The 46428-nt window shown below is 56.0% G+C and carries 46 protein-coding genes; 12 read left to right on the top strand and 34 right to left on the bottom strand.

The genetic code is table 11. From position 1 onward, the window contains the following. Positions 1-431: 431 nt before the first annotated feature. From rnhA to JMF85_RS06460, 3 genes are read right to left on the bottom strand one after another with little or no spacing between them, the layout of a single operon-like run. Positions 432-1097 (bottom strand): ribonuclease H, encoded by a 666-nt coding sequence (gene rnhA / locus JMF85_RS06470; protein ID WP_054798373.1) that lies wholly within the window; start codon positions 1095-1097, stop codon positions 432-434. A 43-nt stretch (positions 1098-1140) separates the two neighbouring features. Further along, positions 1141-2961, bottom strand: coding sequence for a DNA helicase RecQ (gene recQ / locus JMF85_RS06465; RefSeq protein WP_230876106.1), 1821 nt, complete (start codon positions 2959-2961; stop codon positions 1141-1143). Between the two features lie 23 nt (positions 2962-2984). Further along, positions 2985-3836, bottom strand: a complete 852-nt coding sequence (locus JMF85_RS06460; protein ID WP_127610416.1) for a glycosyltransferase family 2 protein — start codon at positions 3834-3836, stop codon at positions 2985-2987. A 215-nt stretch (positions 3837-4051) separates the two neighbouring features. On the opposite strand from JMF85_RS06460, the gene JMF85_RS06455 reads away from it, so the two are divergent. From JMF85_RS06455 to JMF85_RS06445, 3 genes are all read left to right on the top strand, one after another. Continuing rightward, the gene (locus JMF85_RS06455) at positions 4052-4606 is read left to right on the top strand and encodes a small multi-drug export protein (RefSeq protein WP_054798371.1); all 555 of its coding nucleotides are present in this window, start codon (positions 4052-4054) and stop codon (positions 4604-4606) included. 83 nt (positions 4607-4689) lie between these two features. Then, the gene (locus JMF85_RS06450; RefSeq protein ID WP_201317931.1) at positions 4690-4893 is read left to right on the top strand and encodes a hypothetical protein; all 204 of its coding nucleotides are present in this window, start codon (positions 4690-4692) and stop codon (positions 4891-4893) included. Between the two features lie 531 nt (positions 4894-5424). Then, on the top strand, positions 5425-5802 hold the full coding sequence (locus JMF85_RS06445) for a hypothetical protein (protein ID WP_201317930.1): 378 nt from the start codon (positions 5425-5427) through the stop codon (positions 5800-5802). Between the two features lie 172 nt (positions 5803-5974). Here the strand turns inward: JMF85_RS06445 and JMF85_RS06440 are convergent, their stop codons facing one another. The 4 genes from JMF85_RS06440 to JMF85_RS06425 all read right to left on the bottom strand — a co-directional run bounded on the left by JMF85_RS06440 (position 5975) and on the right by JMF85_RS06425 (position 8448). Further along, a complete protein-coding gene (locus JMF85_RS06440; RefSeq protein WP_155614652.1) occupies positions 5975-6649 on the bottom strand; it encodes a GNAT family N-acetyltransferase in 675 nt (224 codons plus the stop codon). A gap of 198 nt (positions 6650-6847) precedes the next feature. Next, positions 6848-7534, bottom strand: coding sequence for a YidC/Oxa1 family membrane protein insertase (locus tag JMF85_RS06435; RefSeq protein ID WP_201317929.1), 687 nt, complete (start codon positions 7532-7534; stop codon positions 6848-6850). 86 nt (positions 7535-7620) lie between these two features. After that, complete coding sequence (locus JMF85_RS06430; protein WP_201317928.1) at positions 7621-7878, bottom strand: hypothetical protein; 258 nt, start codon at positions 7876-7878, stop codon at positions 7621-7623. Positions 7879-7977: 99 nt separating this feature from the next. Beyond that, positions 7978-8448: a cytochrome c biogenesis protein CcdC gene (locus tag JMF85_RS06425; protein ID WP_127608594.1), complete on the bottom strand. Its 471-nt coding sequence runs from the start codon at positions 8446-8448 to the stop codon at positions 7978-7980. Between the two features lie 218 nt (positions 8449-8666). Between JMF85_RS06425 and JMF85_RS06420 the strand changes: the two genes are divergently transcribed. Beyond that, a complete protein-coding gene (locus JMF85_RS06420; RefSeq protein WP_164751867.1) occupies positions 8667-9116 on the top strand; it encodes a DnaJ family domain-containing protein in 450 nt (149 codons plus the stop codon). A gap of 79 nt (positions 9117-9195) precedes the next feature. Here JMF85_RS06420 and JMF85_RS06415 read toward each other — a convergent pair whose 3' ends face one another. From JMF85_RS06415 to JMF85_RS06395, 5 genes are all read right to left on the bottom strand, one after another. Continuing rightward, positions 9196-9810, bottom strand: a complete 615-nt coding sequence (locus JMF85_RS06415; RefSeq protein WP_372814435.1) for a nitroreductase family protein — start codon at positions 9808-9810, stop codon at positions 9196-9198. 178 nt (positions 9811-9988) lie between these two features. Next, on the bottom strand, positions 9989-10207 hold the full coding sequence (locus JMF85_RS06410; RefSeq protein ID WP_201317926.1) for an ATP-binding protein: 219 nt from the start codon (positions 10205-10207) through the stop codon (positions 9989-9991). Continuing rightward, entirely contained in the window at positions 10153-10521 is a 369-nt protein-coding gene (locus JMF85_RS28630) for a hypothetical protein (protein ID WP_483874217.1), read from the bottom strand. Before JMF85_RS28630 ends, JMF85_RS06410 begins: the two co-directional genes overlap by 55 nt. Before the next feature lie 80 nt (positions 10522-10601). Beyond that, the gene (locus JMF85_RS06400) at positions 10602-10799 is read right to left on the bottom strand and encodes a hypothetical protein (protein WP_201317924.1); all 198 of its coding nucleotides are present in this window, start codon (positions 10797-10799) and stop codon (positions 10602-10604) included. Positions 10800-11000: 201 nt separating this feature from the next. Beyond that, positions 11001-12218 (bottom strand): MGDG synthase family glycosyltransferase, encoded by a 1218-nt coding sequence (locus JMF85_RS06395; protein WP_155614658.1) that lies wholly within the window; start codon positions 12216-12218, stop codon positions 11001-11003. Between the two features lie 179 nt (positions 12219-12397). Between JMF85_RS06395 and JMF85_RS06390 the strand changes: the two genes are divergently transcribed. Continuing rightward, positions 12398-13099, top strand: coding sequence for a DUF1361 domain-containing protein (locus JMF85_RS06390; protein ID WP_181410075.1), 702 nt, complete (start codon positions 12398-12400; stop codon positions 13097-13099). A gap of 90 nt (positions 13100-13189) precedes the next feature. On the opposite strand, the gene JMF85_RS06385 is transcribed toward JMF85_RS06390, so the two are convergent. The 3 genes from JMF85_RS06385 to JMF85_RS06375 all read right to left on the bottom strand — a co-directional run bounded on the left by JMF85_RS06385 (position 13190) and on the right by JMF85_RS06375 (position 17639). Then, positions 13190-14161, bottom strand: a complete 972-nt coding sequence (locus JMF85_RS06385) for a protein-glutamine gamma-glutamyltransferase (RefSeq protein ID WP_236595756.1) — start codon at positions 14159-14161, stop codon at positions 13190-13192. Between the two features lie 85 nt (positions 14162-14246). After that, positions 14247-15566 carry a deoxyguanosinetriphosphate triphosphohydrolase family protein gene (locus tag JMF85_RS06380; RefSeq protein ID WP_201317922.1) on the bottom strand — a complete coding sequence of 440 codons (1320 nt, stop codon included), beginning with the start codon at positions 15564-15566 and terminating at the stop codon, positions 14247-14249. 156 nt (positions 15567-15722) lie between these two features. Then, the gene (locus JMF85_RS06375) at positions 15723-17639 is read right to left on the bottom strand and encodes an LTA synthase family protein (RefSeq protein WP_236595755.1); all 1917 of its coding nucleotides are present in this window, start codon (positions 17637-17639) and stop codon (positions 15723-15725) included. Positions 17640-17892: 253 nt separating this feature from the next. Here JMF85_RS06375 and JMF85_RS06370 point away from each other — a divergent pair, with 253 nt between their 5' ends. Together JMF85_RS06370 and JMF85_RS06365 are read left to right on the top strand one after the other, a co-directional pair. Then, on the top strand, positions 17893-18111 hold the full coding sequence (locus JMF85_RS06370; RefSeq protein WP_127608600.1) for a hypothetical protein: 219 nt from the start codon (positions 17893-17895) through the stop codon (positions 18109-18111). A gap of 82 nt (positions 18112-18193) precedes the next feature. Next, a complete protein-coding gene (locus tag JMF85_RS06365; RefSeq protein ID WP_201317921.1) occupies positions 18194-18382 on the top strand; it encodes a hypothetical protein in 189 nt (62 codons plus the stop codon). A gap of 11 nt (positions 18383-18393) precedes the next feature. On the opposite strand, the gene JMF85_RS06360 is transcribed toward JMF85_RS06365, so the two are convergent. The 12 genes from JMF85_RS06360 to JMF85_RS06305 form a co-directional block, all read right to left on the bottom strand. Continuing rightward, entirely contained in the window at positions 18394-19197 is an 804-nt protein-coding gene (locus JMF85_RS06360) for a serine/threonine protein kinase (RefSeq protein ID WP_201317920.1), read from the bottom strand. A 185-nt stretch (positions 19198-19382) separates the two neighbouring features. Beyond that, positions 19383-20531 carry a galactonate dehydratase gene (gene dgoD, locus JMF85_RS06355; RefSeq protein ID WP_127608602.1) on the bottom strand — a complete coding sequence of 383 codons (1149 nt, stop codon included), beginning with the start codon at positions 20529-20531 and terminating at the stop codon, positions 19383-19385. A 57-nt stretch (positions 20532-20588) separates the two neighbouring features. Then, the gene (locus JMF85_RS06350; protein ID WP_054800038.1) at positions 20589-22205 is read right to left on the bottom strand and encodes a response regulator; all 1617 of its coding nucleotides are present in this window, start codon (positions 22203-22205) and stop codon (positions 20589-20591) included. A 3-nt stretch (positions 22206-22208) separates the two neighbouring features. Further along, entirely contained in the window at positions 22209-23966 is a 1758-nt protein-coding gene (locus JMF85_RS06345) for a sensor histidine kinase (protein WP_141334409.1), read from the bottom strand. Positions 23967-24005: 39 nt separating this feature from the next. Then, complete coding sequence (gene gnd, locus JMF85_RS06340; protein ID WP_201317919.1) at positions 24006-24902, bottom strand: phosphogluconate dehydrogenase (NAD(+)-dependent, decarboxylating); 897 nt, start codon at positions 24900-24902, stop codon at positions 24006-24008. A 17-nt stretch (positions 24903-24919) separates the two neighbouring features. Next, positions 24920-26449: a gluconokinase gene (locus JMF85_RS06335; RefSeq protein WP_201317918.1), complete on the bottom strand. Its 1530-nt coding sequence runs from the start codon at positions 26447-26449 to the stop codon at positions 24920-24922. A 31-nt stretch (positions 26450-26480) separates the two neighbouring features. Next, positions 26481-27302 carry a carbohydrate ABC transporter permease gene (locus JMF85_RS06330; RefSeq protein WP_127608607.1) on the bottom strand — a complete coding sequence of 274 codons (822 nt, stop codon included), beginning with the start codon at positions 27300-27302 and terminating at the stop codon, positions 26481-26483. Beyond that, positions 27299-28180, bottom strand: a complete 882-nt coding sequence (locus tag JMF85_RS06325) for a carbohydrate ABC transporter permease (protein WP_054797680.1) — start codon at positions 28178-28180, stop codon at positions 27299-27301. Before JMF85_RS06325 ends, JMF85_RS06330 begins: the two co-directional genes overlap by 4 nt. A gap of 94 nt (positions 28181-28274) precedes the next feature. Beyond that, complete coding sequence (locus JMF85_RS06320; protein WP_127608608.1) at positions 28275-29603, bottom strand: ABC transporter substrate-binding protein; 1329 nt, start codon at positions 29601-29603, stop codon at positions 28275-28277. Between the two features lie 449 nt (positions 29604-30052). Further along, positions 30053-30238: a hypothetical protein gene (locus JMF85_RS06315; protein WP_201317917.1), complete on the bottom strand. Its 186-nt coding sequence runs from the start codon at positions 30236-30238 to the stop codon at positions 30053-30055. Between the two features lie 114 nt (positions 30239-30352). Then, positions 30353-31333, bottom strand: coding sequence for a TRM11 family SAM-dependent methyltransferase (locus tag JMF85_RS06310; protein ID WP_236595754.1), 981 nt, complete (start codon positions 31331-31333; stop codon positions 30353-30355). 95 nt (positions 31334-31428) lie between these two features. Next, positions 31429-31602 carry a hypothetical protein gene (locus JMF85_RS06305; RefSeq protein WP_164751869.1) on the bottom strand — a complete coding sequence of 58 codons (174 nt, stop codon included), beginning with the start codon at positions 31600-31602 and terminating at the stop codon, positions 31429-31431. 180 nt (positions 31603-31782) lie between these two features. On the opposite strand from JMF85_RS06305, the gene JMF85_RS06300 reads away from it, so the two are divergent. Beyond that, the gene (locus tag JMF85_RS06300; RefSeq protein WP_201317916.1) at positions 31783-32670 is read left to right on the top strand and encodes a phosphatase PAP2 family protein; all 888 of its coding nucleotides are present in this window, start codon (positions 31783-31785) and stop codon (positions 32668-32670) included. Between the two features lie 105 nt (positions 32671-32775). On the opposite strand, the gene JMF85_RS06295 is transcribed toward JMF85_RS06300, so the two are convergent. Next, complete coding sequence (locus JMF85_RS06295; protein ID WP_054797658.1) at positions 32776-34086, bottom strand: MEDS domain-containing protein; 1311 nt, start codon at positions 34084-34086, stop codon at positions 32776-32778. Positions 34087-34402: 316 nt separating this feature from the next. On the opposite strand from JMF85_RS06295, the gene JMF85_RS06290 reads away from it, so the two are divergent. Beyond that, on the top strand, positions 34403-35047 hold the full coding sequence (locus tag JMF85_RS06290) for an ATP-binding protein (protein ID WP_201317915.1): 645 nt from the start codon (positions 34403-34405) through the stop codon (positions 35045-35047). A gap of 73 nt (positions 35048-35120) precedes the next feature. On the opposite strand, the gene JMF85_RS06285 is transcribed toward JMF85_RS06290, so the two are convergent. The 4 genes from JMF85_RS06285 to JMF85_RS06270 all read right to left on the bottom strand — a co-directional run bounded on the left by JMF85_RS06285 (position 35121) and on the right by JMF85_RS06270 (position 40211). Next, positions 35121-35711 carry a TetR/AcrR family transcriptional regulator gene (locus JMF85_RS06285; RefSeq protein ID WP_054797656.1) on the bottom strand — a complete coding sequence of 197 codons (591 nt, stop codon included), beginning with the start codon at positions 35709-35711 and terminating at the stop codon, positions 35121-35123. Positions 35712-35772: 61 nt separating this feature from the next. Further along, entirely contained in the window at positions 35773-36693 is a 921-nt protein-coding gene (locus JMF85_RS06280; protein ID WP_164751870.1) for a CPBP family intramembrane glutamic endopeptidase, read from the bottom strand. Positions 36694-37006: 313 nt separating this feature from the next. Further along, positions 37007-39487: a S1C family serine protease gene (locus tag JMF85_RS06275; RefSeq protein WP_141334403.1), complete on the bottom strand. Its 2481-nt coding sequence runs from the start codon at positions 39485-39487 to the stop codon at positions 37007-37009. Positions 39488-39695: 208 nt separating this feature from the next. Further along, positions 39696-40211 (bottom strand): ferritin, encoded by a 516-nt coding sequence (locus JMF85_RS06270; RefSeq protein ID WP_127608616.1) that lies wholly within the window; start codon positions 40209-40211, stop codon positions 39696-39698. A gap of 302 nt (positions 40212-40513) precedes the next feature. Between JMF85_RS06270 and JMF85_RS06265 the strand changes: the two genes are divergently transcribed. Together JMF85_RS06265 and JMF85_RS06260 are read left to right on the top strand one after the other, a co-directional pair. Further along, positions 40514-40690 carry a DUF3231 family protein gene (locus tag JMF85_RS06265; protein ID WP_236595753.1) on the top strand — a complete coding sequence of 59 codons (177 nt, stop codon included), beginning with the start codon at positions 40514-40516 and terminating at the stop codon, positions 40688-40690. 17 nt (positions 40691-40707) lie between these two features. Then, complete coding sequence (locus JMF85_RS06260; protein WP_054797654.1) at positions 40708-41178, top strand: hypothetical protein; 471 nt, start codon at positions 40708-40710, stop codon at positions 41176-41178. Between the two features lie 22 nt (positions 41179-41200). On the opposite strand, the gene JMF85_RS06255 is transcribed toward JMF85_RS06260, so the two are convergent. Further along, complete coding sequence (locus tag JMF85_RS06255) at positions 41201-43801, bottom strand: Ig-like domain-containing protein (RefSeq protein WP_236595752.1); 2601 nt, start codon at positions 43799-43801, stop codon at positions 41201-41203. A 243-nt stretch (positions 43802-44044) separates the two neighbouring features. On the opposite strand from JMF85_RS06255, the gene JMF85_RS06250 reads away from it, so the two are divergent. After that, positions 44045-45343, top strand: a complete 1299-nt coding sequence (locus tag JMF85_RS06250) for a glycoside hydrolase family 18 protein (protein WP_127608618.1) — start codon at positions 44045-44047, stop codon at positions 45341-45343. Positions 45344-45481: 138 nt separating this feature from the next. Here the strand turns inward: JMF85_RS06250 and hprK are convergent, their stop codons facing one another. Beyond that, a complete protein-coding gene (hprK, locus tag JMF85_RS06245; RefSeq protein WP_054796542.1) occupies positions 45482-46393 on the bottom strand; it encodes an HPr(Ser) kinase/phosphatase in 912 nt (303 codons plus the stop codon). Positions 46394-46428 lie beyond the last annotated feature (35 nt).

Genomic DNA, 46428 nt, shown 5'->3' with positions numbered 1-46428 from the left:
CTTAGGTTACTGCGACACGTCGTATTTCCACCGCACGTTCCGTCGGTTGACCGGCGCCTCGCCGTCGGTGTATATGAAAGAGCGCGTGGAACCGCTGCAATAATCGCAGGCGGCAGCCGAGGCTCGCGACTCGGTTGGCTGGCTGCAGCAGTCTGGGCAAGCGACTCGGATGGATGGCTGACTGAGACAGTGCGAGCGCAATAGCGCGCGCTGGTACAACGATTCACTTTCGTTACCAGCTTCTCGCGCAGACAAAACAAATAGCGGAACACCGATGCGCTATTCCCCCTTTCCCGGCGATCGCCCTGGAAAGAGACAAATAAGACCTCGTGGTTCCGCTATTTTTCTAACTAGGCTCGCAAGCGCAAAATAAAGCACCCTCGTTCCGCTATTGGGCTTGATTTGCGAGCGCTGGAGTCAGCCTAAACTCATTACTTCCGCCCGTAGTCCGCCTTAATCTCGCCCCACGCCTTCGTATTCCACTTCACAATCGGATTCGAATACGTATTGTTGCGCAGCCAAGCTTCCGCACGGTCAACCAGCTCCCAAATTTCCCGGGTCGACGCGTCGCGCGGCAGCGTGGAGGCAGCCGCCTTCTTGCGCACCCAACTGATCGCCGTCATCGAGTCGCTGTAGATCGTCATCGCGCTGCCGATTTTCTTCAAATGGGCGAGCCCGTGCACAATCGCGAGAAACTCGCCCATGTTATTGGTGCCTTTCGAGATCGGCGGGTGTTGAAACACGATCTCCCCTGTGCGCGTGTATACGCCTTTGTACTCCACAATGCCGGGGTTGCCGCTGCAGCCGACGTCGACCGACAGGCTGTCGAGGTCGGGCACGCCGACGTCGTCAGCTCCCACTGCGTCTCCGGATGCCCGGCCGCCGCCCTTGCCTCCTGCAGACGAAGCCGCTTTCGCCGCCGTGCTGAACGCCTTCTTCCAGCCGGCTACGAACATCTTGCGCGCTTCTTCCTCGCTCTCGTAAGACTTGAACTTCGCTTGCGGATATCCGTTCGTCTGCGCCTGGCATTCCGCCCACGTCTTGTAAACGCCGGGCTGCTTGCCTTCCCAGACGACATAAAATTTCGATTTCGCCACCCTGCAACCGTCCTCCTATTCTGATCGCTCCTTGGCCTACCCGCTACTGCCCCAGATGCCGCTTGAAAAATTCGATAAAATACGCCCCATACTTGAAAAATTTCGCCTCGCCGACGCCCTTGATCTTCAGCATGGCCGCCGGATTCGTCGGCTTCACGCCGCACATCTCGCGCAGCGTGCTGTCCGGGAAAACGATGTAGGGCGGAATCCCCTCGCGTTTCGCGATCTCCGAGCGCAGCTTGCGCAGCTCGTCGAACAGCTCCGTCTCCGCGTCCTGGACGACAGCCGCCGCAGGTTTCACCCGAATGCGCTGCACGACGCGTTCCGTCCCGGCCAGTACGGCGCCCGCCTTGGACGACAGCTTGACGGTCGGGAACTTTCCTTCGGCCAGCTGCAAATACCCTTCGGCGACAAGCAGCTGGATCAGGTCGACGATTTCCTTCTCCGTCCGCTGCTTCATCAACCCATAAGTGCTCAGCTCGTCGAAGCCGAAATCGAGCACCTTTTTGTTCCTCGACCCTTTGAGCACCGAAGCGACCAGCGTCACCCCGAACCGTTCCCGCATCCGCCGTACGCAGGAGAAAATCTGCTGCGCTTCCAGCGTAATGTCCGTCATCTCCATATCTGGACTTGAGCAGTTGCTGCACTGTCCGCAATCCTGCTCCAGCTCCCCGCCGAAATAGCGGACGATGTACCGCTGCAGACATTGCGGCGTATGGCAATAGTCCGCCATCTGCTGCAGCCTGCGGTACTCCTGGGCCTGCCTCTCGGGACTCGCAACCGACTGCTCGATCAGAAACTTCTGGATCAGAATGTCCTGCGGGCTGAACAGCAGCAAGCAATCGCTCGGCTCCCCGTCCCGTCCGGCGCGGCCCGCCTCCTGGTAATAAGCCTCCATGTTTTTCGGCATATTGAAATGAATGACATACCGCACATTCGACTTGTCGATACCCATTCCGAACGCATTGCTTGCGCACATGACGCGCACTTCGTCGTAGAGAAATTGCTCCTGCGCCTCCGCGCGCTCTTTATCGGTCATCCCCGCATGATATTTCCCGGCCGCCACGCCCTGCTTTTTCAAAAACTCGCACAGCTGGTCGACTTCCTTGCGCGTCGCCGCGTACACGATCCCCGCTTCTCCCGCATGAGCGCGAATGTACCCGGTCAGCACGTCGCGCTTGTTCTCGCCCTTCACCACGGTGAACGACAAGTTCTCGCGGGCGAAGCCGGTGACGAACACCCCCGGCGCTTCCAGCTTCAGGTGCCGGACGATGTCCTCACGCACCTGATCGGTTGCCGTCGCCGTGAACGCCGCCAGCTGCGGACGCCCCGGCAGATGCGCCACCAGCTCGCTGATCCGCATATAGCTCGGGCGAAAATCATGTCCCCACTGCGACACGCAATGCGCCTCGTCGACCGCGACCATCGGAATGGTCAGCTCGCCGAGTAAATCGAGGAAACGCTCCGACTCGAGCCGCTCGGGAGCGACATAGAGCAGCTTATATTCGCCGCGCGCCGCCTTGCGGATACGCGTTTCCACCTGCGCATAGGTCAGCGAGCTGTTAATATAAGCGGCCGGTACGCCAATGCTGTCGAGCCCGTCCACCTGATCCTTCATCAACGAGATGAGCGGCGATATCACGATCGTCGTCCCGCTCATCATCAGGGCGGGAATTTGGTAACAGATCGACTTCCCGCCGCCGGTCGGCATAATGCCGAGCGTATCGCGCCCTTCGAGCAGGCTCGCGATAACCGCCTTTTGCCCTTCCCGAAAATCGGGATATCCGTAATATTTACGCAGCAGCTCGCGTGCCTCCGCCATACGGCGGGACACCGGGATGCTGGAGGTTTCCTCCACCCGCATATCTGGACCCGGATTCCATGAACTCACGCCTCAACTTCCCCCTCGCCCTTACGCCGCAGGCTCGCCCAACGCGAAACGAACGGCTCCCCGTCCCACAAGACGTCCGTGGCCGCACGCCGCGCCTTCATCTCCGGCTTATCCAGCAGCGTAAAGAAATTTTCCGTCGGCAGCTCGCCCAGGCCGTGCTTGACCGACAGCTTGTTCAAATAATCGCGCCGTGAATCGGACCCGGCGTCCCGCGACATATTGCCGCCGCTTTGCCCGAAGGCATACAGCACGCTTGCGACCGGCACCCTTTTCACCCGATAATGAGCCGATGCCCGCAAGATGAAATCCCAATCCCAGTAATTATAGACCCCCTCGTCGAACGGACCGAGCCTGTCGTGCAGCTCGCGCCGATACAGACAGCCGGAAGAAACGAATGTCGAGCATCGGCGCATTGCCTCCAAATCATGCTCATACGCAAACACAAAGCGGCTCGTCGCCCGGCGGACGCCCTCTTCCTCCACATAGTCGAAAATTTCCACGTCCGAATAAACCAGATCGCAATCTTCGATCTCCCGCACCATCCGCTCCACGTGCGTCGGCAGCAGCAAATCGTCATCGTCGCACAACAAAATGTACGCCCCCCGGACTTCAGACAACCCCCGGTTCCGGGCTGCGACATGCTTCCCGTTGCTCTCCATATTCACAATTGTGACATCGAGCTCGGGGTAGAGACCGACCGCTTCCTCAATCGGCTCCCCGGCGTCGTTCACCACAATGATTTGCAGCCGTTTATACGTTTGCCTGCTCAACGATTCCAGCAGTTCGCTGAGCGTCCCCGGCCGATTGTAGGTCGGCGTAACGACCGATACGAGCGGCTGTTGCTCCATAGCGGCTCCCCTGCCTTTCCAGAAAAACATCCTACGTTCACTATACCGAAAAATAGGCAAAAGGAAAACCGAACATCTTCCCGTACGCTGCTTTCCCTTGCGGGCACCGTTTTCCCTGCGACGAACCTACTCCCGTTCCGCGTCCTCCTCCTGGAACCTTCGTCCGTTAGCCGCGTAGAAAAAGAAACACAGGCAAGTTTGAGGAGGAATAAAACATGTTGGAAATGAATGCGCCGGAATGGGGAACGGCCTGGCAGTACGCCGCCCTGTTCCTGCTTGCAGCCGCGCCCTGGCTGGAAGTATTCCTGGTCGTGCCGCTAGGCATTGCCTGGGGGTTGAATCCGACAGCTGTAGCGGTCACCGGCTTCGTCGGCAATTGGATCCCCGTGCTGCTGATCGCCTTGTTTTTCCGTCAATTCACGGCTTGGCGAACGAAACGCCGAGCGCGCAAAGCCGCTTTGGCCGCCGCGCAATCAGGCGGCACGGCAGCGGAGACCGCAACTCCAACTTCAGCCGGTACAACCGCCGAATCGAAGAAACACCGCCGCGCCAAACGCATCTGGGAACGGTACGGGATTCCGGGGCTCGCTTTGACCGCTCCCGCCATCGTTGGTACGGATATCGCCGCCTTGCTCGCGCTTACCTTCGGCTCTTCTCCGCGCTGGGTCCTGCTGTGGATGACCGTCAGCCTTGCGTTATGGACGGTTCTGCTCGCCGTCGGCTCGGTCTACGGGCTGGAGTTCATCGGTTGGTTTCAACCGAAATCCTAGGTTAAATTTAAATGAGATGCAGGATAATTTTGCGACCGTACGGAATCTGTCATATGTAGCATACAGCCGGGAGGATGGTAGTTATGGCTTGGAAGACGATTTTTGAATCGGAGCAATTGACGCTTGTCGTGGACCAAGAGAAGAGCTCGGTCATGCTGGAAACGAGCAGCGGCGGATACCGTCCCCGTTACGTGACGCTGCGCTGGACGCCGAAAGAGCTCGATACGGTGATCGAAGCGCTGCATAAGGCGAAACGGGAACTGGCCGGCGGCAATTCCGGCGAATAGAGCTTCCATGTCCCGGAGGACGCAGACTGACACTATATTCCGGCAAGGGCACTATGATAAAATAGGCTTACTATCGATGAACCAAGGAGGCTCTTGCCCATGCCGCGAAGAAGAAAAGAACTGCCCGTTAGTTCCGACGCGCCTCAGGAGACCGAAGCCACGGCTGCGGACACGGCTGCTCAGGCGCCGGAGTCGCCGTCTGTCGATGTCGGCGAGCCGAGGCGCAGAACCCGCGCGGCCTCACCGCGCAAGCCGGCCGCGGACACGGCTGCTCAGGCGCCGGAGTCGCCGTCGGCCGATGTCGGGGCGCCGAGGCGCAGAACCCGCGCGGCCTCACCGCGCAAGCCGGCCGCGGACACGGCTGCTCAGGCACCGGAGTCACCGTCGGCCGATGCCGGTGCGCCGGGGCGCGGAACCCGCGCGGCCTCACCGCGCAAGCCGGCCGCGAACGCGGCTGCTCAGGCACCGGAGACGCCGTCGGCCGATGCCGGTGCGCCGGAGACCGCTGCGCTGACCAAGGAAGCGGCGGTTATGCCGCCGGTCGCAAGCGAAGCGCAGACCGAAGCGGAAGCGGTCCTGCCGGCGGCGGAGCCGGCAAACGACGCGGCACCCGCTAATATGAGCGCGTCGTCTTCGCTGGCTGATGAATCCGGTGCGGGTACGCAGGCCTTGGGCAAGGACGACGGGCTGCAGCGCCTGCTAGGCAGACGCTTGAAGAAAAAGAAACGCAACGAAACGCACGAGAAGGATAGCGTATATATCCGCAAGGATCTCAAAGAGCGGCTCGCCAAGCTCGCGGCGAACCACGGCAAAGGGTTCCGCACGCTGCTTCTGAACTACGGCTTGGAGAAAGCGCTCGACGAGCTTGAGCAAGCCGATGCCGCGCTGCGCCAAGGCGAGCAGCTTTGACCGACGCCGAAATAGCGGAACAGCGATTCGCTATTTCAGCATTTCGCCGCAACCGTACAAAAATAGCGGAACAGGGATGCCTTATTCCTCGAAATGCCGTGCTACAAGCACGGATTCGACGTAAATAAGATACCCCTGTTCCGCTATTTCCATTTCTTTGGGCAGCGCCCCTCTAGATCGGCAGCAAGCGAACGGAGTCGCGCTCGCGCAGGCCTTTTACCATACGGTACCAAGCGTCCGGCTTCTCGGTCAAGACTGCGTAGTACGTTTCCAGGAACGTGGCCACCAGCGAAGCCGGAACTGCATCCGCGTCCGCGTCGTCGATCGGCATAAAGCACAAGTCCAGGCCGTGTACGGCTTCGCCGTCAATTTGCCAAGAAGGGTGCACATAATCGAGATCCAGCTTCAGGTAGCCGAGATGTGCCAGCACTTCACGGCGCACGTAAGCATTCATCGATTTCACGCCGCCGAACTCCAGCCCTTCGGACAACGCCGGGTTATAAATTTCGGCGAACATCCCCTTCAGCTTCCCTCCGGCCTCGGCTGCCACCTGACGAAGATCGGCCATCCGGCGGCGCGCCAAGAACGGCCCGATGCCAAGACCGTCGCGACCGATAATCGTAAAGTCCGTCATCGCCACCTGCATGTCGGCATAGTAGCGGTACTCGGTCGCTCCGACGACCTGACCGTCCAAGATGGCTACAAACACGCGGATTCCGGGATCCTGCAGCGGCTCCGCCCACAGATCGTAGGCCAGCACTTCCTCCGGTGGAAACACGGTTTGCATCAGTTCGTGCATTTGCCGAAAATACGGGTCGGCGATATTTGTAATGCGATGGTAATCCAAGGCGATCCCTCCTTTTTAGCTACAGCTTACCTGTTTGCGTCCCCTTCGTCAACGCCGTCGGGGCTGCATCCCCATCCTAGCATGCCCTCGGCGAAGGGAATCACAAACAAGCCGTTAAAAGCCGCCAAGGCGGGTTGCCCGTTAGAACCGATGAGCGATGCCGTACAAGCCCGGCCGCTCATCGGTTCAGGGCGGGGGTTACGACGCCTGAGCCGGCTCGGGCGTCCCTTTACGCAGTAGCCGCTTGCCGAAGGCCGTGCGGTACAGCAGCCGCTCCAGCAAGCCGAAGGCAGAGCCGGCCATCCAGTACAGGCCGAGGGCGATCGGCGCTCTCCACGTTACCAGCAGCGGAATCAGCATGAGCACGATTCCGAGCATCGCGCGTTTCCCGCTGCCCGGCGCAGGACCGGCCGTCTCCGTCAAAGGAATCAGGCTGACCACGAACGTCATCAGACCGGTAAGGACGGGCAGGACGTGCAGCGGGTCCGCCAGTGCCAAATGGGACACCCATGGAACAAGCAGCGAACTCATCGCGCTTCCGTGCGTCAGGAACAATCCGTACATCGCGCTTAAAACCGGGAGCTGCAGCAGGACACCGCCCATCTGCGCAAACGGGTTGACGCCATGCTCGCGGTAAAGCTTGCCGGACTCCTGCATGAGCCGGTTCGGGTTGGCGGCATGCGTTTGCTGCAGCTTTTTCAAATGCGGACCCATGGCCGCCGTGCGGATATGCTGACGTGCCGCGGTGAGATTGAAACGGAACAGCGCCATTTTGACAACCAGCGTCAGCAATATGATGGATACTCCCCAATCGTGAGTAAACGTGTGCAAATAAGATAACGCCTGTGCAAGCACGGCGATGATCGGTTGAAACCAAGTATACATAAGCCCATCGCTCCCTATGAATCGGCACCCTCAGGGTGCACGGAATAACGTTGTCCGGCCGTCCTGAGACGTACAGGCTCAACGTGTCAATCGTTAACCGATTCAGACCGGGAGCACGGAGAGTCCGAGCATTCGGAGGAACGGGGCGGTCTTTTGCGACGAACGAATACGGTACGCAAACTTTTCAACGAGCGGTTATGCGACTTCAGCACAAGCGCACAATCGACCGGCTGTACCAAGCCGTAAGGCAACCGGACTTGGGCCAATTCCGGACGCGGCAGCACGAGCAGCGCGGACAAGCCGAGAACCAGCATGAGCACCGTAAGATCTATAGACCATTCCATCGTTCATCCCCCCTTTCTTATATGCAACATGAATTTACGTGCAAGCCGGATTCAGGTTTCACACGGTGACCGTCCCTGCCTCCAGCCCCACGTAAGGCGCTATTCCGCTTGCCGCAGGGCATACAGCTTGCGGAACTTCACAAAACTGGCGACCCGCCAAGGCACGACATAAGCAACCGCGATTAAATAGAACAGCATCGCCAGCTCCGTCGGGTCAAGTCCGGACAAATAGCTTCGCAAACCCAGGCGGAGCGCGATCAAGCCGATGAGGGCAACAACGAAAGCGGCGCTTTTTTTCGGATAGATGAGTCCGTCCTCCCGCCTTTCGTAGTTCGTGGTTAGAATCATGGGAATGGACAAAACGGCCCCGCACAGCAGCGATAGCACGACTTCCTTCACGGTAAGGTGCAGCTCCGGATTCAGAAGCCCTGTAAGGCCTAGCGCCAAGAAGAGAAGCGGCAGCAGCAAGCGATAGCCTTTGCCCTTAACCGGACGGGAGGTTGCGCGCATCCTTCGCCATAGAATGAGCCCGGCTGCAATCACCATAATAAACACCGTATTCAGCTCCATCGTGAGCCTCCTCTTCGCCAAGTAAATATACCGTCACGGATCATTGCTTTACCATCTAATATTTTAGCACAAAAATGAATAGGCGACGACTCTCCCAAGATCTCCCTCCCTTGCCCGATTCCAGTTCCGCCGTTCCGCAGGTTGTTTGAAAACCTGTCACTTGACCCGGAGCCCAGGTATCATTACGCTAGAGATACCAAGGGACGGGAGGTATGGACATGGACAAAGAGGAACACGCAGCGCGCTCCGCACGGCAGCCGAGAGACGTGCTCGAGAACCGCGACGCCATGGATTCGATCGAGCGGCAGAAGGAAGGCTGGGCCAACGACGCATACGAGCAATTCGTTCAGAACGGGGGCTTGGAGCGCCTCGCGGGAATAGGGAAGCCTCTTGTCGTTCCTACCGACGACGTTCTGGATACGATTCTGCGCAATGCGAATGTAGATCCACCGTGGATCATGCTGAGGAAGGAAATCGGTTCGAATATGGCTAAAGTGATCCAGCTCTTGGATAAAACCCCGGCGGCTCCGGAAATCGATGCGCTTTTGTCCGAGCTGAACAAGCAGATTATCGAGTTGAACGCGCTTGCTCCCAGCCGCTCGCTGCACCGCCATCTGATTAGCCGGCATAACGTTAGGGAGCAGTATCAGCGATGGTACGTCAAATAAGCCCCACTGGCCGCGTGATTCGGATATCGAACCACGCGAGCCGGCGGGGCTTCGCTTTTTCGTCGGGATACGGGGAGAGTTAGAAACGCTCGTGAATAACTTGATGCTCGAGCGGCAATCGATCCGTTGCCCGGCCTTCCTTCTCGGCTTTCCCGATCGGAATCATGACAACCGGCACATAACGGTCGGGAATTTGGAATTCGGAGATTAGGGCATCCTTATTGTATCCGCCCATTGGCACCGTATCATACCCTTTCGCTTTGGCAGCCAGCATCAGCTGCATGGCGGCCAACGAAGCGTTGCGAATCGCCTCGTCTCTGGCCAATCCCGGATTGTTCGCATAAGCGCCATCGACTTGCTTCACCATCAAATCGCGAATTTCCGGCGCCGCTTTCTCGTACACCTTCGAGGTCACCTTATTCGCTTCCAGATCGCCTAACACGATAATAACAGCCGCGGCATCAGCCACTTGTTGTTGACCGAACGCGATTTTCAGCAGCTTCTCTTTATTGGCTTGCTCGCGCACTACGAGGTAACGCCAGTGCTGTAAGTTCCACGATGACGGAGCGCGCGAAGCGAGCTCCAGAATTTCGTTCAGCTCGGCGTCGGACAGCACCAACCCTTTCTGGTATTGACGCACCGAACGTCGCGAGGTCAAAAACTGCTCGGCGGAGAATCGGTTTTCCGTATTCACTTCCACTTGCTGACTCATATCTGAATCCACTCCTTTGATATTTATCTGTTTAACTATATTATCATCATCATCTTACTTTAGTAAAGTTAATATATATTACATCTTCCCTTATATTTTGGTAAAAAGACATAAAAAAACATGCCTTCAAACGAAGTCATGGGTTGCTCCACTAGGCTGATCAGGGCAAGTATAGCATGAACGTACTGCCTTGCCCCTCCCGGCTGAATACGGACAAGTATCCGCCGAGCAGCTTCGCCAGCTCCAAGCTGATGGACTGCCCGAGCCCGGTGCCGCTGTATTTCCGGCTGATGGAGCCGTCCGCTTGGCGGAACGCCTCGAAGATTAACCGCTGCTTGCCCTCGGCAATGCCAATTCCCGGACCTGGAAAGCGATCCACCTCCGATCCGGTTCCGGCCGATCCTCTTCGGCCCAATATATCGCCAGCAGTACACGGCCCGACGCCGTAAACTTAAACGCATTAGACAGCAGGTTGCGCAAATTTGATTGACCCGGATCCCGTCCGTGTAACAAATCGGGAAGATCGTCCGCCACCCGCGCCTCGAACGCGATCCCCTTTCGCTCCGCCTCCCATGGAACTGGTGCTGCAAAATTCGGGGAATTTCCGATACACTGACTTCCTCCGTATGAATTTCCATCAGCTGCGACAGCGGCAATGATGCTATTCAGGGGCGTCTTCAGCTCGTGTGACATGTTCGCGAGATATTCCGATTTGTTACGCGACGCCAAGGTAAGCTAGCGCGCCTTTTCCTTCAGCGCCTTTTTCGCCTGCTCTAACTCTTCTTTCTGCTCCTACGAAAAAACCGCTCAACACGATGCCGAGCGGCAAGGTGATCGGGAATAAGCGACCCGAAGATCGAAAGATGAATCGCGTTAATCAAATTGACCACCAGCAGGGTTATCGGCACTTTTTTGCGGAAGGAGCCTTGATGACGGTGAAACCAGCCGCCAAATACAAACAAGCCTGCCAAAGCGGCAGACCTCCCTCTTGCTGAAATACGTTCAAACCCTCGGAACCGGCGGAATATGTATGTATAGTCCAGTTTCAACAGAAACGCCAATGTAATCAGCACGCCGATGTTGATGAAACAACATTCAGGCCTTCTGAACTTCCATCGGCTCCTTCTTCCAGGGTCCGCCGCGCGGGACCTAACCGCTTCACGCCCGCACGGCTACCAAGCTTCCCGGACAGACTCCCGCACGGATGCCACCGCCGGCCAAGCGGGCGAGCCCTCATACGGTCCCGCCTGCAGCCGGAACATCGCATCCCACGCCCGCTGCGTCGGCTGCTCGCAGCGAAACCGTTCCGCCTGCTGGCGCATGGTCGCAAGCAGCCCGGGCGAATCGATAAGCTCGAGCACCTGATCGAGCAGCTTACGCTCCTTGGACGCGCGAATCGCAACGCCAGCCCCCTCGAGCACCGCCGCATTTTCTTCCTCTTGGCCGGGAATGGGCTTATACAGCAGCATCGGCAGCTTCATCGCCACCGCCTCGGACGTCGTCAAACCGCCCGGCTTCGTCAGCAGCATATCCGCCGCTCCCATCCAGCGGTGAATATCCTCCACGAAACCCACGATCCGAACGGAGGGCGTCGGCTTGAGCGCCAGTTCCTCCTCGAGCGACTGCTTGGCAGCCGCGTTGCTGCCGCAGACGAACACAAGCTGAGCCCGCAGCCGCAGCGCCTCCGAACGCAGCAAGGCGCGCATATCCTTGCCCATCAGCCCGCAGCCGCCGCCCATGACCAAGACGACCGGCTTGAGCGGGTCCAGACCGAGCTGCCGCCGGAACGTCTCCCTATCTCCGGGCTCGAAGAAGCTCTTCCGAATCGGAATGCCCGTCACGCTGACGCAAGAGCTGGAAATGCCGCGGCGATACAGCGCCTGGGCCACATGCTCCGAGCCGACCAAATACAGGTCGGTATGCGGCTGCACCCATAACGCGTGGTCGGCATAGTCCGTAATTACCGTCACGAGCGGTACGGACGCAAGTCCTTGCGCCTTTAGCAGCGACACGGCGGCCGACGCCAGCGGGAACGTGCAGATCACCACATCCGGCTTACGGTCGCGCAGCAGCCCAAGAAGCTTAGACATTCCCAGCTTCAAGAACGATTTGGAGAACAGCGACATCTCTTCGTTCATGCGGGACTTGCGATAAAAGTAGCCATAGAGCGAAGGAGCCTTCTCTACACCTTTCAAGAAGCAGTATCGAATGACTGGGTGCAGGAGGGCGTAGATCTCTTGCATATAATCGATAACCTCGGCCTGCACGGGAGAATCGGGCCTGCCGCAGCCTTGCGCCAGCGCACGGGCGGCTTGCCGGTGTCCGTCGCCCAGGTCGCCTGCCAAAATTAACGCGCGTACCGGAGCTGGAAGCTGATTTTTCGTATACATGGTTACGCCTCCTGCATGTTCCCATTGTTTGGATTCACTGACTTTCACAGACTACAGGTTAAAAGTTCTTACCCCTACAATACCAGATATTTCACGTCCTGGCATCTTGAAGGTAAATTCTGGTATCTCTGTTTCCGGGTATGGTATGCTTAGGTCACTTCTACACGGAAAGGAATTCGATGAGAATGAAACTACTCGCATCCGGCAAACGATTTGCGGGCTTGGCGCTGCTGTCTGTCGTCTGCGTCGTCGTGTACGCGCTGCTCCGCCTATTCAATCAGAACACGTATTACGATTTCTTGATCTGGAACTTATTTCTGGCCTGGATTCCTTATGTATTGTCGTCGGTCGCCGCCATCCTGCACGAGCGGTCCACATCCGTCCCTCGGCTCGCCTTGACCGTTATCGGCATCGTGTGGATACTGTTTTTGCCAAATGCTCCTTATATCGTAACCGATATGATTCATTTAACCATTTTGAAAAGCAATTACACAGCGGAAGGCCATCTCGGCCTCGGTTTTTCGTATTGGAACGACTTTATGGTCATCATGCTGTTCGCTTGGAACGGCCTGCTGCTGGGCGCCGTTTCGATGCACCAATGGCACGCGATCCTTCGGGTTCGGACATCATCGCAGGTCTCCTGGGTTTGCGCCGCGCTCGTCTCGTTCTTGAGCGCTTACGGCATCTTGCTGGGACGCGAATACCGGTTGAACAGTTGGGACTTGCTCACGAACCCCGCTTCGATCGGGCGGTCCGTGGTCGATAGCCTCCATCCGGAGGCGCTGTTGTTTTGCGGTATGTTCGGCTTGTTCATCTTCGCGGTGTACGCCATGGTTTACCTTCTGATGAGCAGCGCGAAGCATGCAAGTTCACGGTTGTGAAGGCCCGCGCGGCCTCTTCGTACTCGCGGAGGAAAAAGGCGGACAGCTTCCCGCTTCGAATCCGGGAGCAAGCTTCGCCCGCCCCGCCGCTTATCCGTATAAATGCGTCCGCGAACCAATCCGGGCTTCCAGCCGATACGTATGCGTGAACGTGCCGGCCCCGTCCGAGGCTGGCCCCATGCCCATTGCGGCCTCGCCGCCAAAGCCCTGACCGATTCTGGCAGCGCCGAAGCCAGCGCCGGCGCCACCGTCCGGCGGCGCCAAGCCCCCGGGCCCCATGATGGTGCCCGGTCCAACTGACAACGGCTCCCTTAAGCCGGCTGCGTTACCGTTCGCCAGCTGGTGCAAATATTTAAAATTGGGGAATGTCGTTTCGTCCATCAGATAAGCACTGATCTGCGCTCCCGGAATCCGGTAACGGTTGAGCAGGCGGATGATGAACCACGCACTGGATACGCCGGTTCCATGCCCGAAGTATCTGCCGCCCGGCATCACGATGACGTTCACGCCTTGCCACTGCATCGACTCGGGATGTACCTCGGGATTCTTGAAATACTGAACGTCCCCGGGAATCCCTTCCCCCTCGGCGTGCACCGTGATCAGCTTCAAGTCCGCATCGTGATGCCATGAATATAGATAAAGGCGGTCGAAAAATCGATCGAACTGCTCCCGACCGATAATATCGAGCACCGCCTTGTACAGCACGACTACGATCCCCATCGCACACTCGAATGCGTAGAAGTGACCGTGAATATAAATATCTTCGATCGCATCCGACGGATGAACCGTAGGCTTCAACCTAAAGCCGCCCTTCATATCAAGGGTCCAGAAACGTTCGTTGCAGCGCGAATTCTCAAACGTATCGAACGCGGCTCCGCTTTCCCCCAGCATAAGCGCTGCATGCACGATCGCTGCGCGCACGCGCAGCTCAAAGCGGAGCTCTTCGAACGACGCATAATAATACGGCGTCCGGCTCAGCTGCTTCTGCTGAAGAATACTCTGCTCCAACTCACTCGACACGATATGAAACGGCGATATCGGTTCTCCCTGAATGTAAATCAACACCATCCCCCCCTCCGCCCTTACGGCGAATGCATCTTGTACATTCTATGCGGAAGAGGCGGCGAAAAGGCCTCGCGCCCCCGAATTAATCCATCTCGTAGATGGACCCCGACTTGCTGGCGAACAGCTCTGCGTACACCTTCTCGGCGTATGCATCCGTCATGCCGGATATATAATCGGCGACGAGCCGGGGCCACGACCAACTCGATTGGTGTCGCTCATAGTTTTCCAACCAGTCCGGAGGCAAAATCAACCGGCCGTTCTCCGGAACGATGAAGCTGTCCCACAGCCTGCGAATCATGATTTCGCTGCGCTTCTGCAGCCGCTGTACCCGGAAGTCCTTAATCAGGGTAACCCAAGCCAGCTTCTTCAGAATCTCCATCGTGCGGTGGAGTTCCAGATCCTGCCTGCCTTCATGCACGAACGTCACTTTCTTCCAGCCTTTGACCGGATCGTCGATGATCCCCACCTTGCCGACGAACGTGCTGACCCACCGCGCCTTCATCTCCCGCCGGGTGCGCGACGCTTCGCGGTCGCAGGCCGCGTAGATCGTCTCCCACTGGGCCAAATAGTCGGTCAAGACCCGTTTCACCATGTCCGGAATGTCCACCTGATCCCAGCCGACCTCATAGTTGCCCCGGTCGTTCACAATCTCCTGGACCAGATGCTCGACCAACCGGTCGTCCTCGAAGAACGTGCGGTTCATCTGGATTTTACCGGCGCGAATCCCATCTTCGATGTCATGCGTCGAGTAGGCGATATCGTCGCACAAATCCATCAGCTGCGCCTCCAGCGTCGAGCAGCCGACAGGCATGTTCCAGCGGTCGCGAATATAGCGAATACCGTCCGTCCATTCCATCACGTACACGCCCTTCAGACGGCCGGGTTCTTCGAGGCTGTACGGATATTTGTTGATGCCGAGCAGCACGGCCGCCGTCAAATCCAGACCGCTGCCGCTGCCCGCCCGCTTCTCCAGAAACATCAGGATGCGGTAGTTTTGCGCGTTCCCCTCGTAAGCGAGCCCATAAGACTCCTTGAGCAGATGGTTGAGCACCTCTTCGCCCTTATGCCCGAACGGCGGATGACCCAAATCATGGGCCAGCGAAGCGCATTCTACGACCGCCGGGTCCAAAATCAAACCCGGATGCTCCTTCCGCTCCAGGAACGGATACTGCTTGTTCATGCGCCGCGCGGTCTCCCGCGCAATTTGCGAAACTTCGATCGAATGCGTCAGCCGCGTCCGGTAATAGTCTCCCGTTCCGGCGCCGAACACTTGAGACTTTCCCTGCAGCCGGCGAAAAGCCGGCGATTGGATCAGCCGCGCATAATCTCGCTCATATTCATCCCGTTCTTCGCTAAACGTGCCCTGAGCCGGTTCATCCAGTCGGAACTTACGCAAATCCATGGTCTTCCCCCCAAGTTGCCTGCCGATTCGCTCCCGATATTCTCTTCGTCTGGAACCGGACCGATTTTTGCAAATTGTATCACATTTGCACCATGGAGAGAAAGGACGGACCCGCCCCGGCGGGAAGGCGGCTGTCCGCTGCTTGAAAGTTACCGGTCAGCCCCCCGAGGAAGGAGCGGCTCGCGCCGCCATCAGTTCGCTCAAATATTTGGCCACATACTGGTGGCCGAACATCTCGTCATACTGAAGCTCGCGGTAAATCTCGACGTCCTCCTGCACGGAAGGCGGCACCTCGGCATACAGCTGACCGCTCGAATCGACGACCAGATTGCGCAGCAGCCCCGGCGTTTTTTGCGCCAGTTCGGCGTTGTATGCCCACGCGGCCGGCAGCTCCAGCCCGATGCGATTCAGCACATAGGCGCCGAGGAACGAGGTGCTGAGCGTCGGCACGTGCTCCTTCGGCAGCCCTTCGTTCGTCCACATGACGAACGGAACGCTATGCATGCTTTTCAACTCTTCAAGCGACCACTGCTCGGAACGTCCGGTCGAGACGAACCCCGCTTGCGCGTACACGTCGTAATCGTACCCCAGCATCGGCAGATGGTCACCGTAAAACACGATGACCGTCGGCTCATCCGACTGCTCGAAGTGATCGATCAGCAGCTGCAGGCTGCGGTCGGCATCGCTTGCGCCCTGCACGTAAGTTTCCAACGTATTTTTGGCCTCGGCGGTCTGCAAGCCTTCCGTCTTGATCGGATTGTCGCCGTATCGGTTATCATCGTAAGGACCGTGATTTTGCATGGTGACCGCGTAAATAAACGTCGGCTCTTCGTTCTCTTCAACTTCTTGTATGATCCGGCGGGACACCTCGTCATCGGCTATAAAAGCGCCTTTGTTGACAGGATTGTCGAATCCCTCCTTGCTGATAAATTCATCGAAGCCCATGTACCGGTACACGTTCTCCCGGTTCCAGAACCAGCGCTCGTACGAATGGATGGCCGTGCTGGCGTAGCCTTGCGATTTGAAGTAGCTCGCGAGGCTCGGCAGCGGCCTGCTGATATATTGCTGATACGGAACCGATCCCGCGGGCATGAAGCTCATCGACTGGCCGCTCAGGATCTCGAACTCCACATTGCTGGTGCCGCCTCCGAATTGCGGCGACAGCAGGAAGCCGCTTGTCATCTCCTTCTGCAGACGATGAACGGTCGGCAGCGGGTCTTCGCTGAACTTTACGTTCTTGAGCAGCGTCGGATCCCAGAACGCTTCGTTCATGATGAAGATCACATTCGGCTTCTGCGTTTGCGATGCGGCCTTTGCCTTGGGCGCGCCGACCAGCTCATTCAAGCTGTCGGCCAAGCCCGCCATGGCCGATTCACTGTAGCCAGGCGGCCGCGGCACGATCGTGTTTTTGACATTCATCGTAAACGCGAGCGCCAGCCCGTTCTCCCCGTAATTTTCCTGCTGATTCCAGACGATCTCGTTCATGCCGGCACGATCCACCAGCGCATTAAGCCATGCCGCCCGCGTACCGAAAGCGTAAAGCCCGAAGCCGCAAACCGCCACTAACGTCAGACGCGTCAGCCATCGCGGCGACATTCGCGGCATGGCCTTGCCGATCGCGAACAAGGCGATAGCGGTGCCGAACACGAGGGCAAGCCGCAGAACGGCTTCCCTGCTCGTCACAAGCGGCAGTATATTCATGCTTTCTTTATTCAAAAAAATATCCCATGGAAAAAACGGCTCGCCGATCAGCTTTTTCTTGAAATAACTGATTAAGGCGACCATAGAAAGCAGCAGCACGCTTAAGCCCGCGGCCATAAACAGCCGCCCGACCAAGCCGTACAGGAATAAGAAAACAAGCATGGCCAGCAGCCCGTTCAATAGCGCCAGTTTCGGATGAGACGCCATCCAGGTCCCTGTTTCATGCAGAGACCCCCTGTGAAGCACTTCCATCCCGACAACCAGCAGCACCGGCACGATCAGCAGCGCCGCGGCTACAATAACGGGGTTCACCATTCGCCGTTTGGCGGGACGGGGTGACTTCGTTCGTCCTTGTATCACGGTTGGACGCACCCAGATCACTCTCCTATCGGCCCGCTCACGCGGCGGACATATTTGCAGTTCATGTTAAGACATTGTAAACATGAAATCTTAAAACCAGCTGAAAATAAGCTGAAAGTTAAAAAATGGTTCTCAGGACGCATAGGCTTTCGCGTATAATCGACAAATATTTCGTCCGGTCCACAGCCTATTTGCGCCACTGCGTGTGGATATGTTACGTTCAAGTATGCAAGCGAATGTCTAAGAAGAACGGAGTGACAAGGCTATGGAGCAATACCAACCGTTAATCGGCGTCATCCTGGAGAAGCTCGATCAGACCTATAAAGATTTACAATTTAATTACAACGGCCTTGACGGCATCATAAAGGGGCATTCCGAACACGAAGTTCGAAACACCCCTGAACTGATTACCATAACGGAGCTCCGCGACAGCTATCTGGAGCTGCTTCAAGTGATGGAGAAGCGATTTCCCGGACTCAAATAAACGGTGGAGATCGAACCGTTCCTGAAACTTTCAACCGCCCACTCCGTAGTTACAGGTATCATTAGCTAAAGGAGGAAACGTAATGTTTAAGCATATTTTACGCAAAATCGCAAACAGTGTGCTGCATTCGAAACGTCCTCATTACCGCGGCGGCAGCTCGAATCGTTACCATCGTCCAGGCCCTCTCAAACATTCGTCGTCGTACTCTTCCGGTCGCGGCAATTCTTACGGACACCAATACTACAAGAAGAAATTTTATTCCAGTTCCTGACGTTTCGATCGTTACGTTAAGGCGGCTATCGCCGCTTCGACATCCTGCATGAGCGCCGCGTCGCTCTCATAAGCCTCATCCAGCCGCAGCAACCGCCGGAGCAATCGCCCGGTTGCCATCGATAAGGACAGCTCTTCGTGCCATTCGCCCGGAGGCTGTCCTTCTTGCGCTTCATAACCGGAGTACAAGAGGAATAACAGAAAATGACCGATCGCATACCAATCGCTCTTCACGTCCGGCAGGCGCCGACGCTCCTCCTCCTCGCTTGAGAATGGTTCCAGCCCCTCCGTATCTCCGATCCGCCGCGCCAGTCCAAAGTCGATCAGCACGTAAGTCCCGTCCCGCACCATCACGTTCGGAATGCGAAGGTCGAGATGAACCCAGCCACGCTCGTGCACGAACCTGACGACCGGCAGCAGCCGCGCAATGAACGCCAAGCTCTCTAATTCCGAGAAGCCCCGCTGCTGTTCGAAAATGAGATCCTCCACTGTCGCGCCGTCGATCCAATCGGTGACGAGAAATAACCGCTTACCGTCCTCAAACAGACCGCGGCACTTCGGAATGCTCGGGTGCGTCAGCGCGAGAAGCGCCTCCTGCTCCCGGCGCAGCAGCTTCCGGCCGAGACCCCGCTTGCTCGGCTTCGACTGCTTGACGACGACCCGCTCCCCCGTCTGCCGATCCGTGGATAAATAAGCGAGCCCGTAGCTTCCCTCGCCGAGAAACCGGACAATTTCATAGCGTCCTTGCAGTCGATGTCCCGCACGCAGCGGATAATCAATCCAAGCCTGGTACACCTGGCGTAAATAACGGATCATGGGTCTTCCTCCGGTCGCCCGATATCGAAATAATTCCTATTCCTAGCGTACACCAAAACGGCGAATCCCTCAAAACCGCTGCAGCGTATACCTACCTGTAGCCACACCTCCCCCGGTTCGCCAAAAAACCGCTTGGCTTCATCATCGCCAAGCGGTTCTCTTTTATCGTATTGGCCTTGCTTCTATTACCATTCAGCGACCGTCCCGTCCTCCTGCCTCCAGACCGGATTCCGCCACTGGTGGCCGATGGCCGCCATTTCTCTTACTTTCTCTTCATTGACCTCAATGCCTAAGCCCGGTCCGGTTAAATTTCGGACAAAGCCGTCCTGGTAGGCGAAGACGGAAGGATCCTTCAAATAATCCAACAAATCGCTGCCTTGATTATAATGAATGCCCAGGCTTTGCTCTTGAATAAAGGCGTTAGGCGAGCACGTATCGAGCTGCAGGCAAGCGGCAAGCGCGATCGGACCGAGCGGACAGTGAGGAGCTACGGCAATGTCGTAAGCTTCTGCCATCGCAGCGATTTTCCGCGTTTCCAGAATGCCTCCGGCATGCGACAGGTCCGGCTGAATAATGTCGACGATTCCTTGTGCCAGCAGTTCCTTAAAGCCCCACCGCGTATACATTCTCTCGCCCGTAGCGATCGGGCAGGAGGTGTAGCGGGCGATTTCCTTCAGCGCCTCGTTATTTTCCGGCAGTACCGGCTCCTCAATGAACATCGGACGATACGGCTCCAGCTCCTTGGCGATAATTTTGGCCATCGACTTATGAACGCGCCCGTGGAAATCGATTCCGATGCCGACTTCCTTCCCGACCGCTTCGCGCACGGCGGCGATACGGGCGATCGCCGCTTCCACTTTACCAATCGAATCGATGTAGTGCATCTCTTCGGTGGCATTCATCTTCACAGCCGTAAAGCCCGCTTCAACCTGCTGTTTAGCCGCTGCACCCACGTCGCTCGGGCGGTCTCCGCCGATCCAGGAATAAACGCGCGTCCGGTCGCGGCAAGCCCCTCCCAGCAGATCGTAGATGGGGGCATTGTAGAATTTCCCTTTGATATCCCACAACGCTTGCTCGATCCCCGAGATCGCGCTGGAAAGAATCGGTCCTCCCCGGTAAAATCCTCCGCGATAAAGCACCTGAAACAAATCCTCGATCCGCATCGGATCTTGACCGATCAAATACTCGCTCATTTCCGTTACAGCCGCAGCGACGGTGTCCGCCTTGCCTTCCACGACGGGCTCGCCCCAGCCGGTAATGCCTTCATCGGTCTCAACCTTAAGAAACAGCCATCTCGGCGGAACCTTGAACAGCTCTAATTTTGTAATTTTCATTGTGACTCTCCTCTTCTCTATATGGGGAATATCGGCTGCGCGGCATGCCCGGAGCCTTTAGCTAAATTGATCCCGGTACTCCTGCGGCGTAATGCCGAACTGCTTCTTAAACGCATGATTAAACGAGTGCGGCCGCTGATAGCCCAGCCGTGCGGCAATTTCGTAAATTTTCTCCTGACTGTTCTTGAGCAGAAATTCCGCTTTATCCATCCGGACCCGGTGAACATAATCGCTAAGGTTGTCGCCGGTTTCCAGCTTATATATTTTTGAAACATAGACAGGATGCAAGTACACATGATCGGCAATCGTCTGGAGAGAAACGTCCTGGCCTATATGCTGATCGATAAACCATTGAATTTGCTTGATCAGCACCGACCGGGAATCCTTCGTCTCCTGATCCATATCCTGCCGGATCTGCTTCAGCGTCCGAAGCGACCAATCCTTCAATTGATTCACGGAACGAAAAGGAAGGCCTTCGGTCATCTTGTCATAATCGCTCCCGATTAAATCGAACAGCTGCTTGCCGTTCTTGTGCGCGATGTAGGCATAAGCGGATGCGATGGAGAAATAAGCCTCCAGCACATGCTCCTGGGAGCCGCCGTAGCCGGTTTCCAATTCATCGAAAATCAGATGAAGCTTCTCTTCGATCCGGTCCCAGCGGGCCGCTTCCAGCAAATGAATGAGCGTAGGCGGCTCGTACAAGCTTTGCGGCGATTGCGTTTCCGGCAGCGCCTGAGCGTCCCCGAGGCGCATGAACAGCTCATGCTCGCTGCCGATTCGCCTGCGGAAAGCCCCCACCGACCGGGTATACAAGCCGGCCAAATCTTCAGGGAAGCGCCCCTGCCCGCTCACCAGAATGGACACTTTGCCCTTCAAATAGGTGCTGACGGCAGACTGAAGCAGCGCCGCGGTTCGTTCCACCCACGTCGAGTCGTCCGCCTCATCGGATGTCTGCTTGGGCTTCAGCAGGAACGCCAAATAATCGTGAGCATCCTTGGTGTACCAAATGTCGAATTTATCCCCGAACAGCTCCTCGACCATATTGCCGATCGCGTATTCCAGCAGCGACAAGCTGTGAGCATCGTATTGCAGGAAATATTCCTCGAGCCGAACGAGCATAAGCGTGAAGCATTGATCGAGATAATGGGACAGCTCCAGCATTTGCATCTTTTCCAGCAGCGCCGCATGGGACAGCTTGCGCCCTTGCAGCAGGTCATGGAGCAGATTGCCCCGAAGCAGCGGCAGGTTTTCTTTAAGGGCATAAGCCAAGCGCTGCTTGGAAGTAATCTCTTCCCACTCCCTTTGCAGCTTCCCCATCACCCGTTGAACCGTTTCGACAAGATTGGCTTCGGTGACCGGCTTCAACAAATAATCTTCCGTTTGATGCACGATCGCTTCTTTGGCGTAATTAAAATCCGAGTACCCGGACAGCAGGATGCACTTGGTTTTCGGCCAACGATTGCGAATTTCCCCAACCAGCTCCAGCCCCGACATTCCCGGCATCCGGATATCGGTAATCACGATATCGATGGAGAATTGCTCAAGCAGCGCAAGCGCCTCAAGACCGGAATAGGCTTTGTATACGTGCTCGATCCCCAGGGACATCCAGTCGATCGTGCTTGAAAACCGTTCCACCACGTGAATTTCATCATCAACAAGCAAGAGCTGAACCACCGTTTACCCTCCTTCAGAGACCGGAGCCGTTTCAGGCAAAGCGCCTTGCCTGTTCCAAGTAACCGTAACTCGCAGCCCGCAGCCCGTCCCGTGCTGGAACGTCAAACCGGAGCCCGCTCCGAACTTATAAAACAGCCGGTGGTGCACATTCCAGGTCCCGCAGCCGATGTCCTCGCTCATCGGCTTCTGCAGCTGCGCGTGAAGATGCTGCAGCTGCCGGTCGGTCAAGCCCGCTCCGTTATCTTCAATCACGACATAATTGCGCAGCTCATCCTGTTCGCCGGTGATCGTGATTCGCCCGCCGCCCATGCGATGCTCGATGCCGTGGACAATCGCATTCTCAACGAGCGGCTGCAGAATCAGCCTCGGGACGGCTTCATCCCACATCTCCTCAGGAACCTCGATATGATAGTCGAGGCGCTGCATGCGTAAATTTTGGATGTTCAAATAATGCTTAACCAATTCGAGCTCATCCCTGAGCTTGACCGACTGGTTCTCCACGCGTGTGGCGTAGCGGCAATAGTCTGCCAAATTTTGGGCCATCCTCACAACCGAATCGCGGTCTTCCATGACGGCCGAATTGATAATAAAAAATAAAGAATTATAGAGAAAATGCGGATTAATCTGCGATTGCAGCTGCTTCAGCGACGCCTCCCTGGACCGGATCTTCTCGACGTACACATCCTCCACCAGCAGCTGGATCCGCTCCGCCATTTCATTGAACCGCTGGATTAAATAATCGAATTCATTCTTGGACCGGTACTCGATCCTTGCCGCTAAATCGCCCCGCTTCATGCGCTGCATGCTGCGAATCATCTGGACGATCGGAATCTGCACATTCCGGTATAGCAGGAAGACAGCCAGCACACTCATCACCAGAAGAAGCCCGACGGATACATAAAACAACCGGCTCGTTTGCGTGATCGGTGCCAGCATCTGCTGAACCGGCACGTAGTCGACCAGATACCAGCCGATCTGCTCGGATTGCACATAACTGACCAGGTACTCCTGCCCATCGATCTCTTGTCTGACTTGACCGACGGCGTTCATGGGAGCCTCGCCTAACCGTGTACGGATCGTCTCCGAAAGAGACCTGTTCGAGCCGCTGTTCCATATCGTTTGATAGGCCGGATGAAAGAGAAACGGATCGCTATGCTTATCCAGCTTGTACACATCGAGCATATCGGTGATGTTCCGAATGGTGAAGCGGACTTGATACACGGCCCCCGCTTCTTCAATCCGCCCCGCTCTGGCCGGCTCGCTAACCTCCCGGACGAACATGGCGGTTGCCTGATCTCCCGGGCGGTCCTCGACATAAGTCCATTGCTTAAGAATCGGCCGGTTCCATTGCAAACGGTCGCCCCCTCCGAGAAAGATACTCGAAGAAACCGTTTGTTGATTAGCCGGAAGGAGTATCGTTAAATCGTTATACCAGCCGCTTGACACGCTTTGCAGGCCAAGCTTCGCCGTAATGCGGGATTGCGCCTTCAGAACGTCCATGATCGGGGCTCCCTGCATATCGATAAATTCACGAATGTAGGGATCGTTGCCCATAATGACGGGGAACATGGACAGGTTGGAAATTTGCGAATCAAGCTGATGCAGGAAAAATGAAAGCTGATTCACATTCGTAGACTCGATTTGTTCCTGTACGACACGGTTTGCGGTTCGGTTGGAAATGCCGTAAAGCACCAGGATCGGAATAAGCAACAGCGCGATCAGGAGCAGGATCTTGCTGAAAATATTCAATTTGTAAGGCATCTGATCCCCTCCTGCGGAGTAACTTAGCCACTTCCGACTCTACTGCTTAACGACCTCGTGACCGCCGAATTCATTGCGGAGTGCAGCCACGACCTTGCCGTGAAAAGCATCCGTCTCCAAGGAACGATATCGCATCAACAAAGATAAAGCAATGACCGGGGTGCTGGCTTGAAGCTCCAGCGCCGTCTCCACGGTCCATTTCCCCTCGCCCGAGGAATGCATAATCCCTTGGATTTGATCCAATTTGGCGTCCTTGTCCAAAGCTCTTGCCGTCAATTCCATGAGCCAGCCCCGAATGACCGAGCCATGCGACCAGAGCCCCGCCACTTCCGCCAGGTTCAAATCAAAGCTGCTTTTGTGCAAGACCTCGAACCCTTCGGCTATCGCCTGCATCATCCCATACTCAATGCCGTTATGCACCATCTTTAGAAAATGTCCGCTGCCGCTTGCCCCCGCATACAGGTAACCATGCGGGACGCACACATCGGCCAGCAATGGCTCTATCGCCTCAAAGGCCTGCCGGTCGCCTCCAACCATCACGCAGGCGCCATGACGAGCTCCTTCCATACCCCCGGAGGTCCCTGCATCCAGGAAACGGACGCCCTTCCCGCAACAAAATTCAGCAAGCCGCATCGAGTCTTTGTAATGCGAATTGCCGCCATCGACGATTGTATCTCCCTCGCTAAGCAGCTCCGTTAACCGGGTTACCGTGGCGTTGACCGGATCGCCCGGCGGCACCATCACCCAAACGAGCCGCGGCGGCGTTAAAGCAGAAACCAGCTGCTCTAACGAATCCACCGCAAGCCTGGCATGCCCGAACAGCTTGCCGGCGTTCGAAGCGTCGCGATCATAGCCGACTACCTGATACCCTTTATCCAGCAGCTGCATCGCCAGGTTGCTTCCCATCTTGCCAAGCCCAATCAGCCCGACTTTCATGTCTGCCTTCCCACTCCTTATCCTGCGCCCTGAAGCGAATGCTGCAAGGCGGTGATCGCCTCGAACGTTTCGCCCAGACCGGCGTAGGCTTGTTCATAGATTCGATACAGTTCCGTATACACTTGATGATGCTTCAAGCAAGGGACATACGTTTCGCGCATATTAATCGTGGACTTGATGTCGCGGATATCGTCGTATTCCCCTAAAGCCATCATTCCAAGAAAAGCGGCTCCGTAGGCTGAAGCTTCCGCACAAGCCGGAACCTCCACATCACAGCCGAATACGTCGGAAAGCAGCTGGAGCAGGAACGGCGAGCGGGCGAAGCCGCCCGAGGCGAGCACCTTGTTCTTCAAGCCCGTTAAATCATGCATCGCTAGAGCGACCGACAGGAGGCTCATCATCATCCCTTCCATCGCCGACCGCGCCAGATGCGGGCCCGAATGGGTCAAGTTTAAGCCAAGGAATACGCCGCGCGCATTCGGGTTCCAGATCGGCGCGCGTTCTCCGGATAAATACGGAAGAAAGAGCAGCCCTTCGGCTCCAGGAGGAATCCTCTCCGCTTGGCGCAGCATCCCTTCGAGCGAAGACTTCCCCGAGTCCGGCGCCTGTATCGAATGAAGCACCGTTTGTACCCAATCCAGAACGATTCCGCCGTTGTTCGTGCCTCCGCCAATCACCCAATGGCGGTCGTCAAACACATAACAGAACGTTTGCTGTCGATCGCTCGTTAAAGGCCGGTCGACCACGGTTCGTACGGCACCGCTTGTTCCGACCGTCACGGCCAAATCCCCCGGATCGATAGCCCCTACTCCAAGATTCGCGAGCACACCGTCACTGGCTCCCAGCACGAACGGCACATCCGTGGACAGACCCATACGCTTGGCGTAGCCCGGATTCAGTCCGGTCATCACGCAGGTAACCGGATGCAGCTCCGAAAGCTGATCCCGGCGGATGCCTGCATCGCGAAGCAGTTCCTTGTCCCAATCCCTTTCCCCGAGACGGTAAAGTCCTGTGGCAGAGGCCAAGGAATGATCGATGACAAACTGTCCAAACAGGCGGTACAGCAAATATTCCTTGATGGAAACGAATTTGCCAGCTTTTTCGTAAAGGTCGGGCCGGTTTTCCCTCAACCAGAACAGCTTGGAGAGCGGCGACATCGCGTGAATCGGAGTACCGGTGCGCTTGTAAATATCCAGCCCGCCTGAAGCGGCGATCCGTTTCGCTTGCTCTGCGCTCCGATTGTCGGCCCAGGTCATGAGCCGGGTAAGCGGACGCCCCGAATCGTCCACGACCAGCAGCGAGTGCATCGCGGAGCTTAGAGATACGGCCGCCACCTCCCCATGAGACAGGCGCACGTCCGCCGTCACACGGCTGACGGCTTCGGCTGCCGCCTCCACGATGAGCCCGGGATCCTGTTCCGCATAGCCCGGACTTTCACATATAAGCGGGTAGGGAACGGAGTGGACGCTCGCCACGGCGCCGTCCACTCCGAAAGCAACCGCCTTCGTACTTGTTGTGCCTATATCTAAACCGACAAACACTCTCATGGACCCGTCTCCTTAAGCCTTTCCAGGGCTTTTATCCCTTAACTGCGCCGGCAGCCATACCGCTTACGATGTAGCGCTGCGCGAGCAGTGCGATAATCAGCACGGGCAGCGTGATGATGCAGGCGGCCGCCATGAGAGCGCCCCAGTTGATTTCCGAATAGGACATAAAGTTAAATACCGCAATCGGCAGCGTCTTCGTTTTGTCGCCCGCCAGAATGATCGAGAACATAAAGTTATTCCACGAGAAAATGAACGACAGCAGCGACGAAGTAATGACGCCGGCGCCGGAGATCGGTAAAATAATGCGCATAAATACTTGGTGGTGCGTACATCCGTCGATCAAGCCCGCTTCCTCAATTTCCGTAGGGAGCGCTTCAAAGAACGAAATCATAATCCAGATAATGAAAGGCAAGCCGACCAGCATATGGCTCAAAATAAGCGCTGTGTAGCTATCGACCATGCCGATGCTGGAGAACAAAATAAACCACGGAATGAGGAACGTGATACCCGGAATAATTCTCGCCACCAGGATCACCATCCCCAATTTATGCAGATGATGTCTGGCAATCGCATAAGCCGCGGGCAAGCCGAGAAGCAGCGAGAGCAGCGTGGACCCGAGCGCCACGATTAAGCTGTTGACGATAAACTTCAAGAAGTCATATTCCTTAAACACGCTGGCATAGTTCTTAGCGCTCGCCGTGAATGCAAAAAAATGATCGCTGGACATTATCTGGGCCTGCGTCTTGAAGGAGGCGAGCAGCATCCACAGAAACGGGAAGGCAAACACGACCAATACAAGAAACGTTAATGCCGAGAGAAGCAGGTTCACTCCCAACCGCCGTTTTTTCCTCATTTCGCTCCCTCCAATCGTTTACGCATCCAGATCATCAATAACGTCAAGCCCATCACCAGCAGGAAGAACAGGACAAGCAGCGCGGAAGCCATACCCAGCTTAAAGTACTGGAAGCCCAGTACGTAACCGTACAGGTTCAGCGTTTCGGAGGCAAAGTTAGGTCCCCCTTGCGTCGTTGCGTAGATAATATCGAACGTTTTCAGCACATCGATCAAGCGCAGCATCGTGGCAACCAAGATCGTCGGCCGCAGCAGCGGCAGCGTAATGGAGACGAATTTCCTCCAGGCGCTGGCTCCGTCCACATCTGCCGCTTCATACGGATCGCTCGGCAGTGTCGCGATCCCCGCCATCACGATCAGCGCGATCATCGGCGTCCACTCCCATACGTCGATGATAATGAGGGAAGGGATGACCTGGCTCGGTGAAGCTAGCCACAGCAGAGGCTCGAAGCCAAGCGATTTCAGCATCATATTGGCGACGCCGATCGTCGGCTCGTAGATCAGCATCCAAACCAAACCCATCGCGACCGGCGTCGCAACCATAGGCAGCAGGAATACGGTTTTTACCAGATTTTTACCAATGAAATTGCGGGAAAGCAGCATAGCAATAGCAACGCCGAGAATAACTTCGGCAGCAAGTGCCACCAAGGTAAAATAAAATGTCGAGCCAACGGCATGCCAGAAGCGTTCATCCTGAAGCAAGGCGTAATAATTGGCCAATCCGACCCATTTCGGAGGCGTCGTAGCGGACATGCTCCATTCGAAGAAGCTGATCCGCACCGTATAGATAATGGGGAACAACATCATAAGCAGGACGAACAACACGGCCGGAAGCGTGTAAATCCATTTCAAGTGTCGATCAAACCAGCTGTACTGCATAATGAAAATCCACCCTTCCTTCGTTTTGTTGCACAATGGCCGGTAACATCAAGAGGGCCAATAGAGGCCCCCTTCATGTACAGCCGAGCGGAAATTACTTGCTTTTGTCTTTATCCATAATCGCTTGCAGCGCCGCGTTTGCTTTATCCGCAGTATCCTGAAGGTTGGTCTCGCCAGCCATAACCCGCTGTACGATTTCACCTACAGCGTCGCGGGCTTCTCCTACGCTGATGACCGTCGGACGGTCATGGTCTACGCCGCCCTTCACGCTTTCCTTGATGACCGTAACCAGTTCCGCCGGGAATCCGGTCGTGCCTTCAGGGTTATCCCAAACGGATGCGCGCGCGCCAGGGTTGCCTTTTTGCTGCGTTTTCAACACGATTTCCTTGCTGGTCGCCCATTTCATGAACTCCCATGCGGCATCCTTGTTAGCCGACTTCGAATTCATTGCCAGTCCCCAGGAAGTGATGTTATACGGCTTGGAACCGGCTTTGCCGCCCGGGAATACCGCGAAGCCGACTTGATCGGCCACTTTCGATTTCTCCGCGTCCGTGAGGTTCTTGTAAAGCGAGTTCGCATCCGTGAGGAACGCCACTTTACCTTGTGCGAATATACCGAAGGCTTGCGGCCAAGACATATTCAGTACGCCCGGAGGACCGTAATCCTTAAGCAGCGTTCCGTAAGTCGTGAATGCCTTAATGGCTTCCGGCGTATTGATCGTCGCTTTGTCCCCTTGCGAGAAGTCCGCACCTTCCGAGTACAGGAAGGAAGACACTTGCGTGACGAGCGGCGAGCGCTGTCCGCGGGCAACGAAGCCGTACATTTCGTTCTTCGGATCGTGCAGCTGCTTCACGGCCGCCACCAGCTCATCAATCGTTTTCGGCACGGCGATTCCCGCTTTTTGCAGCAGGTCCTTGCGGTAATACAAAATCTCTTGCTCCGTAATGATCGGAATACCCGCCAGCTTCCCGTCCACCGTCACACTGCCGACGGCCGATTTGGAGAAATCGGCAAAATCATAACTGGCATCCTTCTGCGGGTATTCATCCAGCGGAGAAACCCAGCCGTTCTTATAGAACAGCTTGCCTTCCTGAAGCGGACGGTACATGAACACATCCGGGGTAGCCGATCCGGAAGTAAACTGAACGGTCAGCTTTTGCGTCAATTGGTCTTCGAAGAAGCTCTGTACATTAACTTTCATCCCGGTTGCGGCTTCAAACTCCGGAATGAGCGGCTTAATCGCATCGTTCCAAGGATGGTTCGCGGTAACCAGTGTAATATTTTTACCTTCAAAAGGTTTGGCGGCCGGCTTGGCAGCTTCCGGCGCTTCGCTTGCTTGCTGCTGTCCGCAGCCTGCTGCCAAGCTTGCCGCTACAAGTACGGACGCGCTAACGCCCATCCAACGACTCCAAGATTTTCTCATGAATAGACCTCCTATTTCATCTCTGTTTTGAAAAGGCTTTCTTACAAGATTCAGCATACCTGATCGCCTTCCGATCCGAAATAACGAAAACTAAACATCAATAACTACGCTTAAACATCTTTGCAAGGGAGACCTTTCGAACCCAAGAAAAAAGAGGAGACATTCCTGAAACGTCCAGGAACCATCTCCGATTTGTTCATTGAGCCTCCCGTTAATGAGAGGATCTTCTTATCATTTCTCTCTGCTTGGTTCTCATTCGTCTGTCGTCGGGCTCATCAGGCCCCCCGTCCTTCTACATGACCTTCCTTCCAAATCCTGCATTTCTATACGACCTTTACTAGCGGCTATGGCATCCTCTCCTTCAGGCGCATGCCAAAGCCGGACAGACCTGCATCGGTCTGTCCGGCTATCACCACTAGAGCGCCAGGCCGGCTGAACCGGCTCAGCTTTTAGTCGGCCTCCTGCCCGCTGGCCGTCGGCCGCTCCTGCCCGGAATCGCCGCCGTCTCCCCCGCGCAGCTCGATCTCGCCAGGCGATGGCTTCGCTTGGTCTGACCCTGCTTCCAACAGCCGGAGCAAGACGGCAAGAGCGGCAAGCCCCGCAGCGAGCCAGCCCGCTACTACCTCTATCCACATAGACTTCCCTCCCGTTCAGCTCTGGTCACGATAGTGCAGGATATGTGACTTGGTCGGGATTCGTTTGGACGGGCGGGCGCTCATCCCCGGGCTTATCTGTTTTCTGACGACTAGTTATCGCTCGCATACCGTGACATAGCGGGCGAACGAGCCTTTCTTGACGATGCAGCCGTCCGTAATCGTTAAGCCGGCCAGCCGGATCGACGGCTCGATCGGATCGATAGCGATTACGACTACGCGCTGCGCCATTCGCCGGGCGCTGCGGAGCAGGTCAAGCTGCTCGTCCTCGGACAGCTTCGAGCACAAATTGTACGGCAGGTCGAGAATCGCCGTATCGTAGCCGCCCTCCACTTCGCGCATATCCCGCAGCTTGACGACGTCCGGATAGCCGAAATGGCGAAGGTTCTCGCGTGCGCCCCGCACCGCCAGCGGATTGACATCGAAGCCTTCGATGTCCATTCCCATCGACAGCGCCTCGATCAGCACCGTACCGATGCCGCAGCACGGATCCACGGCGCGGACTCCCGCCGGCTGCGGAACGGCGATATTCACGATCGCCCGGGCCACGCGAGTGCTCAGCGCCGTCGAGTACGGACGCGGCCTATCCTTGTGGCGCAGCCATACCGCCGCGTTCTCCGACAGCTCGCCGAAGACCCAGCGATGCTTCAGCTTGGCTAAGCCGAACGTCCGCTTCGGCGTTCGCATCTCCGCCTTCCCGCGCAGCCGGGCCCCGACCTGTCGCTCCAGAGCGCGGCGCTCCTCGTAAGCCGCCGGCTCATCTGCGGGCACATAGATCACCTTGAACGTATCGCCGTTCAGATCGATCCCGCTCGCCCGCTCCGCGACCTCTTCGACCGCAGCTCCTTCGAACATGACGTCGAGGCGCTGCTTCATGAACGGACTCCGGCTGAGGTCCAAACCGAGTTCGCTTTCAATCCAGGGCGAGGCGTCCTGCACACCGAACCAAACGCGCTGCTCCAGCGCGCATAACGAGGCCTCGTCCTCGTGATAAGCGAATGTATATACATAACGAGCTTGCGGCTCCAACATCATCGGCTCCTTCTGGCCGGCCGTACCGGCCGGGAATGCTTCCATTGTATACGAAAGCAGCCGAAAAAGCCCGTTCCTGCCAAGCCAAAAAGGACCTTGCGTTCAAGGTCCTTCCTTCCGTGCCCTTACCGAGAGACCGGTTAGCTTTCGATGATTTCATCCAATTCCGAATCGCTGCGGTTCGCTTCCGCGATAATGCTCTGATCCGTTTCATTCTTGCCTTGGATCGCTTCTGCCGCCTGCGCTTGCCGGTTCAACTGCTCTTCCGTCTGCCCGATGCCGTGGGCGCCTTGATGGTTTCGGCTCGAAGTCATTCGTATCACCTCCGTACATGTAGATGCCGGCTTGCCGGGTGTACAGCTGACTTTTACTATGCACCGTTTCCGGTAATCGTATACAAGAAGGACTTACTTTACCCGAAGGTCATCGTTTATACTAAATAACAAATACCCGATCGTTGCCCAGCCAAATCCGCCCGAGGAGACCATAACCTCATGTTCAATCGAAATCGATCTTGGAGCGCCCCGCTTCCGCTTGCTTTCCTGGCATTATGGGGAGGACTGGCCTTACTGCTGGGGCCGAACGACCTGTATCTATCACGGATGCTGGCGGACACAAGCTCGCAATGGGCCAGGTTCTTTGAAGTTTACGGCGAGCATCCGGCCGTTCTGTTCGCTTGGGCCGGTTCTCACCTCCTGCTCGCTAGTTCGCGCCTGCGTAAAGACGGCTTGTCGTTTACGCTTCGGCTTCCCCTGCTCGCGGCGAATGTGACGGCCGGCTACGCCATCTTGCACATGACCGCAGAACGGGCCTTTCATGTGAAGCCGACCGGCCTACACGCCCTGCTCTCGCTGCTGGCCGTGGCGGCTGCTGCCCTGCTCGTGCAGCGACTGCTCGCCCGCTTGTCGGCGGAGTATCTTGCCCGCTTCGAACGGGCCGCCCTGCTCTCGCTGCTGCTCGTAGCGGCCGAGCTTGCCGCCGTGCATGCGTTGAAGTGGGGGTGGGGCCGCATCCGCTTCCGGGATCTGCTGCCCGATTATTCCAATTTCACCGTCTGGTACTTGCCGCAAGGACCGAACGGCAACCGCTCCTTCCCGTCCGCCCATGCCGCCAACAGTTGGACGATGCTGCTGCTGCCCGGCTATGTCGCCGCCGCAGGCGTCCGCGCCTATTGGCGTTATGCGGCATGGGGCTGCGCCATTGTGTGGGCGTCGTGCACCTCGTTGAGCCGCATCGTCATGGGCGCGCATTATGCAACGGACATCTTGTTCGGCGCCTGCATCACGATCTCGCTATACTGGGTGCTGCACCGAACCTTGGAAGCGGATACGGCGTCTGTTCGTCTCCGGCCCTTTACGCAGCGAAGCGGACTGCCTAAGTAATGTCCAGGCTCGCTACGAAAGATATTACGCATCATCGTTCAGCTATAGGCGGGAATAGCTTGCGTAAGCGGATCGCGACAACGACGCCCCCCGGAGCACCTTGGCCTACCCTTGCATCGGCAGCCGGACCGTCACCTTCGTGCCCTCATCTAGACGGCTCTCTACGGTAATATCGCCGTGGTGGTGCTCCACCAGCTGCTTGACCATGAACAGTCCGATGCCCTGTCCGCCTCGCTGCTCGTTCGTTTTCTCATACTTTTGAAACAATCGGCTGAGCTGGTTATCCGTCATGCCGACGCCATAATCCTGCGTGACGAGCACCAGCTGCCCGGTCTCCCTATACGCCTTGAAATCAACCGGCTTGCCCTCGTCGCTGTATTTGATCGCATTGCTGATAATGTTCGACACGATCAGTTTAAAGCCCGTCGCATTGCTCAGCAGCGTCTCCCTCCCATTCAACCGGATCTCGTGGTGCAGCGCGATATTTTGCGTCCTCGCCTTGACCTCCATAATCTCCATCACGTCCAGCAGCAGCTCCTTCGGGACGGTCAGCCTGCGCCGCCAAAGCGCGTCGGTGGTCAGCATTTGCTCCGTGCTGATGATATGGGAAATTTCATTATCGATCAACGCAACGTAGTCGCGAATCGCCTTCAGCTTGTCGCGGTCCTCCTGATCCTGAACCTTGCTCATCAGCAGCGAGGAATAGGCCTTGATAACCGTCAGCGGATTACGAACCTCATGGGAGACAACATGGACAAAATCAAGCTTCTGCCTGTACAAATCCATCTCCGATTCCATTTCCTTCTGTACGGCCAGCGCCGGATAAGTCACGGCATGATTCGATTTATGGTTATAAAGACTCGACAACACCAACTTGTCATCGGTCATCAAGTATGGATGCGTTTTCATAGCTTCCAAAAGAACAGCCGCGTTTACGTTCGAAGCATCATACCCACAAACGGTCACAAACCCCAGCCCGCTCAGTGAAATGTCACAGCCATGTTCATAAGCATGAATCTTCTCCGGCATGTCCGGCTGCTCTTTCCAGCCCACCTGCCCCCACAGCCGCATATCGACCTGATCTTCTAAGTAGGGGGCGATAATTTGGTTCAAATTCAACAAGATCCGGGAGAAATGAAAATCCTCGTGCATGTCATAAAATTCGGTTTGATTGATGTAATGGACGTACTGGCGGATACGTTCATCCGTCACTTCTTTCCGCAGCGCCTCTGTCATCCTCTCAAAATGGTCGGACGTATCGATGATAATAACCCGTTGATCCAGATTGATCCCCATAATAATAAACGAAACGGCATTGCTGATATATTTCTCCGTATCGTTGTAAAAGTACAAAATATGCGAACCGTTCTGCACATGGAACTTGCTCGTAAGAGGTATGCTGCTTTGTCGGGTCATCCGTTTGTTCCTCCAAAAAGTCGTTTCCTGTCATCGCGCATGCGCCGATTCGTCGCGAATCAAGCTCTTGCCGACTGCGATTTCAGAGTTGTTTCGCTGCTTTAGGATCTACTTTCATTATAGCCGTCCCGATCGAAAAGACAATGAAAAATCGTCAAGTTTTTCCATCTTCTGTTGATCCTTGCCAAATTGCGACGCACTTCCTCCACAAATTCCACTTGCCCCTTTTTATCCCTATGGTGGATAATATAAGTAAAAACCGCCGGGAGATCCTGCATGTCAACCACCGCATAAAAGGAACTGCAATTATACAAAAATGCTTTTCTTCTATGATTTCGTAGGAAAATCGATCGTTGACGTTCAGGGCGCATGGATCAAAGTAAGGAAGAAAAATTACTACTTGTCGATTATGGAAGAGGAGCTGCGCCGGATCGAGCAAATCGTAGGCGAGCTGCTCCTGTTGGCCAAGCCGCCCAACGTTCAATTCCGCAAATATTATCTGGTCGATACGATTGAGCAGATCGTCGCCCTCTTGCAAACTCGGGCGATCATGAACAATATCGAGATCGAGTTCCAGCGCCGGGCGGCCGAAACGGAAATATACTGCGACGAGAACCAAATCAAGCAGGTCTTCATCAACCTGATCCAAAATGCGCTCGAAGTCACGCCTGTCGACGGCCGCGTCGCCATCGACATCGATTCTGACGCGGATGGCGTCGCCATTGCGATACGGGACGAAGGTCCGGGGATTCCGGAGGATAAGCTGCGGAAGCCGGGAGAGCCGTTTTTTACGACGAAGGAAAACGGGACCGGCCTCGGCTTGACGGTCAGCTACAATATCATCGAAAATCACGGCGGCCGCATCCAAGTGAACAGCATCGTAGGTCAAGGTACGACGTTCACGATTCGTATCCCCTTTGAGCCGAAGACATTGGCGGCGGAGCCGCTGTTGACGGGATAGCGCAACGCCAAAAAAACCCCCTCTATCGTTCACGTTACGATGGAGGGGGTTTTGGGTTCATCGTTCCATCCCTTTATTGAAGCGAACGGAACATCATCTGATAAATATCGCCAAGCGCCAGCGCATCGCGCTCCGGATCGATCACGCTCTGCACCCGCATGCCATATAAGAAAGTGACGAACATCATAGCCATTTTCTGCGCATCTACTGACGGCGGAATGACGCCGTTCTCCTGACCGACGCCGATCCACCTGCTGGAGGTGGCTAACGTATGCTCGTAAATGCCGCGTACGAGCCCGGCTACCTTCGGGTTGTCCATTTGCCCGAGCAAATAGATGAAAATTTTGTTGGACACGTCCAGATGCTCGGCACTGCGAGCCATTCCTTCGGCAATCGTCTGCAGCGGCCGGTTGACGCTCGCCGTCTGTTGATCGGCTACCGTTTCGAAAAACTTCACGTTCACTTCTTCCATTCGCGATTTCAAAATTAACCCGAACAGTTCGTCTTTGCCGGAGACGTAGTGGTAGATGGCGCCCTTCGATAGTCCGGAGCGGTCGATGATGTCCTGCAGCGTCGTTTGCCGGCAGCCTTTCTCCCGGATCAGTTGTTCAGCGGTGTCTAAAATGAGCTGAAAGCTCGCGCTTACGGGCGAGGGTTGAACCATAACGTTAATGACCTCCTGCCTGAAGTACATATAAAGCCAGTATATACCGACGGTCGGTTTTTCACAATGCCGTGTCGGCCGATGCCGCTGAACCTTGTCGAATCCCGCCCCGATGAGGGTGGGGGCGATGACGATCCGCCGTCCATAGCGCGTTCAAGTTGTCCGCCGGCGTCCAGATGCCGTTCCGGCCGTAAAACCCGTAGGTCAGCACGAGGATGAGAAACACGAGCAGCGCTTGCTGCAACAGCTTAGTCCCATCCGTCAGCGGTACGGCGAACGAGACGAGCGATACGCCGTAATCGTCGTTGAACCATAGATCGAGCGCCCAGTTATGCGCCGCATGCACGGCGGAGGATATCCAGAGCGAGCCGCTCTTCAAGTAGACGTAGCCGTAACACAGGCCTCCGATGAAATGGATGAGCAGCGGGTACATGTGCAGCCCTTTCGTCGGGATATGCGTCAGCGCGAACAGGAACGAGGCGGCGAGCAGCATCCCGAGCGGGCGCAGCCGGTGCAGATTGGCGAACATGTAGCCGCGATTCAGCACCTCTTCCTGCATGGAGGCGATGAGCCAGCCCAGGAAGCCGTACGCCGCGGCACCCAGGAAGGCCGTGTCGCCCAGCTTCTCGAGCCGGAACACGGTGCCTAGCCCGGGCTCCCGGCTTGCCGCCGCGAAGGCGAAGACGATGGCGGTCGTCATCGACGCCGTTACCGCCGCAGCGGCGAAGGCCAGATCCTTGCGGCGTACGGCGAAGCCGAGCCGGAACGGCCGGCCGCGGTCGAGCAGCTTGTATGCGGCGAATACAGCCGCAGTGAGCCAGAGACCGACGAGAACGTTCATAGAAGCGAGAAAAGCGTATTCCGTTCGCACCCTTTCAAGCTGGTCCATAACGGCCAATACGCCGAGAAACGCAAACATCGAGACGAAGTAGGCGACAATGGCCATACTGATCCGTGCAAACGGGTTGAAGCGTGGGGACATAGATTTATACTCTCCTTTAAAGTGAAGTTCGCGCAGGGCGCCGCCGATTGACCGTACAAACTTTTCTTTTCCGCCCCAGATACAGACCGTCGGTCGGTTTGTTAATAAGTTCAGTATACATACCGACCGACGGTCTGTCAAGGGGCACAATAACCGCCCTCCGTCAAGCGCCGTCATTTTGCCGCACGGCGTTGCCGCTGGGCAACGATCGGGTACAAGCCGTACAGCCCGCTTCACTCCTCAAATCAAACAATCGCACCTCGCTTAACGGATGACATCCGGCAAGCGAGGTGCGATTAAAGAGATGCCAAGCTTATTTATCCTTGAAGTGCATCGTGAAAAAAGCATTGTTCAGACGCTTCCACTGTTCGTCGGTCTTGACCGCATCATTCAGACGCAAGCGGACCGTGTACACAATGCCGTGCTTCTCGAACACGTACTCGTTCTGCGTGTAAGGCACGTTGCGGCTCTTGTATTGCGTCGCGTATTTCTTCACATCGGTATCAAACAGCTTCTCATCCGTTACCGTGTATTTGTAGTTGGCGTCCGTTTCGGCGCTTTTCTTGTAGTCCTGCTCCAAGCTGTTCACCTCGTCCTGGAGGTCGCTGGAATCGTCGGCGGTAATCGTGAAGCTGCCGCCCTCGAAATGGAACGTCTTCCTATCCGAGCCGCTCTCGTCGTCGTAACCGCCGGTCCAATCTTCCGGCGCTTTCACGGAGTACCGGTATTTTTCGTTGGTGTATGTCGATGTTCTGTTCAGGTCGAGCAGATCGTCTTCGTCTTGGATAAAACCGAGCGAAGGGTTGGTCGCTTCTTTCGGGAAATGGATCGATTTCTTCAAATCGGCTATCACTTCATTCATTTCCTCTTGATTCGCGTCCTCCGGGTAGGTCGTTATCAATTCGTACTTGTATTTGTCTTTGATCAAGTAAATGACGTGCATATGCTCCCATTTATCGCCCATCGTATAGGAGTAGCGGTTCTCGATGGCGGCGACGTCGGCGATTTCGGTCTCTTCAGCGCCCTTCACCTTCCGGTAGTCGGCCACATATCGATCCGTAAACCGGCTTTCCTCGCGGTTAGCCCATGCCTTCAACGTATCGCCGGAAGCGGCTGACGTCACTTGAACCGATAACGATTTCTCCTCGTCCTCGCTTCGGTAGGTCAGTCCCCCGCCCCATTCGCTGCCGCTCCACTCCGCCGGTACGTCGAACATGAGACCATACGGCGTCGTAACCGTGTCTTGGGTCTGATAGACGGAGATGTCTTTGAGCCCGCCATTGTCAGCGTCATACGAAAGCACGAACGAATCGAGCAAATCGTTATAGCTGTTGCGCTTGAAGCTGTTGTTGTACAGTTCCCCGCTCTTGACAGCCAGTGTGATGTAGAAAATTTTATCAGCCTTCTGATAAGCCCGAACCTGATAAAACTGGTCGCCGAACTCGCGTTTGCCGATTAATTTCGCATAGTTGTCCGGCTCCTGCTCGACATATTGCTTCTCCAGTACGGTGTTGCCGTATTGGTTGTCACTCAGCTTGCGCAGCAGGCCAAGAGGCGACAGATCGACGCTTTGCTTCTCCTGGATGTTGATGTTGATCGCGAACTCTCCCTTGGAATCGGCGAACGATACGCTTTCGCCGTCGGAGGATTGATCAACCTTGATCAGTCCCGCCGGATACTTCATTGACCAGCCGTAGTGGCTGTCGCCGATATGCGTCTTGCCTTGGTCCGCATCGATATAAGAGCCGTCCGCCTCTTGCTCCGGCGAAGTCGCGCTGGACTCGTCCTCGCCAAGCGTCAATTCGGCGACCTTCTGCCCGGCGGCGTTCTGCAGCTTCAGCTTCACCTTCTGCTCCGGCAAAAATTTCTTTAATGCCTCATTATATTCCACAAGCGTTCTTGTCTTGGCTTCTTCGATCGCCATCAAGACGTCGCCCTGCTTCACGCCCGCTTTCGCCGCCGGTGAATCCGGCTCCACATACGTCACTTCCAGCCCGTTGCCGGACGGAATGCCGACGACCGCCTCCCAGCTCTCGCCAAGCTCGACGCCAAGATACGGACGTTTCACCTTGCCGTATTTAAAGAAGTGGTCGAGCACGTGCTGCACCGTATCGATCGGGATGGCGAAGCCCAGACTGTCGACGCCGTACTCTACGTACTTCAGCGTATTAATGCCGATCACTTCGCCCTTCAGGTTGACGAGCGCCCCGCCGCTGTTGCCCGGGTTGATCGCCGCATCGGTTTGAATGAGCTGATATTTCGATTGCACGGAACGCTCCATGCCGCTGACAATTCCATACGTAACCGAATTGCGCAGCGTGAAGGACAGCGGCGTGCCGATCGCCATGACCGGCTCGCCGACCTTAATGTCGGTCGGGCTGGCGAACGTGGCGGCGGACAATCCAGTCGCTTCGATCTTGACGAGCGCCAAGTCGCTCTCCTCGTCGTAATGGGTCGTCTTGCCCGTATAGGACTTGCCGTCGGAAGTGACGACCGTTATGTTATGCATATCTTTGACCACGTGCGCATTCGTTAAAATATATCCGTTGCTTCGAACGACTACGCCGGTGCCGTGCGCCAGATTGTAACGGCTCGATTGCCATACCTTCTTGCTGTCCGTCGGCTTGCCGATGATGGCAACCACCGAGGATGTCGTTTTGTCGATGACGGCCGGGATGACGCCGCGATCCTCGGCAGCTCCGGCGTAAGCGGCAGGCGCCGACAACGTCGCCAGGATAACCGCGGTTGCGGTCGCTTTTACCACTTTGTTGCGGATGGTTCTGAGCTTTTTCATTCGTTGGTTTCTCCCCACGCCCATATAAATTGACCAATTATTTCCATGTATACTAAAATCTATCACAATCGCGAAATCGTTTGCAAGATAAATATAAAGAAAGAACGGAGGCCGATGCTTGCCGTCATGGCTTGTCTAACGCAAGCCGCCAAACGAAGAGGCTGCCCCCTCAGTGAAAGCTGGAGGAACAGCCTCTTGATTGAACCGTTTAAGCTTCGCCGGCCGCGGGCGGTGTGAACGTGCGCTGGGCGAGTTCGGCGTCCAGCATGTAGAACGCGTTGCTGTCCTTATCGATGCGGCGCAGCTTCTGAATGATGCTATCGAACGTTGCTTCTTCCTCCACCTGCTCGTCGATAAACCATTTCAGGAAGTTGATCGTCGCATGCTCGCGGTCGTTCCAGGCCGAATCCGATAAAGCGTAGATGCGCTTCGTGACCTCCTGCTCGTGGGCGAAGGCATGTTCGAATGTATCAAGCATCGACGTGTACTCGTTTGGCACGTCAGGCATGCCGGTTACCAACGCGCGTTTGCCGAGCGTATTGATAAAATGGAAAATTTTCATTGCGTGGAACTTCTCTTCCTCCGCTTGAACGATGAAAAAATTCGCAAACCCGTCGAAGCTTTCCGACGAGCAGTAGGCAGCCATGGCCAAGTAAACTTGAGACGAATAAAACTCGAAGTTCATTTGATCGTTTAATTGCGCGAGTAACGGTTCTTTTAGCATGTGTTCACGCCCTTTATCCGAAAGTTATGCGCGGGTTATTGTGCGACGGCAGACGAATGTTTATCCGCACACGCCGATTCAGGCTCTTCGAACCGCGCAGGATTGCGTCCTATTTTATCATGTTCCATGATCTTCCTCAACCGGGCAACCGCCTAATCAGGTGCTCTGACACTGCGCCGGGGGATAAGAAAGTTTATTTGGGGTAATTTAGAAAGGAGTCTAGGTATCAGCTGCCTGCGGGGTTCAGGAACAGGACGTCTGCACCGAAGCCAAGCGCAAGCGCTTATACTCGGATGTTTTTGATGATGGACGGACTGGCGTTAGGTGTCAGCATGCGTCGCGACATCAGCACCAATTATTACCGCCTGATGCTTGAAGTTAGTAAATTTGCCGAAAATGGAGCCGAGATTATGATGAATAACCGATGGCTGGAGAAGCCGCCCAGCGCTGTTGACCGTAAAGCTTTAGCACGTTTGTAAGTACGAGACGCGTCTCTATGCCAAAAAAAATCCCTCTCGAATCTTTATTTTGGTGTATCGCCTTCCCCGGTTTCGGCCAATTTCTAAATGGACAGTACTTCAAAGGTATCATCCTCATCGCGCTTGAGTTCGCCATCAATATGGGGGCGAATCTGAACACAACGATCATCGAGAGCTTTCAGGGCCGAATTCAGCTATCAATCGAGCATACGGACTATCAGTGGCTGATGTTTTATCCTTGCGTATACATGTTCGGCATTTGGGACGCGTACAAACATGCTGGAGGAGGAAAATCGCCGAATGCCACATTTCCGTTCGTCTTTTGCGCCTTCTTCGCTACGGTAGGCGTGGTGTACTCCCCGAACTTCCGAATTGCGGGCGTGCTGCTCGGACCGGTATGGCTGCCTATGCTGTTCGCCTTCATCGGCGTCTTCTTCGGCCTGGGGATCAAGCGCCTGCTGGATGGCAAGGCAAAAGGATCCGCTTAGACAAAACGGATCCTCTTCCTGCTTAGTTGACGACATTCACCACAATTGTCGTTTTCTTCTTCGCGTAGGTGACCGTAACGGTCGCTTTTCCTTTGCCCGTCGCCTTGATGGTACCGTCTTTCACGTCCGCTATTCGAATGTTCGTGGAAGACCAGAGCCCTTCGACCGTGACATCCTCTTCGGTTCCGTCAAAGAAGGTAGCGACGGCTTTCATTTGCAGCGTTTCGCCCTTCTTCATCTCCACGGCAACTTCATTCGTCTTCAAATATTTAAGCTTGTCGACTTCTACAGGAATGCTCACGGTTTTGCCCCCGAACGAAACAAGTACCGTCGCCGTTCCCGAATCGACCGCCGTAACCCATCCGCCCGCTACATCGACTATTTTATAACTGCTGGATCTCCATACGCCCTGATCGGTTACATCCTTCTTCGTGCCGTCAGACAGCAGAGCGGTTAACGTAATTTGAACCGACTGCCCCTTCTTGGTCGAAATGAACTTCCTGTCGACTTCCAGCGACTGAACGACCCCGATTTCCACCGGAATCGACACCGTCTTGCCCCCGAAGGCCGCCGTAATGGTCGTCTTGCCGCGGGATACCGGCGTGACAACGCCGTTCACGACTTGAACGACCTTCTCATCGCCGGACTTCCATTCCGCCTCGGCGGTGACATTCTTGCTCACTCCGCTTCCGTCCGTCGCGGTCAGCGCAATGACCTTCGTTTCGCCCAAATCGAAAGCGAGCATGGAAGGCGCAGCCGTCAGCTTGTTAGCCGTATCCACTTGAACCGTCACCGTAACGGATTTACCGCCAAAGCTGCCGGTAACCTTGGCTTCGCCTGCGCCCTCAGCCGTAATGACGCCTTGTTCGACCGTCGCCGCATTCGCGTTCGAGGTGCTCCATTGCGCGTCCTGCACAACGTCGAGGCTCGTCCCATCCGTATACGTTGCCGTCAGCTTGATCGTGTAAGCCTCATGCTTCTTCAAGATCAACAGCGTCTTATCGGCCGTTAACGTCTTCAAGACGCCGACCGATACGGGAATCGCAATCGATCTTGTCCCGAATTGCGCCTTAATCGTCGTAGCGCCGGTGCCGACGCCGGTAATGAGACCGCGTTTAACCTCGGCGATGTCGGCCGCTGCAGTTGACCATTCCGCCCTGGACGTGACGTCTTCCTCGCGTCCGTCGGCATAGACGGCTTTCAGCGTCACCTGTTCGGACGAACCCGCTTGAAAGTTGACCGCCTTCACGCTTGGAACCAGCTTGGTCGGCACATCGACCGAGAGGTCCAGGGACACGCTCTTGCCGCCATACTTCGCCGTAATGGTCGCCCGACCGGCTTTATAGGCGGTTATTTTCCCTCCCGAAACATCCGCGGTCCCGGCGCTGTCGGATTTCCACTCGGCTTGTCCGGTGACGTCTTCTTCCGTCCCGTCCGCGTAAGTAGCTTGCAAGGTGACTTGCTCGGATTCTCCAGTTTTCAAGGCAAGATCTTCCTTGCTCAGCTCCAGTCTGCGCGGTACGTCGACATCAACTCGCGTCGTCACCGTCTTGTTCCCGTACTTCGCGGATACGGTCGCTTCCCCGGATTCATTGGCGCTAAGCTTCCCTTTGATGACATAGACGACGTCTTCGTCGGTCGAAGACCACTCCGCCCGGCCCGTAATGTCTTCCGAGCTCCCGTCGGGATAAGTCGCCACCAGCTTCAGCTGCTCCGTTGCATTCTTCTTCATGAACAGGCTCTGCTGATCGAGGGCGATCTTCATGGCTTGATCGACATCGACCTTGATCGTCGTCGACTTGGTCCCGTAAGCCGCTTTAATCGTCGCTTGGCCCGGGCCGTATCCGGTGATTTTACCTTTAATGACGTCGGCCACCGTCTCATCATCCGACTCCCAGTCCGCTTTATCCGAAACATCCTCTACCGAACCGTCCGGGTAGGTAGCGAACAGCTTGACGGATTCCGTTTCGTTCAACAGCAAGGAGACTTGCGTTTTCTCCGGATCCACCCGTTTCACGATCTCAACATAGACCGGCACGGTTACCTGCTGATTGTTATATTTGGCCGTAATACTCGTGCTTCCGGAGCTTTGCCCCGTCACGTTGCCATTGACGACCGTCGCAATCGAACCGTTATCGATGTTCCAATCGGATTTGGCCGTTACGTCTTCGGAGGTTCCGTCGTCGTAATAAGCCGTCAATTTGATCTGCTCCGATTGTCCCTGCCGAAGCTCGATGAGCTGCTTATCTTTAATTAAAGAACGGACCCGCTTCGTCACGTCCACGTTGACAATGACGGTCTTGCCCATATAAGTGGAGGTGATAACCGCCTTTCCTTCTTTCTTTGCGGTCACGGAACCGGCGTATACCGAAGCCACGTCCGGATCTCCTGAATTCCACTCCGTCTTCACAGTAACGTTCTCCGTCGTGCCGCTAACGTAAACGGCGGTAGCCGTTAAGGCCGCGGTGGCCCCCACTTCCAGGGACAGCTCGTTCTTATTCAGCACCAGGCTCGATATTTGTTCCTGCGCCCGTACGCTCACGCTTCCAAAAGCGCTGGTCGCCACTACAAATCCAAGCAGAAGCATTAACAATCTGGTCATGCGAACACGCAATTGCTTCATCTTTCGCGTTTTCTCCTCTCCACGATTTGGTAAACCCGCCTCATCTATTATCGTCAGCCGCCGAAGGAACCTTTAGCTTTTTCCTCACTTCTTCCGAAATTTCAGCAAACTTTCAGTTTTCGACACCCCGTATGCTTATGGACGTTTAACGTTGACATGGAAGGTTGCTGCGTGGAATATGCTGTACCAAGCGCATTTTGCGGCGCCGCCGCAGGATGATTTTCCTTCAAAGGAGAAGGTTGCATGCAAATTCACGTGATTCAACCCGGACAATCGCTCTATCAGTTATCCCAAACGTATGACGTCCCCGTGCAAACGATCGCCGAAGCGAACGAAATCGACACCGCCAGCACGCTGGTCGTCGGTCAGGCGCTCGTCATCCCGATGGTGGGCCAATATTATTGGGTTCATCAAGGGGACAGCCTGTTTAAGATCGCCCGAACGTACGGCATAACGCCGGAAAGACTCGCAGCCGTCAACGGGATCAGCGTCAACCAGCCGCTTACCGTCGGCCAGCGGCTCTATATTCCTCCGGCGCCTCGCCGTCAGGCGGAAATCAACGCCTACATCGAGCCTCGGGGCGACAGCGTCTCCCCCGCCCTGACCCAGGCGGCGCGCGAGACCGCCCCGCATCTGACGTACCTCGCCCCGTTCAGCTTCCGCATTCAGCGGGACGGCACCCTCCTTGCGCCGCCGCTGGGCGAGCTGCCGCAAATCGCGGCCGAACAGAAGGTCACGCTCATGATGGTGGTTACGAACCTCGAGAAAGACCAGTTCAGCGCCGAGCTCGGCGAAGCCGTACTGAACAACGAAGACTTGCAGAGCAAGCTTCTCGCCAACATCATCGCCACCGCCAAACGGCTGAACTTCCGCGACATTCATTTCGACATCGAACATCTGCGCCCGCAGGACAAAGAGGCGTACAACCGCTTCCTGAGGAAGGCGGCCGAGGCGATTCACCGCGAAGGGTTCCTGATCTCGACCGCCCTCGCCCCGAAAACAAGCGCAGCCCAAACCGGCGAGTGGTACACCGCCCATGACTACAAGGCCCACGGCGAGATCGCCGATTTCGTTATCATCATGACGTACGAATGGGGCTACAGCGGCGGCCCGCCGATGCCCGTCTCCCCGATCGGTCCGGTGCGCCGGGTCCTGGAATACGCCCTCACGGAAATGCCCGGCTCCAAAATTATGATGGGGCAAAACCTATACGGCTACGACTGGACGCTGCCCTACGTTCCAGGCGGGGCCTATGCGAAAGCGGTCAGCCCGCAGGAGGCCATCCGTCTAGCCCGGGCTAACAAGGCCCGGATCGAGTACGATGCGAAGGAACAAGCGCCTCATTTTTCGTACTGGGATGCGAACCGGAAACAGCACGTCGTCTGGTTCGAGGACGCGCGTTCCATCCAGGCGAAATTCAACTTAGTGAAAGAGCTGGAGCTGCGGGGAGTCAGCTACTGGAAGCTGGGCTTGAGCTTTCCTCAAAACTGGCTGCTGCTTGAGGATAACTTTACGGTGGTCAAAAAACAGTCGTCCACATAAGCGGCTTGCCGGCGACTACAATGCGCCCGCCTGCGGCGTGGCGATGGTGCGGGCCACCGCCATGCGCTGACGCTTGGCGGTGGCGGAGACGTACACCGCCAAGCTGCAAAAAAAGGCACGAACCTCCTCGGTTCGTGCCTAGTCGTCGCTTTGCAGCCGCTTCATGAAATCTTCGGCTGCGCTGTAGCCCTGCTGACGCAAGTACCAGTTGTTGGCTGCCGCCTCCACCAATCCGGCCACGTCGCGTCCGGGCTGCAGTTGGATTTCGATATGCGGAATGCGGATATCCATGTACTCGGTAAACTTCGGCTCCAGCTCCAGCTCGTTGTTGAGCGCGTGATCCTGCCATTTCGTCAGCTCGATATCGAGCACGATCCGCGTCTCGTCCTGGAACGCCTTGCGTCCGTACAGCCGCGAAACGTTAATAAGCCCGATGCTGCGCAGGGCAAGGAACTCCTTCGTCTTGCCGTTATGCGTGCCGAGAATCGTCTCGGGTCCGATTTTCTTCAGAACGACGATGTCATCGGCCACCAGCCGGTGTCCCCTCCGAATGAGCGTATGCGCAGTTTCACTCTTGCCGACGCCGGACTTGCCGCGCAGCAGTATACCGATGCCCGACACGTTGACGCATACGCCGTGCACGGCAATCTCCTGCGCCAAAGCTTTGGTCAGATAAGCGTCGACAAGCTCGATGAATCTGGACGACGGAAGCGGCGTGCGGAGCAGCGGAATACCTTCTTCCTCGCAATATTTCTTCAAATATTTCAACCCTTCCTGATTGCGGGTAACCACAAAGCAAGGCGGGTGATATTTCACGATATTGCCGATGTGCAGGTTGCGTTCTTCTTCGCTAAGCGTATGCAAGTAAGTAATTTCTTTGCTTCCGAGCACCTGCACATGCGCATGCGGGAAGAAATCGAAATACCCGACAAACTCAAGGCCCGGCCGGTGCACCCTCCCTTTGGGGATGACGGCGTTTAATTTATGGCTTCCCGCCAGCACTTCCAAGGAGAAGCGCTCGACCAAATCCTGAACCGTTACCGATTTCATACAGCTTCTCTCCTTTAACCAGGTCATTCAACGTA

Source organism: Paenibacillus sp. EPM92, from assembly GCF_016586185.1.
Taxonomy (GTDB): domain Bacteria; phylum Bacillota; class Bacilli; order Paenibacillales; family NBRC-103111; genus Paenibacillus_G; species Paenibacillus_G validus.
This window is presented reverse-complemented; position numbering and strand designations above follow the sequence as displayed.

Bases quoted from the DNA above. Each gene is read 5' to 3' on its own strand.
- dgoD (WP_127608602.1), bottom strand. From the start codon at position 20,531: ATGAAAATTACAAAATTAGAGCTGTTCAAGGTTCCGCCGAGATGGCTG.
- JMF85_RS06325 (WP_054797680.1), bottom strand. From the start codon at position 28,180: ATGCAGTACAGCTGGTTTGATCGACACTTGAAATGGATTTACACGCTT.
- JMF85_RS06345 (WP_141334409.1), bottom strand. From the start codon at position 23,966: ATGCCTTACAAATTGAATATTTTCAGCAAGATCCTGCTCCTGATCGCG.
- JMF85_RS06250 (WP_127608618.1), top strand. From the start codon at position 44,045: ATGCAAATTCACGTGATTCAACCCGGACAATCGCTCTATCAGTTATCC.
- JMF85_RS06455 (WP_054798371.1), top strand. From the start codon at position 4,052: ATGTTGGAAATGAATGCGCCGGAATGGGGAACGGCCTGGCAGTACGCC.
- JMF85_RS06315 (WP_201317917.1), bottom strand. From the start codon at position 30,238: ATGTGGATAGAGGTAGTAGCGGGCTGGCTCGCTGCGGGGCTTGCCGCT.
- JMF85_RS06290 (WP_201317915.1), top strand. From the start codon at position 34,403: ATGCTTTTCTTCTATGATTTCGTAGGAAAATCGATCGTTGACGTTCAG.
- JMF85_RS06460 (WP_127610416.1), bottom strand. From the start codon at position 3,836: ATGGAGCAACAGCCGCTCGTATCGGTCGTTACGCCGACCTACAATCGG.
- JMF85_RS06425 (WP_127608594.1), bottom strand. From the start codon at position 8,448: ATGGAGCTGAATACGGTGTTTATTATGGTGATTGCAGCCGGGCTCATT.
- JMF85_RS06275 (WP_141334403.1), bottom strand. From the start codon at position 39,487: ATGAAAAAGCTCAGAACCATCCGCAACAAAGTGGTAAAAGCGACCGCA.
- JMF85_RS06265 (WP_236595753.1), top strand. From the start codon at position 40,514: ATGATGGACGGACTGGCGTTAGGTGTCAGCATGCGTCGCGACATCAGC.
- JMF85_RS06270 (WP_127608616.1), bottom strand. From the start codon at position 40,211: ATGCTAAAAGAACCGTTACTCGCGCAATTAAACGATCAAATGAACTTC.
- JMF85_RS06320 (WP_127608608.1), bottom strand. From the start codon at position 29,603: ATGAGAAAATCTTGGAGTCGTTGGATGGGCGTTAGCGCGTCCGTACTT.
- JMF85_RS06310 (WP_236595754.1), bottom strand. From the start codon at position 31,333: ATGGAAGCATTCCCGGCCGGTACGGCCGGCCAGAAGGAGCCGATGATG.
- JMF85_RS06445 (WP_201317930.1), top strand. From the start codon at position 5,425: ATGCCGCCGGTCGCAAGCGAAGCGCAGACCGAAGCGGAAGCGGTCCTG.
- JMF85_RS06285 (WP_054797656.1), bottom strand. From the start codon at position 35,711: ATGGTTCAACCCTCGCCCGTAAGCGCGAGCTTTCAGCTCATTTTAGAC.
- JMF85_RS06435 (WP_201317929.1), bottom strand. From the start codon at position 7,534: ATGTATACTTGGTTTCAACCGATCATCGCCGTGCTTGCACAGGCGTTA.
- JMF85_RS06365 (WP_201317921.1), top strand. From the start codon at position 18,194: ATGTTTAAGCATATTTTACGCAAAATCGCAAACAGTGTGCTGCATTCG.
- JMF85_RS06370 (WP_127608600.1), top strand. From the start codon at position 17,893: ATGGAGCAATACCAACCGTTAATCGGCGTCATCCTGGAGAAGCTCGAT.
- JMF85_RS06450 (WP_201317931.1), top strand. From the start codon at position 4,690: ATGGCTTGGAAGACGATTTTTGAATCGGAGCAATTGACGCTTGTCGTG.
- JMF85_RS28630 (WP_483874217.1), bottom strand. From the start codon at position 10,521: ATGTCACACGAGCTGAAGACGCCCCTGAATAGCATCATTGCCGCTGTC.
- JMF85_RS06255 (WP_236595752.1), bottom strand. From the start codon at position 43,801: ATGAAGCAATTGCGTGTTCGCATGACCAGATTGTTAATGCTTCTGCTT.
- JMF85_RS06335 (WP_201317918.1), bottom strand. From the start codon at position 26,449: ATGAGAGTGTTTGTCGGTTTAGATATAGGCACAACAAGTACGAAGGCG.
- hprK (WP_054796542.1), bottom strand. From the start codon at position 46,393: ATGAAATCGGTAACGGTTCAGGATTTGGTCGAGCGCTTCTCCTTGGAA.
- JMF85_RS06360 (WP_201317920.1), bottom strand. From the start codon at position 19,197: ATGATCCGTTATTTACGCCAGGTGTACCAGGCTTGGATTGATTATCCG.
- JMF85_RS06395 (WP_155614658.1), bottom strand. From the start codon at position 12,218: ATGTATACGAAAAATCAGCTTCCAGCTCCGGTACGCGCGTTAATTTTG.
- JMF85_RS06300 (WP_201317916.1), top strand. From the start codon at position 31,783: ATGTTCAATCGAAATCGATCTTGGAGCGCCCCGCTTCCGCTTGCTTTC.
- JMF85_RS06295 (WP_054797658.1), bottom strand. From the start codon at position 34,086: ATGACCCGACAAAGCAGCATACCTCTTACGAGCAAGTTCCATGTGCAG.
- JMF85_RS06280 (WP_164751870.1), bottom strand. From the start codon at position 36,693: ATGTCCCCACGCTTCAACCCGTTTGCACGGATCAGTATGGCCATTGTC.
- JMF85_RS06420 (WP_164751867.1), top strand. From the start codon at position 8,667: ATGGACAAAGAGGAACACGCAGCGCGCTCCGCACGGCAGCCGAGAGAC.
- gnd (WP_201317919.1), bottom strand. From the start codon at position 24,902: ATGAAAGTCGGGCTGATTGGGCTTGGCAAGATGGGAAGCAACCTGGCG.
- JMF85_RS06390 (WP_181410075.1), top strand. From the start codon at position 12,398: ATGAGAATGAAACTACTCGCATCCGGCAAACGATTTGCGGGCTTGGCG.
- JMF85_RS06430 (WP_201317928.1), bottom strand. From the start codon at position 7,878: ATGGAATGGTCTATAGATCTTACGGTGCTCATGCTGGTTCTCGGCTTG.
- JMF85_RS06260 (WP_054797654.1), top strand. From the start codon at position 40,708: ATGCCAAAAAAAATCCCTCTCGAATCTTTATTTTGGTGTATCGCCTTC.
- recQ (WP_230876106.1), bottom strand. From the start codon at position 2,961: ATGCGGGTGGAGGAAACCTCCAGCATCCCGGTGTCCCGCCGTATGGCG.
- JMF85_RS06380 (WP_201317922.1), bottom strand. From the start codon at position 15,566: ATGGATTTGCGTAAGTTCCGACTGGATGAACCGGCTCAGGGCACGTTT.
- JMF85_RS06330 (WP_127608607.1), bottom strand. From the start codon at position 27,302: ATGAGGAAAAAACGGCGGTTGGGAGTGAACCTGCTTCTCTCGGCATTA.
- JMF85_RS06305 (WP_164751869.1), bottom strand. From the start codon at position 31,602: ATGACTTCGAGCCGAAACCATCAAGGCGCCCACGGCATCGGGCAGACG.